The following is a 56009-nucleotide window of genomic DNA, read 5'->3' as shown; positions in this document are numbered from 1 at the left end:
CAGGTCCCGGGGAATGGCTGGTGGTCTCGGAGGTGGAGGCGCCGAGCGGACTGATGCGGCACCTCGAACAGCTTTGCGGTGGACAGGCCTATGTCGTCGACCAAAGCGATGGACGCGCCGTCTTCCGCCTTGCCGGCCCGAATGCGCGCACCATCCTAGCCAAGGGCATCGGCCTCGATCTGCATCCTGCCGTTTTCCCGCTCGGGGGCAGTGCCAACGTGCTGTGCGGCCACATCCCGGTCAATCTCGCCCGGACGGACGAAGACGCGTTCGAACTGATCGTGGCGCGAAGCTACGCGGAATCGCTCTTCGACGACCTGATGCGGATGGGACGGGCGTTCGATATCACGGCTGCCTTTTCCGACTGAACCGGCCTCCGGCGATAGGCTGAAAACAAATGCGGCATGAAATGCCGCAAACGGGTCGCCCATCCGCCAGCAAACGGCGGAAATGGACAAGCGTCCTTCGCAGCCGTGTCTTTATCGCCGCCGCCTTTCTGACTAGGCTGCCATCAATCGCCGCCTGCGCTTCCGTGGCGGAAGGCAAGCGGCCGCCGTGCTTGATATTTTTCCTGACAATTTGGCCATGCCTCCGGCAGGAGCATGGGAAGGCGGAGTGTACGCATGAAAAGCCATGCCAAGGTCGTCGTTATCGGAGGCGGCGTCGTCGGTTGTTCGGTGCTCTATCACCTGACGAAGTTCGGCTGGACCGATGCTGTCCTGCTCGAACGATCGGAGCTGACCTCCGGCTCCACCTGGCATGCGGCCGGCGGCATGCACACGATCAACGGCGACCCGAACGTCGCCAAGCTGCAGAAATACACGGTGGAGCTCTATAAGGAAATCCAGGAATTCTCCGGCCAGGATGTCGGCCTGCACATGACGTCGGGCATGATGCTGGCAGCCACCAAGGAGCGCTTCGACTGGATGAAGTCGATCCTCGCCAAGGGCCGCTACATGGGGCTCGATGCCGAGCTGCTGACGCCCAAGGAAGCGCATGACCTGATGCCGCTGCTCGACCCCGATCAGTTCGTCGGCGCGGTCTTCGATCCGGTCGAAGGCCATCTCGATCCCTACGGCACGACCCATGCCTATGCCAAGTCGGCGAAAAAGAACGGCGCGGAGATCTATCTGCACACCAAGGTCGAGGATCTGGTGCAGCGCGAGGATGGCTCCTGGCGCGTGATCACCAACCAGGGCGAGATCATCGCTGAACATGTCGTCAACGCCGCCGGGCTCTGGGCGCGTGAGGTGGGCCGCATGGTCGGCCTCGAGCTGCCGGTGCTCGCCATGGAGCACATGTATCTCATCACCGAAGACATGCCCGAGGTCATCGAGTTCAACCGGACGCGCGGCAAGGAACTGATGCATTGCGTCGATTTCGACGGCGAGATCTATCTGCGCCAGGAACGCAACGGGATGCTGATGGGCACCTATGAGAAGGCATGCCGTCCGTGGTCGCCAGTGACGACGCCCTGGGACTTCGGCCATGAACTGCTGGCAGAGGATATCGACCGCATTTCGCCGGAACTCGAAGTCGGCTTCCGGCATTTTCCGGCCTTCAACCGGGCCGGCATCAAGAAGATCATCAACGGCCCCTTCACCTTCTCGCCGGATGGCAATCCGCTGGTCGGTCCCGTGCGGGGCTTGCGGAACTTCTGGTCTGCCTGCGCCGTCATGGCCGGCTTCAGCCAGGGCGGCGGCGTCGGCCTGGCGCTTGCCAACTGGATGATCCATGGCGATCCCGGTTTCGACGTCTTTGCCATGGACGTCGCCCGCTACGGCGATTTCGCCACACTCGCCTATACCAATGCCAAGGTGCGCGAAAACTATTCGCGCCGTTTCTCGATCCGCTATCCGAACGAGGAGTTGCCGGGTGCGCGGCCGCTGCTGACGACGCCGATCTACGACAGGCTGAAGGCGGCCGGCGCCGTTTTCGGCGCGTCCTACGGTCTCGAAACGCCGCTGTGGTTCGCACCCGAAGGGGTGACGGACGCATTCTCCTGGCGGCGCTCGACGGATTTCGAAACGGTTGGCGGGGAAGCGCGCGCCGTGCGCGAAGGCGTCGGCCTGATGGAGACTTCGGGCTTTGCCAAATATGCGATCACCGGCAAGGGGGCCGAGGCCTGGCTCGACCGCATACTGGCCTGCCGCATCCCGCAAGCGGGACGCATGACGCTGGCGCCGATGCTGAAGGAGGACGGCAAGCTGATCGGCGATTTCACGCTTGCCAAGCTCGGGGAGGGGGATTTCCTGCTCGTCGGCTCCGGAATCGCCGAGGACTACCACATGCGCTGGTTCGAGGCGCATCTGCCTTTGGACGGCTCGGTTTCGCTGAAGCCGCTGAAGCTGGAACTGGTCGGCCTGTCGATCGCAGGGCCGAAGGCGCGCGAGGTGCTTGCCAGCCTCACCCATCTCGACGTCTCGGACGCCGCCTTTCCGTTCCTGGATATCCGTCGGATGGACCTCGGCATGGCACCCGTCATCGTCGGCCGCGTCAGCTACACCGGCGATCTCGGCTACGAGATCTGGATGAAGCCGGAGTATCAGCGCTATCTCTTCGAGCTCTTCATGGAAAAGGGGGCGTCGTCCGGGATCAGATTGTTCGGCCTCAGGGCACTGAACGCCTTGCGGGTCGAGAAGTCCTTCGGCAGTTGGGCGCGCGAATATCGACCGCTTTACGGTCCGGTCGAGGCCGGCCTTGGTCGCTTCGTCGCAACGGGCAAGGAGGCCGATTTCATCGGCAAGGCGGCGGCGACCAAGGAGAAGGCCGACGGCGGCGTGCTGCGTCTCAGGACCTTCGTCCTCGAGGCGAGGGATGCCGACGTCATCGGCGACGAACCGATCTATCTCGACGGCGTCGTGCGCGGCTGGGTAACGTCGGGCGGCTATGCGCATACGAGCGGCGTTTCGGTGGCCATGGGTTACGTGCCGAAGGAGATCGCCGACCGCAGCGATGGCTGGTCGATCGAACTCCTGGGCGAGATCCTGCCGGCGCGCCTGCAGCCGAATCCCTTGTTCGATGCAAGCGGTCAACGGATGCGCACTTGAGCGGCGGGGCGGCCAGTGGTCTGGCCAGTTCGTGGCCGGACCTCCGCAGGTCTCACGGCATTTACGACTAAAGTTGATGATTTTGCGGGCGAAAGCTGCGGACGTTTTGATTTTTCTGGCTTTAAAAGCGTCAAATCGATTTTATCGAGGAAGATTTTGCCGAAGCCGCGTTTTTTAGCTTTCCTTTTCGTTTGAAAGAGGTATGGAATCGAACAAACACGGCGCTCACAAGAGCTCAAAAAACAAAGAGACCAGACCTTAGGGATCTGGTCCAGGGGAAGATTGATGGAGTATTTCGTCCAGCAGCTCGTCAACGGGCTGACTCTTGGGTCTATTTATGGTATGATCGCAATTGGTTATACCATGGTCTACGGCATCATTGGCATGATCAACTTCGCCCACGGCGATATCTTCATGCTTGGCGGCTTTGCTGCTTTGATTGTCTTTCTGCTTCTCACTTCATTTATAGCAGGCGTGCCGGTTGTACTTGCGCTTTTGCTGATGATGATCGTGGCGATGCTCGCGGCGTCGCTGTGGAACTGGACGATCGAGCGAGTGGCGTACCGTCCGCTGCGCGGGTCTTTCCGGCTGGCGCCGCTGATTACCGCGATCGGCATGTCGATCGTGTTGTCGAACTTCATCCAGGTGACGCAGGGGCCGCGCAACAAGCCGATCCCGCCGCTCGTCTCGTCCGTCTATGACGTGTTCGGCATCGCCATTTCGCTGAAGCAGATCATCATCATCATCATCACGGCGATCCTGCTTTCCGTCTTCTGGTACATCGTCAACAAGACGCCGCTTGGCCGTGCTCAGCGCGCCACCGAGCAGGATCGCAAGATGGCGGCCCTGCTTGGCGTCGACGTCGACCGAACGATCTCCGTGACCTTCATCATGGGCGCTGCACTCGCTGCTGTCGCGGGAACCATGTACCTGATGTATTACGGCGTGGTCGTTTTTACCGACGGCTTCGTCCCCGGGGTCAAGGCATTCACCGCCGCCGTTCTCGGAGGCATTGGCTCGCTGCCGGGCGCTGTATTGGGCGGACTTCTGATCGGCCTGATCGAGTCCCTGTGGTCGGCCTATTTCACCATCGACTACAAGGACGTTGCGACCTTCTCCATTCTCGCAATCGTCCTGATCTTCAAGCCGTCGGGTATTCTCGGACGACCGGAAGTCGAGAAGGTATAATTCAATGGCAAACATTGCTTCTACAACTGCAAGCGCCGGCACAGAGGTGACGGCGCGGGCCCTGCGCGAGTCTGTCTTCGCGGGCCTCATCACGCTCGGACTGTTCGTGCTCTTCGTCGGCCTCAAGACCGACCAGAACATCCGCAACGAGCTGATCCTGACCCAGCGTTGGGGCCTGTTGGCGATCTTCGTGATCATTGCCATGGTTGGCCGCTTCCTCATGGTCGCCTACGTCCAGCCGTGGCTTGCCCAGCGAAAGGCTGCAAAGGCGGCAGCGCCGGAAGTTGCCAAGGAAGAGAGCTTCTTCAGCCGCAATTTCTCGAGGATTGCGATCGTTGCCTTGATCCTTTATCCGCCGGTCATCGTCGCGCTCACCGGTATTCAGGGCTCGCTGAAATGGGTGGACAATTTCGGCATCCAGATCCTGATCTATGTGATGCTCGCCTGGGGGCTCAACATCGTCGTCGGCCTCGCCGGCCTGCTCGACCTTGGTTACGTCGCTTTCTATGCGGTCGGTGCCTATTCCTACGCGCTGCTGTCGACCTATTTCGGCTTGTCCTTCTGGGTGCTGTTGCCGGTCGCCGGCCTGCTTGCCGCCTGCTGGGGCTTGGTCCTCGGCTTCCCGGTGCTGCGCCTGCGCGGTGACTATCTGGCGATCGTCACGCTCGCCTTCGGCGAAATCATCCGCCTGGTGCTGATCAACTGGACCGAGGTCACCAAGGGTACCTTCGGCGTGTCCGGCATTGCCAAGGCGACGCTGTTCGGCATCAAGTTCGATGCCTCGAAGGACGGCTTTGCCGCATTGATGGGGCTGCCGATCTCGTCGGTCTACTACAAGATCTTCCTGTTCTACCTGATCCTCGGCCTTTGCTTGATCACGGCCTTCGTGACGATCCGCCTTCGTCGGATGCCGATCGGGCGCGCCTGGGAGGCCCTGCGCGAAGATGAGATCGCCTGCAAGTCGCTCGGCATCAACACGGTCACCACCAAGCTGACGGCTTTCGCCATGGGCGCCATGTTCGGCGGCATCGCCGGCTCCTTCTTCGCGGTGCGCCAGGGCTTCGTTTCGCCCGAATCCTTCGTGTTCCTCGAATCGGCGGTGATCCTCGCAATCGTCGTGCTCGGCGGCATGGGGTCGCTGACCGGCATTGCGGTCGCGGCAGTCGTCATGATCGGCGGCACCGAAATCCTGCGTGAGCTCGCCTTCCTGAAGGTCATCTTCGGACCGAACTTCACACCGGAACTCTACCGCATGCTGATCTTTGGCCTGGCCATGGTCGTCGTCATGGTCTGGAAGCCGCGCGGCTTCGTCGGATCGCGTGAACCGACCGCGTTCCTGCGCGAACGAAAGGCCGTCTCCGGCAGCTTTACCAAGGAAGGGCATGGCTGATGGCCCTCGAGACCACGACGATGACAATGACACAAGACCCGATTCTCAAGGTTGAGCACCTGTCGATGCGCTTCGGCGGTCTGATGGCGATCAACGACTTCTCCTTCGAGGCCCATCGCGGCGACATCACCGCGCTGATCGGCCCGAACGGAGCAGGCAAGACGACGGTGTTCAACTGCATCACCGGCTTCTACAAGCCGACGATGGGTATGATCACAATGAAGCAGCAGTCCGGGAAGGAGTATCTCCTGGAGCGGCTGCCGGACTTCGAGATCACCAAGCAGGCGAAGGTGGCGCGCACGTTCCAGAACATCCGGATGTTCTCCGGCATGACCGTGCTCGAAAACCTCTTGGTGGCGCAGCACAACAAGCTGATGCTGGCATCAGGCTATACCGTGCTCGGGCTCCTTGGATTCCCCGCCTATCGGCAGGCCTCCAGGGAGGCGACTGAACTCGCCAAGCATTGGCTCGAAAAGGCGTCGCTGATCGACCGGGCCGACGACCCGGCCGGGGACCTGCCCTATGGCGCGCAGCGGCGGTTGGAGATTGCCCGTGCCATGTGCACGGGACCGGAGCTGCTGTGCCTCGATGAGCCTGCGGCCGGCCTCAATCCGCGCGAGTCTCATGCCCTCAATGAACTGTTGCAGGGCATCCGCAGGGACACCGGCACGTCCATCCTGCTGATCGAGCACGACATGTCCGTGGTCATGGAGATATCGGACCATGTCGTCGTGCTCGAATATGGGCAGAAGATTTCCGACGGCACCCCGGATTTCGTCAAGAACGATCCAAAGGTCATCGCGGCCTATCTGGGTGTCGAGGATGAAGAGGTTGAAGAGGTGATCGAGCAAATCGAGGAAATCGAAGGCGGACAGGGAGACACCAAGCAATGACTGCGCCGCTGCTGCAAGTGAAAGCCGTCGAAACCTACTACGGCAATATTCGGGCGCTCAGCGGCGTCGACGTCGAGGTCCATCGCGGCGAAATCGTTTCGCTGATCGGTGCCAATGGTGCGGGCAAGTCGACCTTGATGATGACGATCTGCGGCAGTCCGCAGGCGCGCACCGGCACGGTGATGTTCGACGGCCATGACATCACGCGCCTGCCGACCCACGAAATCGCACGCATGAGGATTGCTCAGTCGCCGGAAGGCCGCCGCATCTTCCCGCGCATGACTGTTTTCGAAAACCTGCAGATGGGCGCGAGCCTCGACAACCTCAAGCATTTCGACGAGGACGTGGAAAAGATCTTCAGGCTTTTTCCGCGACTGAAGGAGCGTCAGGCGCAACGCGGCGGAACGCTGTCGGGCGGCGAGCAGCAGATGCTGTCGATCGGCCGCGCGCTGATGGCCCGCCCGAAGCTTTTGCTTCTCGACGAGCCGTCGCTGGGTCTCGCGCCGCTGATCGTCAAGGGCATCTTCGAAGCGATCAAGAAACTCAACAAGGAGGAGGGCCTGACGGTGTTCCTCGTCGAGCAGAACGCCTTTGGGGCGCTCAAGCTTTCAGATCGCGGCTACGTGCTGGTCAACGGCCGGGTGACGATGAGCGGCACCGGCAAGGACCTGCTGGCGAACCCGGAAGTTCGCGCGGCCTATCTCGAAGGCGGCCGTCATTGACGGGCTGCATCTGGAGCAAGTGACATGCAGGGAATTCTCTACGAAGAACCGTCGATCTGGCAGTTTTTTTTCATCAGCTGCGTGATGGGCGGTTGGACCGCCTGGCGAACCGGCAAGAGCGTTGCCGAAAGTTGGCAGGGCGTGCCGCGGCTGCTGCTCTACGTGGCGTTGCTGGGGCTGGCGATCCGCTTCGTGCATCACGCCCTCTTCGGCGGCACGATGTTCAGCCTGCAATACTATATCGTGGACACGATCGTGCTTTTGTTGTTTGCTACCGCAGGTTTCCGGTACTACCGAACCAAGCAAATGACCAAAATCTACTACTGGCTCTACGAGAAGGCTTCACCCTTCTCCTGGAAAGCCAAATAAAGGGAACAGCGCGTGCCGGTCCGCCGCGGCCGGTGCGAAGGAAACACCGGCGCAACTATGGTGGGCATTGCGCAGGTTGATAACGAGACCCGCTCGAATATTTGGGAGTAACAAGATGAAAAAATCTCTTCTGTCGGCCGTTGCGCTGACGGCTATGGTTGCCTTCAGCGGCACCGCCTGGGCCGATATTCTCGTTGGTGTCGCCGGCCCGCTGACTGGCCCGAACGCAGCCTTCGGTGCACAGCTCCAGAAAGGTGCCGAACAGGCCGCTGCCGACATCAACGCCGCCGGCGGTATCAACGGGGAACAGATCAAGCTTGTGCTCGGCGACGACGTTTCGGACCCGAAGCAGGGCATTTCGGTCGCCAACAAGTTCGTTGCTGACGGCGTGAAGTTCGTCGTTGGTCACTTCAACTCTGGCGTTTCGATCCCGGCATCGGAAGTCTATGCCGAAAACGGCATCTTGGAGATCACGCCGTCTGCGACCAACCCGCAGTTCACTGAGCGCGGCCTGTGGAACACCTTCCGCACCTGCGGCCGTGACGACCAGCAGGGCGCAGTTGCCGGCGCGTACCTCGCCGCCAACTTCAAGGACGCGAAGATCGCCGTCGTTCACGACAAGACGCCCTATGGTCAGGGCCTTGCCGACGAAACCAAGAAGGCGATGAACGAAGCCGGCCTCACCGAGGCCCTCTATGAAGGCGTCAACATCGGCGACAAGGACTTCTCCGCACTGATCGCCAAGATGAAGGAAGCCGGCGTTTCGGTCGTCTACTGGGGCGGTCTGCACACCGAGGCCGGCCTGATCATGCGCCAGATGAAGGACCAGGGCCTCAAGGCAACCATGATGTCCGGCGACGGTATCGTTTCCAACGAACTGGCCTCCATCGCCGGCGACGCCGTCGACGGTACGCTGATGACGTTCGCTCCGGATCCGCGCAAGAACCCGGCCGCCAAGGAACTCGTCGAAAAGTTCCGCGCAGCCGGCTTTGAACCGGAAGCCTACACCCTCTACTCCTATGCCGCTCTTCAGGTCATCGCCGAAGCCGCGAAGGCTTCCGGCGGTAACGACCCACAGGCCGTTGCCGAAGCCATCAAGGCAAAGGGTCCGTTCAAGACCGCAATCGGCGAACTCGGCTATAACGAAAAGGGCGACATCACCCGCCCGGACTACGTCATGTACACTTGGAAGAAGGGCGACGACGGCAAGTTCACCTACTTCCAGAACGAGTAGTTCTGATTTCGGACTTGCGTCCGATTTGTCGGGCCCGGCGAGCGATCGCCGGGCTTTTCTGTAAGCGAAGCAACCTCCACCTCTGGTCGAGGTCACGGCTTTTCGTGATAAGTGTTTCGCCTGTCGAGATGGCTGTCGCGTCGCACCGTTTCGTGCACTCTCTCCCGAATTCTGTTCCGGAGGCGGCCATGAGCTCGAAACCCTGCATTCTCGTTACCCGCCGGTCGGCAACGTCACCGCTTTCCTCGAGGGGCGCGAGCCGCCGGATCGGGTAGCGTAAGTGGCTGCCTGTTTTTCGCGCAGCGCTTGCACGGAAATGCAGCGCTCTGACGATTTTCTTTGCAAAACAATAACTTGACTTGTCATGCCGCGTTGCGGACGATAGCGCGAAGGCAAGGCGACCGGCCCAACGGGTGCAGCGCCAGGGATGGAAGGACACCGCTCGGCGGTCGAGGATGAACAAGGCAGCAAGCATCGCCCCGCAACGGGCCTGGGGTAAGGGCCGGCTGGTCGCCAAGACGGCGCTCGGCCAGAGCCGCATTGCCGAACTGTATCAGGAAGGCTGCGCCAAGATCCGCCTGCCGAAGACCTTCGATGGCTCCATGGAGGCTGTGCTCATCAATTCGTCCGGCGGTCTCACCGGCGGCGACCGCATGATTTGGGAAGTGGCGGCAGGGGCGGGAACCGATGTGACGGTGACGACGCAGGCCTGTGAGAAGATCTATAAGGCGAGCGCCGATACGGTCGCGGTGGCCACGCGTATCGAGGTTGCCGCCGGCGCCCGTGTCGACTGGCTGCCGCAGGAAACGATCCTTTTCGACCATGCCTCGCTGTCGCGTTCGCTGGACGTGGAACTTGCCGCGGACGCGACGTTCCTGGCGGTAGAGGCGGTTCTGCTTGGTCGCAAGGCGATGGGGGAGGTGGTGCATGCCGGGCTCTTCCGTGATCGCTGGCGCATCCGCCTCGACGGCAAGCTGCTGCATGCGGACAATCTGGCGCTTGCCGGAGAGATTGCCAGCCTCGGTCAGCGACGGGCGGTGCTCGACGGCGCGGCCGCCTTTGCCACGCTCCTCTATGTCGGTCCCGATTGTGAGCCCTTGTTGCCGCGTCTTCGGTCGCTCGTTGACGGCGAGGCCGGCGTCGGCATCAGCCATTTCCAGGTCGATGGCCGCGACAAGCTGGTTGCCCGATTCGTGGCGCCGGATGGGTTCGCGCTCAGAAAAATCCTCATCCCCATCATTTCGCACTTGCGCAAGCAGAAGACAGTGCCGAAAGTCTGGGTTCTCTAGGTCATTTCATATTTTTATTGAAACTGTGAAATGATCTAACACATTGAAACTCTGTAATTCCTGACGGAAAATCGCTCCGCAGACTTCCTGGGAATTGCTTCACGAACAACCGGTGGCGACGCATGAATCTTACTCCGCGCGAAAAGGACAAATTGCTGATTTCCATGGCGGCGATGGTCGCGCGCCGGCGCCTGGAGCGCGGCGTGAAACTCAACCATCCGGAGGCGATCGCGTTGATCACCGATTTCGTCGTCGAAGGCGCGCGCGACGGGCGCTCGGTTGCCGAACTGATGGAAGCGGGCGCCCAGGTGCTGACGCGCGATCAGGTGATGGAGGGCATCCCCGAGATGATCCACGACATCCAGATCGAAGCGACGTTTCCCGATGGTACCAAGCTCGTCACCGTTCACGAACCGATCCGCTGAACGAAGGAAACGCGGCCCTTCCGGCCGTATCCGTCCAACCCATGATCTCAGGAGGCAAGCATGCTGGCTTTGCGCCCCAATTGCGAATGCTGCGACAAGGATCTGCCGCCGGACAGCCGCGAGGCGATGATCTGTACTTTCGAGTGCACCTTCTGCCTGGATTGTGTTGACGGAAAACTCGGCGGCTCCTGCCCGAACTGCGGCGGCGAATTCACGCGCCGGCCGGTGCGCCCGGCAGCGCTGCTTGAAAAATATCCGGCCTCCACCGAGCGGGTGCTAAAGCCGCAGGGCTGCGCCGGTGCGAAGGCGGCTTGAGGAGAGAACCATGATCCCAGGAGAAATCATCGCGGCTGCCGGAGAGATCGAGCTTAATGCCGGTCTCGATACGACAACCATCGAGGTTGCCAATACCGGTGACCGCCCGATTCAGGTCGGCAGCCACTACCATTTCGCCGAAACCAACGCCGGACTGCAGTTTGACCGAAAGGCCGCCTACGGCAGGCGGCTGGATATTCCGGCTGGCACCGCCGTGCGCTTCGAACCGGGCCAGACCCGCCAGGTGACGCTGATCCCGCTTTCCGGCAAGCGAGAGGTCTACGGCTTCCGTCAGCAGGTGATGGGGAAACTATGAGAGCAGTGGTTCCGCTCCTTGGCTTGCTTCTCATTTCTGCGGCTTCCGCGCCCGCTCAGGAACCGCCGAGGGTGGACTGTGCGAACGCAACCGCCCAGTCGGATCTGAACATGTGCGCCGATCAGGAATACCAGGCGGCGGATGCGGAGCTGAACAGGATCTACAAGCAGGCGATGACGGCAGTGCAAGAGATCGACTCGGACCTGGAGGGCGCCGAGGTCGGAGCCGTCGAGGCGCTGAAAACGGCGCAGCGCGCCTGGATCGGTTACCGTGACGGCCAATGTGAACTGGCCGGCTTCCAGGCGCGAGGCGGCCAGGCGGAGCCGATGCTGGTTTCGGGCTGCCTTACAGACCTGACGCAAAAGCGCACCGCCGAATTGAAAGAATTCCTCGAAAATCAAGGGAACTGACCCGTGCAAGGGCGCCGCCTCATCATGATCGTAGGCAACGGTCCCGTGCCGGATGGCGCTGCCGCGGCGATCGATGCCGCCGATCTTGTCGTCCGTTTCAACGATTGCCGTTCCGTCGGTTCCGGCGGCCACAAGACCGATATCGTCGCCGTCTGCAACACCGGGCGCCCCGGGCTTGCGATGCTCGGCGGCGGCCGCTGGAAGACGAGTTCGGCAGTGCGTCAGGCGCGCGAAATCTGGTGCGTCCGCTCCGGTGCGAAGTTTGCCGCGCTGCGGGCCACCCTGGCGAAAACGCATCCGGACCTCGATGATTTCTGTGACGACTACACCGCCGGTTTCGAGAGTTTCAGCCGCTCGACCAACCGCCGTTTTCGCATCGTCCCGGCCCCGGTGCATGAGCAACTGGACCATGGTCTCGCCAGCTTCTCGCCGGATCCCTACGTCGTTCCGTCCAGCGGCCTGATCGTCATTGCCGATATCCTGTCGAATATCGCGACAGCCGATGACGACGTCGTTCTCGCCGGCTTCGGCCATGCCGGGTGGCAATGGCATCCCTTTGCCGCCGAGCGCCGCTATGTCGATGCCCTGGCAGCAAGAGGCCGCCTTCGCCGCCTCCATTCCCTTTCTTCTTCGTCCCAAGGAGCCTGAACCATGCCCTACAAGATGTCGCGCGCGGCCTATGCCAACATGTTCGGTCCGACGGTCGGTGACAAGGTGCGGCTTGCGGACACCGAACTCTTCATCGAGGTCGAGAAGGACTTCACCACCTATGGCGAGGAGGTGAAGTTCGGTGGCGGCAAGGTCATTCGCGACGGCATGGGGCAGAGCCAGGTGACGCGTGCCGATGGCGCCGTCGACACGGTGATCACCAATGCGCTGATCGTCGACCATTGGGGCATCGTCAAGGCCGATATCGGCCTTAAGGACGGGCGGATCGCCGGGATCGGCAAGGCCGGTAACCCGGATACCCAGCCGGGCGTGACCATCATCGTCGGTCCCGGGACGGAGGTGATTGCGGGCGAAGGCAAGATCGTCACCGCCGGCGGCATGGACAGCCACATCCACTTCATCTGCCCACAGCAGATCGAGGAGGCCCTGGTCAGCGGGCTTACCTGCATGCTGGGCGGCGGCGCCGGGCCGGGGCATGGCACGCTTGCCACCACCTGCACGTCCGGCCCCTGGCATCTTGCCCGCATGATCGAAGCGGCCGATGGCTTCCCGATGAACATCGCCTTTGCCGGCAAGGGTAATGCCTCGCAGCCGGGCGCATTGGTTGAAATGGTGCTCGCCGGTGCCACCTCGCTGAAGCTGCACGAGGACTGGGGTTCGACGCCGGCGGCGATCGATTGCTGCCTGGGTGTGGCGGACGAATACGACGTGCAGGTGATGATCCACACCGATACGCTGAACGAGAGCGGTTTCGTCGAGGATACGATCGCGGCGATCAAGGGCCGCACCATCCATGCCTTCCACACGGAAGGCGCCGGCGGCGGCCACGCGCCCGATATCATCAAGATTTGCGGCCAGCCGAACGTCATCCCGTCCTCGACCAACCCGACGCGGCCTTACACGAAGAATACGCTGGCCGAGCATCTGGACATGTTGATGGTCTGCCATCACCTGTCGCCGTCGATCCCGGAAGACATCGCCTTTGCCGAAAGCCGTATCCGCAAGGAGACGATCGCGGCCGAGGACATCCTGCACGACATCGGCGCCTTCTCGATCATCTCCTCCGACAGCCAGGCGATGGGCCGCGTCGGCGAGGTGGCGATCCGCACCTGGCAGACCGCCGACAAGATGAAGCGCCAGCGCGGGCCGTTGCCGCAGGAAACCGGTGACAACGACAATTTCCGGGTGAAGCGCTACATCGCCAAATACACGATCAACCCGGCGATCGCCCACGGTCTCAGCCATGAGATCGGCTCGCTGGAAGTTGGCAAGCGCGCCGATCTCGTCATCTGGAACCCGGCCTTCTTCGGCGTGAAGCCGGACTTCGTGCTGCTTGGCGGTTCGATCGCCATGGCGCCGATGGGGGACCCGAACGCCTCCATCCCGACACCGCAGCCGGTGCACTACCGGCCGATGTTTGCCGCTTACGGCAAGAACCGCACGAGCTCCTCCGTCACCTTCGTGTCGCAGGCTTCGCTGGATGCCGGGCTTGCCGCCAAGCTCGGCGTCGCCAAGCAGCTCGTGGCCGTCAGGAACACCCGCGGCGGCATCGGCAAGGCGTCGATGATCCATAATAGCCTGACGCCGCATATCGAGGTCGATCCGGAGACCTATGAAGTGCGCGCCGACGGCGAGTTGCTGACCTGTGAGCCGGCGACGATCGTGCCGATGGCGCAGCGCTACTTCCTGTTCTGAGCGAGCAAGAACCGAGCATGAAGCGCGGCCTGAAATGGGCTTTCTTCGGCCTGCTGGCGGCGGTGCTGGCGGTCGTTCTCGGAACGCTCCTGCCGCGGCCGCTTTTGCCGGCGTCCGCCGCCGCGGCGCGCGCGGGGGGCGCGCGCATCCTCGTGCTCTCAGGACCGATCCACACGGATATCGCAGTGCCATTGACGGAGGAAACGAGGGCCCGGTTCGGGTTCATCGAGCCGGCCGGCGTACCGATTGGCCATCCGCAGGCACAATGGCTGGTCTTCGGCTGGGGCGGGCGTTCCTTCTATCTGGAAACGCCGACCTGGTCGGAGCTGAAAGCCGTGCCTGTCTTCAAGGCGCTGACGCTCGACCGCTCGGTGATGCATGTGGATGTCGCCGGACGGATCGCCGAACCGCAACCGTCCGTCGCCGGCTTCGAACTGGACGCGGCGGGTTATGAGCGGCTGCTTGCTTTCATTGCCGAGAGCTTTACGCGTGACGCCGGGACGGTCGTTCCGATCGATGGCTTTTCCTACAATGGCAACGACCGCTTCTTCGAAGCGGAGGGCAGTTTCAATGCGCTTTTCGGCTGCAACACCTGGACGGCGCGGGCACTGCGCGAAGCAGGCTTGAGAACAGGCTTGTGGAACCCGGTCCCGCCGAGCCTCGGACTGTCGTTGCGCATCCACAATTGAGGCGCGTGGGCCGAACGGAAGCCATGCGGCTCTTGCATGGCTGCCATGCCCGCATGTGAATCGGGGCGTTTCGTGCTGCGCCGCAGCGCAAGATCGGATAGGAAAGCGGCTAACCTTTTCTCGGTTGCCAGCAATCCTCCCAAGACCTGCCGACCGAGAGCCGCTGGAGCGGGATGAGGAAACGTGCTTGCGGTTTTCCGCCCCCATCCCGCTCTGACTTATGAGAAGCGATCACGTTCATGATTGGGTCAATCCGACCCAAATCATCGTGATCTGAAGGAGATGACGATGCTTGGCAGAAAAGTACCCGCTGTAACGTTCCGCACCCGCGTTCGCGACGAAGCCGTTGGCGGCCCCAACCCGTTCCGCTGGGAGGACGTGTCCACCGACGATTACTTCGCCGGCAAGCGCGTCGTGCTGTTTTCGCTGCCGGGCGCCTTCACGCCAACCTGCTCGACCTATCAGCTCCCGGACTTCGAAAAGCTGACCGCCGATTTCCGCGCTGAAGGCATCGACGAGATCTACTGCATCTCGGTCAACGACGCCTTCGTCATGAATGCCTGGGGCAAGTCCCAGAACCTCGAAAACGTCAAGCTGATCCCGGATGGTTCGGGTGAATTCACCCGCAAGATGGGCATGCTGGTCGCCAAGGACAATCTCGGATTCGGCATGCGCTCCTGGCGCTACGCCGCCGTCGTCAACAACGGCGTCGTCGAGCAGTGGTTCGAGGAAGAAGGCTACTCCGACAATTGCGACAGCGACCCCTATGGCGTTTCCTCGCCGCAGAACATTCTGGAGACGCTGAAGTCACAGAAGCTTGCTGCCTGATGGCAAGGACGTGCCGTTCCTGATTTGAGAAAGCCCGAAGATCGGATCCGGTCTTCGGGCTTTTCTTGCTCGATGCGGGCGCGGCAAACCTTTGAAAAAGCGGCTCTGCGACTGGCGTCGAGGTTTTTTCTTGCTAGACTGGCGGATAGAAAAGATATCGAGGGCTCAATGGTTTACGTTATTGCTTACCTGACCGCGCATCCAGGTAAGGGAGATGAGGTCGTGTCGCTGGCAGCACCGCTGATCGAGGCCACGCGGCGCGAGGCCGGCTGCATCACCTATGACTTTTACCGCAAGCCGGCCGACCCCGATGCCCTGGTGTTCGTCGAGACCTGGCAGAGCAAGGCGGCCGTCGATGCGCATTTCGAGGAGCCGCATCTGAAAGCCTTCCAGGCGGCGATGGCGGACCTGCTGGTCGAGGCGCGCATCGAGCTCGTGACGCCGGAAAAGGTCGAGGTGCTCTGAGATGCCGTATCGCTCGACTGAAGTTCTCTCGCCGGGACCGGGCGACAAGACGCCGCTCCACAGCGTGACGCTGGCGCACGACGCGCGGCACCTGCGGCGCAAGCTCCTGCATCTCGAAAACGACGACGTGGTGATGCTGGACCTCCGGGAGCCGGTGATGCTGGCCGATGGCGATCTCCTCGTGCTCGACGGTGGCGGCTATATCCGGATCGTTGCCGCACCGGAGGCGCTTTACGAAATCCGCCCGCGCGACCCGCTGCATCTGATCGAGCTCGCCTGGCATCTCGGCAATCGCCACCTGCCGGCGCAGATCGAGGCGAAACGCATCCTGATTATCCGCGATCCGGTCATCCGCCAGATGCTCGAAGGTTTGGGCGCGGAGGTGAGCGAGGTTTTGGAACCCTTCCAGCCGCTGCGCGGCGCCTACCACGCCGGCGGTCACAACCATGGCCACGGCCATCACCATGGCTGAACGGGCCGATACGCAGGCGCTGCTGCGGCTTGCGACCTGGCTGTCGCCGGCCTTCCCGGTCGGCGCTTTCTCCTATTCCAGCGGGCTCGAACAGGTGATTCATGATCGTTTGGTCACGGATGCGGCGGAGCTTCGCTCCTGGCTGGAGACGGTCATCTGCCACGGTTCCGGCTGGAACGATGCTCTGCTTCTTGCCGAAAGCTATCGAGCCTCCGGTGATGCTGCTCGGCTGGCTGCGGCCGCGGGACTTGCCGAAGCCCTGGCGGGAAGTCACGAGCGGCATGCCGAAACCATGCTGCAGGGCCAGGCGTTTCTGGCGGCTGCGCGGTCGTGGCCGCACCCGGTCTTCGATGCACTCAGCGAGACTGTCGCCTATCCCGTGGCCGTCGGTGCCGTTGCCGGTGGCCATCAGACCGGTCTCGAGCCGGCGCTTGCCGCCTTTCTCAACGCTTCCGTTTCAAACGCCGTATCGGTGGCGATCCGCTGCGGCGTTACCGGCCAGCGCGATGGCGTCGGTGTCATCGCAGCGCTCGAGCCGGTCATCGCGGCGACGGCAAGCAAAGCCGCAACCGCCTCGCTGGACGACCTTGGCTCAGCCACGATCATGGCCGATATTTCGACATTGAGACACGAAACCCTGCATTCGCGGCTCTTCCGTTCTTAGATCATTTCACCGTTTCAGTGAAATGATCTAACCTTTTGAAATTACGCAATTCCGGACGGAAAACCGTTTCACACTTTTCCTGGAATTGCTCTAGGAAGAGATCGCCTTGAAAGGACATTGAGATGGCATCGAAGAACGGTCCCCTTCGCGTCGGCATCGGCGGGCCGGTGGGCTCGGGCAAGACGGCGCTGACCGACAAGCTCTGCAAGGCGATGCGGGAGAGGTACTCCGTCGCCGTCGTCACCAACGACATCTATACCAAGGAAGACGCAGAGGCCCTGGTGCGCATGCAGGCGCTGCCGTCCGAGCGCATCGTCGGCGTGGAAACCGGGGGCTGCCCGCATACGGCGATCCGCGAGGACGCGACGATCAATCTGCAGGCAATCGCTGATCTCAACCGGCGCATACCCGATCTCGACGTCGTCTTCATCGAATCCGGCGGCGACAATCTCGCGGCGACCTTTTCGCCTGATCTTGCCGACTTGACGATCTATGTCATCTCGGTCTGCCAGGGTGAGGAGATCCCGCGCAAGGGCGGGCCGGGCATCACCAAATCGGATCTGCTCGTCATCAACAAGAAGGATCTCGCTCCCTATGTCGGGGCCGATCTCGACGTCATGCAGCGGGATGCGACGCGGATGCGGGCGGAAAAGCCCTTCGTCTTCACCGACATGAAACGCGGCGACGGCGTCAACCGGATCGTCGATTTCCTGGCGCTGCACGGCGGGCTGTGACGCTCCCAGGCTACTGACAGCCAAACCCTGTCGGCGTGTCAGAAGCGTTCGAGCGCCTGCCGGTCGTGGATTTCGATGACGCGGCCCTTGACCGTGACGCCCGAGCGGCGAAGTGCCGAGAAAGCGCGCGACAGCGCTTCCGGCGCCAGGCCCAGCTTGCCGGCCAGCACATTTTTCTGGAAGGGAAGGCGGAAGGAGAAGTTCGTGATGCCGTCGGGGCAGTTGCCGAGAATATAGCTTGCCACCCGCTGTGGCGCCGTGAGCAGCCGGTCTTCGGCCAGGCAATCCTCGGCCATCTGCGCGTGCCGGCAGAGAAGCTGCATCAGCGCGTCGGCGATTTCAGGTGTCTGCTCGGCAAGCTTGCGCAGCTTGCGGCTGTCGATCCGCGCAAGCATCGTCGTCTCGATCGTCTGGGCGTTGGCGGTGGCACGGTTCCCGAGGAACATGGCGCTTTCGCCGAAAAGCTCACCTTTCGGAAACACGGCGATATCCGCCTCGCGTCCGTCCTTGCCCAGCCGGTAGAGACGGACCAGGCCGGAAAGAACGAAGAAGACGTGATCGAGCGGCTCGCCATGGCCAAAGAGGATGTCGTGCTCTTCGTGGGTGGACACGACCACATCGTCCAGAATTGCGTTCGTTGCCGCCAAGGGCAGCTTCTCGAAGAAGCAAGAACCGAGCAGCACCGCCCTATCGTTCGAGTTCAATCGCAACGTCTTCATCACACCCGTCCTGAGCAAGATCCAGATGCAAGGTAATAAAGCTTGGCGGAAGGCGGTTTGACCTCGATCAAATAAAATCAACAAAAAGCCCGCGCTTGCAGGGCGCGGGCTTGTACTTGGATTGTGACAGTTGCGGGTGAAGCGCCGCTTCGGCCACTACAGCGCCGCGCGTCTTATGAGACGCGCAGAGGTCGCTGTAGCACTTTGATTTGCTGCATGTCTTTGTCCTTAAATCGAGGTCGATTTCAGGAAACATGCAGTAGCCTATTCGGCGGCGAGCGCCGGATGGTTGATGACCTTGCCGCCGGTACGCCCCTTGGTCTGGTCCGACTCCAGCGTCTTCAGCCGATCTTCCAGGCCTTCGATCGTCTTGCCCTGTTCCTGAACGAGGCCGGTCAAAGCTTCGCGATCGAGCGGCAGGTTCTCCTCGTCCTTCTGGCCGACGAAACGGCCGAAGATGCGGGCGAGCAGCCGCGAGAGGTCGTCCATGATCAGGAAGAACGACGGGACGATCACAAGGCTCAGCACCGTCGAGACGATGATGCCGCCGATCACGGCAATTGCCATCGGGGCGCGGAACGAGCCGCCTTCGCCGACGCCGAGCGCGGAGGGCAGCATGCCCGCCGACATGGCGATCGAGGTCATGATGATCGGGCGGGCGCGCTTGCGGCCGGCCTCGATCATCGCGACCTGACGGTCCATGCCGTGGTGCATCATCTCGATGCCGAAGTCGACGAGCAGGATCGCGTTCTTGGTGACGATGCCCATCAGCATCAGGATACCGATCAGCACCGGCATCGACAGCGCGTTCTGCGTCAGGATCAGAGCGGCGGCGACGCCGCCGATGGCAAGCGGCAGCGAGAACAGGATGGTGAACGGCTGGATCACGTCCTTGAAGAGCAGGATCAGCACCACCAGCACCAGCATCAGGCCAAGCAGCATGGCATTGCCGAAGCTCTGCTGCATCTCCGCCTGGACCTCGGCATCGCCGCTTTCGAGGAACTGCACGGACTTGGGCAGCTCGGCCTGACCGGCGATCTGCTTGAAGCGGTCCGAGGCGGTGTTGAGCGCGACGCCGACCGGCAGGTCCGCGCCGAGCGAGACGACGCGGTTGCGGTCGTAGCGCTTGATCGAGCTCGGGCCTTCCGAATAGTTGATGTCGGCAACGCTCGACAGCGGCACGGTGGCACCCGCTGCCGTCGTGATCTTGAGGTTGCGGATCGCCGCGATATCGGTGCGGAAATCGCGGTTGATCTGCACGCGGATCGGGATCAGCCGCCCGTCGAGTGCGATCTTGGTGAGTGCCGCGTCGATATCGCCGATGGTGGCGACGCGGATGACCTCCGAGATTTGCGCCGTGGTGATGCCGAGGCGCGACATCTGTTCGTCACGCGGGCGGATCTGCAGTTCCGGACGGGGGAGCGCCCCATCCGGGCTGACATTGGCGAGCAGCGGATCGCTGCGCAGCTTCGCTTCCAGGATCGCGACGCCCTGGTCGAGATCGGCCTCGTTGTTGGAGAGCAGGTTGAACGCAAGGTCGCGCTGGCCGCGGTCGTTGAGCTTGATGACCCGCACGTCCGGTATGTCACGAACGCGGGCGAAGATTTCCTTCTCGATCTCCGACTGCGGGACGATGCGGCCGGCCGGGGCCATCTTCGGCAGGTAAGGGCCGATCAGCGGCGTGCGGCCGATAACGTCGTTGACGACCTTGTTCAAGAGCGAATGGTCGAGCTTTTTCAGAAGCACCGTGACGGTGGCGCGGCGCAGCTCCAGATCGCCCTTCGGCGAGGCACCGCCGAGGACGAAAATATTGTCGACCCCATCGATACCCTTGATCCGATTGTAGATCTCCGTGGTGGTCCGGTCGGTGTCCTCGAGCATGGCGTCCGGCGGCAGCTCGATCGACAGGCTGACGCGCGAGGCGTCCTCCGGCGGCAGGAAGCTGCCGGGCACATAGAGGATCAGCGCAAAGACGGAGCCGACCGAGAAGGCGATTGCGGCAAGCAGCGTCAGGTAACGCGTGTACCAATGTTTGGTCGTGACCTGCACGAGGCGCGTGTAGTTGCGCATCATGAAGCCGTCTTTGCTGTGGTGGTCGGCGCCCGCATCCGAAGAACGCATCAGATAGGCGGCCATGACAGGCGTGATCAGGCGGGCGACGAGCAGCGAGAAGAACACTGCGACGGCAACCGTCAGACCGAACTGGATGAAGTATTGGCCGGGAATGCCCGGCATGAAGGACACGGGCACGAAGACCGCGATGATCGTGAAGGTCGTCGCGATAACCGCCAGGCCGATCTCATCCGCCGCCTCGATCGCGGCCCGATAGGGCGACTTGCCCATATGGATGTGCCGCTCGATGTTCTCGATCTCGACGATCGCGTCGTCGACGAGGATACCGGTCGCGAGCGTCATCGCGAGGAAGCTGACGAGGTTCAGCGAGAAGCCGAGCAGGTCCATGACCCAGAAGGTCGGGATCGCCGACAGCGGCAGTGCGACGGCCGAGATCAGCGTGGCGCGCCAGTTGCGCAGAAAGAGCATGACGACGATGACGGCGAGCAGCGCGCCTTCCATCAGCGTGTGCAGCGCCGCTTCGTAGTTGCCGTAGGTGAAGTAGACGGAATCGTCGACCATCTCGATGGTGACGTCGGGGTTCGCCGCACGGATCTTTTCCAGCGACTTGGCGACCGTCTCGGCGACGCTGACCTCGCTGGCGCCCTTGGCGCGGAAGACCGCGAAGGTCACGCCGGGATTGCCGTTGAAGCGTGAGAAGGAGCGCGGCTCCTCATAGGTGTCGGTGACCGTGCCGAGATCGGAGAGGCGCACGAAGCGGCCGCTCGGCACCGAGATCATCGTGTTGGCGAGCTGGTTGACATTGCGGGTGTCGCCGAGGGTGCGGATCGCCTGCTCGCTGCCGCCGACCTGGCCGCGGCCAGAGCCGAGGTCCATGTTCATGCGGCGAAGCTGGCCGTTGACGTCGGCGGCGGTGATGCCGAGCGAATTCAGCTTGTCGTCGTTGAGTTCGATCCGAACCTCGCGGTCGGCGCCGCCATAGCGGTCGACACGGCCGATGCCCTTCTTGCCCTGGATTTCGCGCTTGATGACATCATCGACGAACCAGGAGAGCTCTTCCAGCGACATGCCGGGCGCGGAGACGGAGAAGGTCTGGATCGCCTGGCCTTCGACGTCGACCTTGGAGACGATCGGTTCTTCGATCGAGGTGGGGAGATCGCTGCGGATGCGGTCGATTGCGTCCTTGACGTCCTGCACCGCCTGGGTCGTCGGCACTTCCATGCGGAAGATGACGGCGGTCGTCGACGTGCCGTCGTTGATCGTCGACTCGATGTGGTCGACGCCGGTGACGCTCGCGACGGCGTCCTCGATTTCCTTGGTGACCTGCGTTTCGAGCTCGGCCGGTGATGCGCCGCTCTGCGTCACGTTGATCGAGACGATCGGCACGTCGATATTGGGGAAGCGGGTGATCGGCAGCGATTCGAAGGACTGATAGCCGAGCACCATCAGAACGACGAAGGCAAGGATCGGCGCGATCGGATTGCGTATGGACCAGGCTGAGAAGTTCATGGTCACGGTTCCTGTCAGTTGGTCGCTGATACAGCGGACTTGACGGGGTTGATGCGGTCGCCGTCGCGGACATAGGCTCCGGCCCTCGCCACCACTTCCTCGCCGGCTTTCAGGCCTTCGAGGACTTCGATGAACTTGCCGTCGGAAATCCCTGTCTTGACGGGCAGGATGCGGATGACGCCGTTTTCGACCTTGCGGACGATCGTGCGGCCGTTCTCATTGGTAACGGCCGTTTGCGGCAGGACCACTGCCTGCTTCTGTTCGGCGGTGATCAGCGCGCTCGCATACATGCCGGCGCGTGCCTTCTCGGTGGCCGTCAGGCTGATGAAGACGGTTCCGAGGCGGCTGACGGGATCGACGGTCGGCGCGATCAGGCGGATCGTACCCTCGACCTTGGTGTTGCCGCCGGCGAGCGTCACGGTTGCCGGCTGGCCGACAGCGAGCTTGATGATATCGGCTTCGGCGACGTCGGCCTTCATCTCGATCGCGCCATCGCGGATCATGGCGAAGAGCGGCTCGCCATTGCCGGTGGCGATCGCGCCGACCTTGGCGTTCTTGGCGGAGATCACGCCGGCGACAGGCGCCTTGACCTCGGTACGGGCGAGGCGAAGGTCGATGTCGTCGATCTGCGCTTCGGCCACCTTGATGTCGGCATTGGCCACTGCGACCGCCTGCTCGGCGGAAAGGACGCGTGCCTGCGTCGCGATCGCGAGGGCTCGGACGCGATCGGCCTCGGCCGTCGAAACGGTGCCGTTCTTGGAGAGTTCGGCGGCGCGGTCGCTGACTCGCTTGGCCTCGTCCGCGTTCGCCCTGGTTTCGCTGAGCTGTGCGTTCAGCTGTGCAAGCCCGGCTTCCGCCTTGGCAAGAGCGGCTTCGAGTTCGCTTTTTTGCAGGCGAAGCGCGTCGTCGTTCAGGACCACGAGCACGCTGCCGGCTTCGACCTCGTCGCCGACATCGACATTGAGTGTGCGGATGGAGAGACCGTCGACCATCGGCGCGACATAGACCTGCTCGACAGCCTGGATGGTGCCGGTCGCAACCACGCGGTCGCTGATCGACTGGTCGACCGCCGAGGTCACGACGATGGATGGGAGGTTTTGTGTCGGCTTCGCTTCTGTCGCGTCCTGCGCCCCGGCAATGGAAAGCGGACCAAAGGTCATCGCAGCGCACACGCTGAGAATAGGCAGTATTTTTTGAGCCATCGGCTTCATAGTCCCGGCAATGAAAACAACTTTGAGCGGATCACAGCTCGAGGCAGGATCCACGGGCAATCAGGCGATTTTATCACGCGGACATCGCGCCCCGGCTGATCGCGCGGGGACAGGAGACTGCGCTTTTCCTCATTTCGCGCTCCGCGTGCACGGTATCAGACCGTAGACGCCGGCGGAACTGGGACCGGTTACCGCAGGCAATGCATCGGGAAAAGAATGTCCTCCGCCATGCCTGCCTCCAACAAACATCGGGGCCTATGTAATCTCGGCTCTTGACGCTTACAAGAGCGCACGAAGCGATGGTGCCTCAATATTCAACTTGTTCTGCGGTTATGGTTGCGATCTTGACACGATCTTGACAATGGCAAGCAAGGGTAGCGCCGTTGTCAGCCGGATTACCACCCCCACGCCCGGTATCCGGCGGCAACATGGCGGATGCGAACGGCCGCCCGCTGCATGTTTCCTTAAATCCTGACCGATCTAAGGATAAGAACATGCAGCAGCGACCTTTGTGCGTCTGAGAAGACGCGCGGCGCTGCAGAAACGGAAGAGGGCCGCACGATCGTGCGACCCTCTTCTGACGTTTTGGTGATCGCCTACTTCAGTGCGGCATCGGTGATCTCATGCGTCCAGGCGCCTTCCGGCTCCTTGGAGATCACTGGATCGGAACCGCCGGCAAGCAGCGACTGCACCGTGCGCTTGTAGTCGGCCTCGTCGAGCGCGCCGTTGGAGCCCGAAGTCAGTTTCGCCACTTCGCCCATCATGCGCTTCTGGTGCTTTTCCGTCTGCGCTCCGGTGGAGTCGTTTTCGAGAACGATATCCGCAGCTTCGTCTGGATTCTCCTCGGCATACTTCCAGCCCTTCATCGAGGCGCGCACGAACTTGACCATCTTCTCCTTGAAGGCGGCATCCTTGAGCTTGTCTTCGAGCACGTAGAGGCCGTCTTCGAGCGTTGCGACGCCCTGGTCTTCGTACTTGAAAGTGACCAGGTCGTCCGGCTTGATACCGGCATCGATGACCTGCCAATATTCGTTGTACGTCATGGTCGAGATGCAGGCAGCCTGCTTCTGGATCAGCGGGTCGACGTTGAAGCCCTGCTTCAGGACGGTGACCCCGTTCGGGCCGCCGTCGGTCGGGATCTTCAGGTGCGACATCCAGGAGAGGAACGGATACTCGTTGCCGAAGAACCAGACGCCGAGGGTCTGCCCCTTGAACTTGTCAGGGCTGGTGACGCCGGTTTCCTTGAGGCATGTCAGCATCATGCCCGACTTCTTGAATGGCTGGGCGATATTGACGAGCGGCACACCCTTTTCGCGGGTGGCAAGCGCCGAGGGCATCCAGTCGACGATCACATCGGCGCCGCCGCCGGCGATCACCTGTGCCGGTGCGATATCAGGACCACCGGGCTTGATGTCGACGTCAAGGCCTTCCTCCTCGTAGAAGCCTTTGTCCTTGGCGACGTAGTAGCCGGCAAATTGCGCCTGCGTCACCCATTTCAACTGCAGCGTCACCTTGTCGGCGGCCTCGGCCTGGAAGGCTGCGAGCGAAAAGACGCCTGCGGCGAGAAGCGATGCAAGTCTCTTGTTCATGTCAGTTCCCTCTTGTTTTTGCTTCATTTTCTTAAGGTAGTTTTTTCAGGCGCGCCCCCCGCGGATGGAAGGATGCCAGAAGGTGACGGCACGCTCGATGAGCGCGACCACCCCGTAGAAGACGGAGCCAGCGACAGCCGCAACGGCGATCTCGGCCCAGACCATGTCGACATTCATGCGTCCCACTTCCGTGGAAATCCGGAACCCCATGCCGACGATGGGGGTCCCGAAGAACTCGGCGACGATGGCGCCGATCAGCGCCAGCGTCGAATTGATCTTCAGCGCATTGAAGATGAACGGCCAGGCGGCCGGCAGGCGCAGCTTGACGAGTGTCTGCCACCAGGACGCCGCATAGGTGCGCATCAGGTCGCGCTCCATGTGGCTGGCGGCGGCAAGGCCGGCAACGGTGTTCACCAGCATCGGGAAGAAGGTCATGATGACGACGACCGCGACCTTCGATTGCCAGTCGAAGCCGAACCACATGACCATGATCGGCGCCACGCCGATGACGGGGAGGGCGGAGACGAAGTTGCCGAGCGGCAGCAGGCCCTTCTGCAGGAAGGGCGAGCGGTCGATCAGGATTGCGACGGCGAAGCCGAGGCCACAGCCGAGCGCATAGCCTGACAGCACCGCCTTCAGGAAGGTCTGGCGGAAATCGGCACCGAGCGTCGGCAGCGAGTTGATCAGCTTGTGCCAGATCATCGAGGGCGCCGGCAGCAGCACCGATGGCACGGAGAACCCGCGCACGATGCCTTCCCAGAGGACGAGGATGGTGACGCCGAAGATCAGCGGCACGGCAAAGCGCGCGGCAGCCCTGGCGGCTTCGTTCTGGAAGGTCTGGCGCACCAGCCATTCGTTGAGGGCCCAGGCGGCGAGCCAGAAGATGATCGCGGCCGCAAGGATGGGAAGGTTCATGGCTTGGCTCCCATGCGCTTCAGGACGGCCGTGTGGGCGAAGCCGACGATCATGACGAGGATTGCGGCGAGTGCTGCCGCCATGAACAGCGCCGCCCAGATCTGCACCGTCTGTCCGTAATAGGAGCCGGCGAGCAGGCGGGCGCCGAGGCCGGCGACCGCGCCGGTCGGCAGCTCGCCGACGATGGCGCCGACCAGCGAGATGGCGACGGCAACCTTCAGCGAGGTGAAGAGATAGGGCATCGACGACGGCCAGCGGAGCTTCCAGAAGGTCTGCGCCGAGGAGGCGTTGTAGGTGTGCATCAGGTCGAGCTGGATCGTCTCCGGGCTCCTTAGCCCCTTTACCATGCCGACGACGACCGGGAAGAAGGAGAGGTAGGTGGAGATCAGCGCCTTCGGCAGCAGGCCGGAGATGCCGACGGCGTTGAGCACGACGATGATCATCGGCGCGACGGCGAGGATCGGGATCGTCTGACTGGCGATCACCCAGGGCATTAGCGAACGGTCCATGGCGCGGTTGTGCACGATGCCGACCGCCAGCAAAATGCCAAGCGCCGCACCGATACCGAAGCCGAGCAGGGTCGCCGAGAGCGTGATCCAAGCATGGTAGACGAGGCTGCGCTTGGACGTGATCGCCTTGTTGACGGTGGTGTCCCAAATCTCGGCGATCACCTGATGCGGTGCCGGCAGTACCGGACGCTCCTGCGCCATGGTATTGCGCACGATCTCGGAGAAGCTGATCTCGGTGCCGGCGCGTGCCGCCGTGTCGCGCTCGAAGGGCGCGTTCAGGAACACGGCTGCGACGTACCAGAGCGCGATCAGCAGCGCGATGACGGTGCCAACCGGCAGCAGTTTGTCCCTGAGGAAGCTTGGTTCCTGCATCGTCACGCCTTTCCGCTTGCCGGGATCATCATCAGGCCCATGGCGGCGATGCCGAGAGCGACGCCGGCCGCCTGTGTGAGGCTCAGTCTTTCACCGAAGACGGCAAAGGCGATGATGTTGACGAGCACGAGCTGCACCACCGCCGAGAGCGAGATCGCAAGCCCGAGGCCGCCGTCACGCATCAGCTTCACCATGACGATGTTGCCGACCATGTAGAGCCCGAGCGCAAGGCCGAGCATGCCGAGATGGTCGTTCGAGACATAGGCGCGGGAGGCCGTCGCGCCGCCGAGGAAGATCGTCGTTGCGAGCAGCAGCCAGAGGCCATAGGCGAGGTTCATGCCTGCATCTCCCTGGCTTGCCAGCGATAGAGGATATCCGGCAATTGCTCTTCATTGTCGCCGTCGGTGCGGCTCACTGGCTGAAAGCCCTGGCGCTCGTAGAAGCGCTGGGCTTCACGATTGTGTTCGAAGGTCCAGAGACTGAGCTCGTCAGGAGACAGAGCCTTCGCGGCCTCGATCAGTTGGGTGCCAATGCCCGAGCCCCGATGCGACGCATCGATATAGAGCGCAGTGACGTGGTTGTCGGCGGAGAGCGAAAGGAAGCCGGCAATGGTGCCGTCATCTTCCGCCAGCAGCACCGTGCGTTCGGCAAAGACCGTATCGGCGTAGAACCGCTCGACATCGGCATGATCGTGCACGCGCGGCATCCACGGTGTTGCGTCGATCCAGCGGTTGAGGATGCCGGCGCAGGCGGCCATGTCGGTCCGTTCGGCCCGGCGGATGCCAATGCTATTCGTCATAGCTGTGTCCTGCGCGCAGGCCCTCGCGAACGCGGTGGGCGATTTCCAGGAACTCCGGCGTTTCGCGGATGCCGAGCGGCCGTTCGCGCGGCAGCGGCGATTCGATCACGTCGGTCACCCGGCCGGGGCGCGGGCTCATCACCACGATCTTGGTGGAAAGATAGACCGCCTCCGGGATCGAATGGGTGACGAAACAGATCGTCTTGTCGGTGCGGGCCCAGAGTTTCAGCAACTGTTCGTTCAGGTGGTCGCGCACGATCTCGTCCAGCGCGCCGAAGGGCTCGTCCATCAGCAGGAGATCAGCGTCGAAGGCGAGCGCCCGGGCGATCGAGGCGCGCTGCTGCATGCCGCCGGAGAGCTGCCAGGGATATTTCTTGCCGAAGCCCGAGAGATTGACGAGTTCGAGCGTACGCTCGATGCGCGCTTTCTTCTCTTCCTTCGAATAGCCCATGATCTCCAGCGGCAGCGCGATGTTGTTCTCGATGGTGCGCCAGGGATAAAGCGCTGCCGCCTGGAACACGTAGCCATAGGCGCGCTGCTTGCGTGCTTCTTCCGGTGTCATGCCGTTGACGCTGATCCTGCCGGAGGTCGCCCTTTCGAGATCGGCGATCACCCTCAGGAAGGTTGTCTTGCCACAGCCGGACGGGCCGATGAAGGAAACGAAATCGCCCTTGGCAACGTCCAGGTTGACGCCGGTCAGCGCATGGACCGGCCCATCGGCGGTTTCGAAAGTCAGGCAGAGGTCCCGGGCCGAAACCACGGATGCGGTATTGGAGGTCATCGGCGAATACTCATTCTGGCTGGTCTGTGTCAGACTGCTATCCGGACCGGCAACATGCAATCGCGGATTTGGGTGTGGAGCCGTTTGTTGCTGGTTTTTCAGGGAATTCTGGAGAACGTTCATGTCTCGATCATCCAATCCGGGCTGTCGCGTGGTTCGTCCTGAAGGCATCACGGCAGGCCAGCAGGGGCTCAACTATTTCGAGGGCATCGCGGCCGAGACCGTCGGTGCGACCGGTCTCTGCATGCATATCGTCACGATCCCGCCCGGCGCGCGCGCCAAGGCGCATCTGCACGAAAGCCACGAGACGGCGATCTACGTGCTTTCCGGCGAGGCCTGGACCTGGTTCGGTGAGCGGCTGGAGGAGCACGTCATCGCGCGGGCGGGCGAGATGGTCTACATCCCGGCGGGCTTGCCGCACCTGCCGGAGAACCGTTCGAACGAGCCCTGTTCGGCCGTCATCGCACGCACGGATCCGAACCAACGGGAAAGCCTCGTGCTTTTGCCCGAGCTCGATGCGCTCGTGCCCACATGACGCGACCCGCACTGAAGCGTCCCGCCAACGTGGCGAGACATGTCCGGTGGGACAGAGCGGCGCGAAGAAATGCAAGCCGCGAAACATAAGGCCTCAGACGCCGGTCGCCGGAATGCCGGTGCGCTGGACGGCGCGGGGCGCAGTGACTTCCTTCCAGGTGGAAAGGGCGGAGCTGACCGCCGGGAACGGATCGCGGCGGACGAATTCGCCGTGGCCCTCGCGGGTCCTGATCGCGCCTTCCTCGATCGCGACGACGCCGCGGGTCAGCGTATAGCGCGGCAGGCCCTTCACTTCCTTGCCCTCGAAGACGTTGTAGTCGATCGCCGATTGCTGCGTCTTGGCGGAGATCGTCTTCGTGCGCTTCGGGTCCCAGATGACGAGGTCGGCGTCGGCGCCGACGAGGATCGCGCCCTTCTTCGGGTAGATGTTGAGGATCTTGGCGATGTTGGTGGAGGTGACCGCCACGAACTCGTTCATGGTGATGCGGCCTGTGTTGACACCATGGGTCCAGAGCATCGGCATGCGGTCTTCGAGGCCGCCGGTGCCGTTCGGGATCTTGGTAAAGTCGCCGACGCCGAAGCGCTTCTGCTCGGATGTGAAGGCGCAGTGGTCTGTCGCCACCACCTGCAGCGAGCCAGAGGCAAGGCCGGCCCAGAGTGAATCCTGATGCAGCTTGTTGCGGAAGGGCGGCGACATCACGCGGCGGGCCGCATGGTCCCAGTCCTTGTTGAAATATTCGCTTTCGTCAAGCGTCAGGTGCTGGATCAGCGGCTCGCCGAAGACGCGCATGCCCTTGGAGCGGGCGCGGCGGATCGCTTCATGCGCCTGTTCGCAGGAGGTATGCACGATGTAGACGGGGCAGCCGGCCATATCGGCGATCATGATGGCGCGGTTGGTGGCCTCGCCCTCGACTTCGGCAGGCCGCGAATAGGCGTGCGCCTCCGGCCCGTTGTTGCCTTCGGCCAGCAGCTTCGCCTGAAGCTGGGCGACGACGTCGCCGTTTTCCGCATGCACGAGCGGCAGCGCGCCGAGTGCTGCGCAGCGCTGGAAGGACGAGAACATCTCGTCGTCGTCGACCATCAGCGCGCCCTTATAGGCCATGAAGTGCTTGAAAGTGTTGATGCCCTTGTCTTTGACGATGGTCTCCATCTCGTTGAACACCTGCTCGCTCCACCAGGTGATCGCCATGTGGAAGGAATAGTCGCAATTGGCGCGGGTGGACTTGTTGTCCCACATGGTGAGCGCTTCGAGCAGCGACTGGTTGGGCGAGGGCAGCGCGAAATCGACCACCATGGTCGTGCCGCCGGCAAGGGCCGCGCGCGTCCCACTTTCGAAATCATCGGAGGAATAGGTGCCCATGAAGGGCATTTCGAGATGGGTGTGCGGATCGATGCCGCCAGGCATGACATAACAGCCGCTCGCATCCAGCGTCTCGTCGCCCGAGAGGTTCGGCCCGATCTCGACAATCCTGCCGCCCTCGACCTTGATGTCCGCCTTGTAGGTCAGGTCGGCCGTGACGATGGTTCCACCCTTGATGACAGTGCTCATGGTTCTTGATCCTCGCGATTGCGCTTCCGGCAGCCGCATGGCCGCCACGAAAAAGGGCGGAACTTTCGTCCCGCCCGCAAACTCATTCGACGATTTCGGCCGTTTCGACGACGGCGTGGAAGAGGACGTCGGCGCCGGCGCTGGCCCACTCCTTGGAGATGTCCTCGGCCTCGTTGTGGCTCAAGCCCCCGACGCAGGGGCACATGATCATCGTCGTCGGCGCCACCTTGGCGGCCCAGCAGGCATCGTGGCCGGCGCCCGAGATGATGTTCATGTGGCTGTAGCCGAGACGTTCGGCGGCGTTGCGCACGGCGCTCACCAGTTTCGGATCGAAGGTTACCGGCTCGAAATGGCCGATCGCCTCGATGGAACAGCCGACACCGAGCGGTTCGGTGATCTTTGGCGCTTCCGCCTCGATCTTGGCGCGCATGCGGTCGAGCTTGGCCTTGTCGGGCGAACGGATATCGACGGTGAAGACCACCTTGCCGGGCAGCACGTTGCGGGAATTGGGAGAGAAGACCACCTGACCGACGCCGCCGACGGCGCCCGGCTGGTTCTCCATGGCAACGCCCTGGACCATTTCCATGATGCGGGCCATGGCAAGGCCGGCATTGACGCGCATGTTCATGGGAGTGGAGCCGGTATGGGCTTCGCGTCCGGTAAGCGTGAATTCCAGCCACCAGAGGCCCTGACAGTGGGTGACGACGCCGATGTCCTTGTTCTCGGCTTCGAGGATCGGTCCCTGTTCGATGTGGTATTCGAAATAGGCGTGCATCCTGCGGGCGCCGACCTCTTCGTCGCCGACCCAGCCGATGCGCTTCAATTCATCGCCGAAGGTTTTTCCTTCCGGATCCTTGCGGCCATAGGCGAAATCCTGGGTGTGGACGCCGGCAAAGACGCCGGAGGCAAGCATCGCCGGCGCGAAGCGTGCGCCTTCCTCGTTCGTCCAATTGGTGACGACGACCGGGTGCTTGGTCTTGATGCCGAGGTCGTTCATCGAGCGCACGACTTCGAGGCCGGAGAGTACGCCGAGAACGCCGTCGAACTTGCCGCCGGTCGGCTGCGTGTCGAGATGCGAACCGACGTAGACGGGCAGGGCATCCGGGTCGGTGCCGGGGCGGGTAAAGAACATATTACCCATGCTGTCGACGCCCATGGAGAGGCCAGCCTTCTCGCACCAGGACTCGAACAACCGGCGACCTTCGGCGTCCGCATCGGTCAGCGTCTGGCGGTTGTTGCCGCCGGCGACACCAGGGCCGATCTTGGCCATTTCCATAAGTGAATCCCACAGGCGGTCGGCATTGACGCGCATGTTCTCGCCAGGTGCAGCCACGGCGCTCTCCTCATCTTTTTCAGGGCAACGTCCTAGGTGGCGTGCCCTCCTGTTCCCGTGGTCAAATCCAGGCTTGGTTTTTTCTGGTGCCCTTCGATCAGCCGTTGCCTTTGGCGGTGAACTGGCTGATAATTTGACCGGTTGGTAAACATTACAACTTCCGTTGCGGCACTCAAGCCGGAAAAACAAAAAAACGAAGTTGTTGCCCAAGAAGATGGCGGGGCCAGAAATTGGGCAGACCGGTTCCTGCGCAACGAATGCGCGGGCATCGCCAGGGGGACAGATGGTATTACCGAGAGCGGCGAAGACCCAGAGGCGGACACGCATCCAGGAGGAGAAGGAAGAGCGCATCCTGGAAGCCGCGCTCGAAGTCTTCTCGGCCAATGGTTTCCGCGGCGCGACGGTCGACCAGATCGCCGAAGTGGCGGGCATGTCGAAGCCGAACCTGCTCTATTATTTCCGTACCAAGGAAGCGATGCACCGGGCGCTGATCGACCGGGTGCTCGATACCTGGCTCGACCCCTTGCGCGAGTTCAATGCCGAGGGAAATCCGGTCGCCGAAATCCGCAGCTATATCCGGCGCAAGCTCGAAATGGCGCGCGACTATCCGCGTGAAAGCCGGCTCTTCGCCAACGAGGTGCTGCAGGGCGCGCCGCATATCGAGGACGAACTCAAGGGGCCGTTGAAGGCGCTGGTCGACGAGAAGGCCGAGGTGATCCGCGCCTGGGCCAAGGCCGGCAAGATCGCCAAATGCGACCCCTACCACCTGATCTTCGCGATCTGGTCGACCACCCAGCACTATGCCGACTTCGACGTGCAGGTGCGCGCTGTGCTCGGCCAGGGCAATGCCGGCGACGGACGGTTCGAAGATGCGGCCCGCTTTCTCGAACGGCTGTTCGTCGACGGGCTGCAGGTGAGCGAGCAGCCGGCGGCCTGAGCCGCTCCTCCTATTTTCAATCGGGCAGCAGCGCCATCAACAGCAGGCCGCAGGCGGTGGTGAGTGCGCCGGCGAGAACCGGCAGGCTGGTCCAGCCATGGCCGAGCAGGCCTTCGAGCAGAATGATGAAGCTCGGAGTCAGGTAGCCGTAGCCGAGCACTTTGGACGCCGGCAGCCGCATCGAGGCGTATTGCAGGAGCAGGAAGGTGATCGCGGTGGTGACCACCGCGAGATAGAGGACGGCGATCCAGACGACCGCAGGCAGGCTTGCAAAGTCCGTGGTAACGAGGCCGACGCCGCCGGGAACCAGCAGCCAAGGAACGGTGAACACCGCAACCCAGAAGCCGAAGGCGAAGGGGCTCCCCTCGCGGCCGAATTTGCGGATCAGTGGCACATAAACCGCATGGCAGACGACGCCGACGAAGAAGATCAGCTCGCCCCGGCCGACGTCGAAGGCAAGGATCGCCTGGATATTGCCTCGGAAGATCACCCAGACGGCGCCGAGCGCCGCGATGATCAGACCCGCAAGCACGCCCGGGAGCGTGCGCTGGCCGAGGAGCAGATAGGCGAAGCCGGCGCTGAGCAACGGCATCAGGGTGAAGACCGCGCCGGTCGAAACCGGATTGGTGAACTCCAGCGCCTTGAACATCGTCAGCATGTAGACGGCGATCAGGCCGCCGAGGATCAGGAAGCGCCACCATTGCTTGGGGAAATGGAAAGGCACCCGCGCATAGCCGAAGGTCATCAGCCCCAGCACAACGACGGTGAGCAGATAGCGCCAGAGCGTCAGCGGTCCTGCGCCCATGTGCTGGGTCGCGAGGCCGCCGAAGGAAAAGGAACCGGCAATCAGGATGGCAAAGGTCAGCATCGCCAGATGTGCCCGGAGCTTCTCGATGCCTTTCGCGTGAACCTCATGAGCCGTTTTCGGGGACACGTCCTGCTTCATTCGAGCTTCCGGGGAGTGTGAGGGCGGGGCTCCCAACCTAAGCGTTTGATGGCGTTGGTTGCAAGGCCGCGGAGATGCGCGCGGCGTCCGCAACGATCCAGGTTTCGAGCGTCGCCTGCCGGCCGCGCAGGCTGATGTCCAGCCGTTCGTGTCCTTCGATCACCAGACCGGCGCGGTTGACGAGTTCGGCGGAAACGGCGAGTTGCACGTCGTGTTCCTTGGCGAGGCCTTCGAGCCGGCTGGCGGTATTGATCGTGTCGCCGACGGCGGTCAGCGACGTTGCCTGGCCATAGCCGATCTCGCCGATGATGGCGGGGCCGGCATGCAGCCCCATGGCGATGCGCAGCGGTTCGTCGAGCTCGCCGCGGAAGGTCTGGTTGAGTGTCTCGATGCCCTTGGATATCCGCACGGCGGCGGCGAGCGACTGCCGGCAGGCCTCGGTGTAGGAACTCTTGAGGCCGAAGATCGCGAGCGCGCCGTCGCCGATGAACTTGTCGACGACCCCGCCGGAATCCTCGACTGCTTCGCCGACCATTTCGAAGTAGCGGTTGAGCAGGAACACAGTGTCGAAGGGCAGCTTGTGTTCGGCAATGCTGGTGAAGCCACGCAGATCGCAGAACAGCACGGCAATCCGTCGCTCCCGGCCTTCGCCGCCCTCGCGCCCGAGCTGCTTCTTGATGCCGAGGCTATCGCTGTCGAGGATCGGCACGACGGTCACGTTGTGCACAGGGCGGAACTGGCAGGCGAGACGCACATTGTCCGGCGCGCTGATCCGGGTCAGCGTCGCAAGCTCGGCGTCCTCGGGAGCAGGCTGGTCCTCCAATCCCTGGATGACGCGCACGCGGCAGGTCGAGCAACGCCCCCGGCCGCCACAGACCGAAACGTGCGGGATCCCTGCGGCGCGGCTCGCTTCGAGCACGCTGAAACCGAGATTGACGGTTGCGACCCGGCCATCGGGATAGCGGACGCGAATGCGGCCGCCTTTCGGCATGGCGCGCAACAGGAAGGTGCCGCCGATCAGCCCGCTGAAGCCGAGATAGAGACCGAGGCGGATATCCTCGAGAAGCGTGAGATCGACTGCCGGCCTGGTGTAGGCCCTGTCGCCGTAGCCCCCATGTTCGGCGTAATCGCTCTCGATCGATCGGGCGCCGCTGACGAAGCCGAGCAGGGCGAAGATCGGCACGAGGATCGCGACCGTGTAGAGCAGGATTTCATAGCGCGGGAACCAGGTCCGGCCGCGCATCCAGAACCAGGCACCGAGGCAGCCATGGCCCCAGACGAGCAGCAGGGCGATCGATTGCCTGGTGGCATTGACCGAGTTCGACCAGAGCAGCCGCAGCATGTTCGGGTAATCGGCATCGACACCGGTCAGTAGCGGTTCGATGCGCGCGGCGCTGACGTGGCCGATCAGCAGGAAGGGCAGGCAGAGGCCGAAGACGATCTTCAGCGCTTCGCGCGCGGGCATCCTCAACGTCTGGCGGCGATAGATGCTTTCGAGCGCCATGGCGAAATGCAGCAGCAGGGCGCCGTAGAGGAGCACCGTGCCGGGGACGCTGTGCCAGACCAGATTGAAGGCCTTGCGGGCGCTCTCCATCGCCTCGATGGAGATCAGGCCGAGTGAATGATTGAAGAAGTGGGCCACCACGAACGAACCGAGTAGGGCCCCGGAGACGAGGTGGATTCTCTTGCGTCGGTTGGCCGAAATGAAAGTCAAACAGCAGGTCCGGCTCTGCCGGAGCACCGTCCGGCCGCAGTGTCAAAACCGTCGGAACATGCGCAGCGGTTCCTGATCGAACGCGTCGCGCACTCCGTATGAGTTCTCCCTTATTATCCAGATCGTGCGAGCCGACAACTTACCATTTTTACACAATCTGTTTCGTTTTCGTGTCCTGTTCGTTATCAGCGGAGAACGCTATTCAGCGGGATTCGCCTGCCGGGGTTCGAGCGGGTTGCCTTCGTCATCGTAGAGGCGGCCTTGGCGTCGCGGATCGATAACCACGTCCATGCCTGCCGCCCTCGGCATGCCGAACGCCTTTCGGCGGTAGATTTGCGGCGGCAATGCCGGAACGAGCCGCACTCGTTTCGTTGCCGTCATTCCATCATGGCAGGCAAGCGCGCGGCAAGCGTATCGAGGAGCAGGCGCAGCTTTGGCGGCATGTATTGGGTTTTCGGCCAGACGGCATAGGTACCGTAGGACAACGCCGGCGCGTCGGTGAGGATCCGCACCAGCGAGCCGGAGGCGATGCGGTTGCCGACGAGCCAGCACGGCAGCCAGGCGATGCCGAAGCCGTCAGCCGCCACGTCGGCGATCGACGTCAGGTCGTCGAGCCGCAGCCGCGCCGGCGGCGTGATGGTCCGCACCTGACCGGTCTTCACCGGAAAGGACCAGGCGAGCGGCTGCCCGCTGCGCCGATAGAGGATCGCCTGATGCGACATCAGGTCATCGATCGTTTTGGGCGTGCCGTTTGCTTCAAGATAGGCCGAAGCGGCGCACACGGTCATGCTCTGGTCGGCAAGCTTGCGCATCATCAATTCCGGTTCGTCCCGCAGTGGACCGATGCGGATGGCAAGATCGAAACCGTCCTCGACAAGGTCGACATTGCGATCGCTGAAGTTGAGGTCGAATTCCAGGCGCGGGTGCAATCGCAGCAGTTCCGACAGCAGCGGCATGATGCATTGGCGGCCGAAATGCACGGGCATCGACAGGCGCAGACGGCCCTGGATCTCCTGCTTGCCGGATTCCAGCAGCGCCTCGCCGGCCCGGATCTCGCTGAGCGCCCTCAGGCAGTTTTCGTAGAACAGTTGGCCCTCGTCGGTCAGGCTCTGCGTCCGGGTGGTGCGATGGAACAGGCGAACGCCCAGCCGCTGTTCCAGCTTGGCAACGGTCTTGCCGACCGCCGAACGCGACAGGTTGAGCCTTTCGGCGGCGGCAGAAAACCCGCCGGCGTCGGCCGCTTCCACGAATACCGAGACCCCATTCAGGTAGCTCATGTTTGTATCCTTTGCGGAACCAATATGGCGAAATCTTATCGCAACTGGAGAGATAGTTTCAACGCTATGGTTTCTTCATCAGATCAAACCGATGAAAGGAAAGACCATGGCAAGGCTGATGAAGGCGTGGACGATCGACGCGTTCGGCGCATCGAACCTGAAGGTCACCGAGCGGCGTGTTCCGGAGGCAGGCCCGGGCGAGGTGCTGGTTCGCACGACCGCCCTGTCGCTCAACTACCGCGACAAGCTCGTGCTGGAGAACGGCATGGGCATGCCGCTCGCCTTCCCCTTCGTGCCGGGATCCGATATGGCCGGCATGGTCGAGGCGGTTGGCCGGGGTGTGACCCGCTTCCAGCCGGGCGATCGCGTGATTTCCGTCTTCGATCCCACCTGGATCGACGGCCAGAAGCCGGGGACTGCGCGTCATCCGACCTCGTTTGCGCTCGGCGGCCTCAACCCGGGCGTCGCTTCCGAATATGTTGCCTTCCCGGAAAACTGGTTCGTGAAGGCACCCGAGAGCCTCGACGATGGCGAGGCGAGCACCTTGCCCTGCGCCGGGGTGACCGCCTGGTTCGCGCTGGTCGAGAAGGGCCACCTGAAGGTCGGCGATCGCGTCGTGGTGCAGGGGACCGGCGGTGTTTCGCTGTTCGGCCTGCAGATCGCCAAGGCGCATGGGGCTGAAGTCATCGTGACCTCAGCCAGTCAGGACAAGCTCGAGCGCGCCCTCGCTCTCGGCGCCGACCATGGCATTGATCGCGTGAAAGAGGATTGGGCGGAGCGTGTTCTCGAGATCACCGGCGACCACGGCGCCGACCACATTCTGGAGCTTGCCGGGGGCGCCAATCTCGGCAAATCGCTGCAGGCGGTGGCCGTGCAGGGGCGGATCTCGGTGATCGGCGTGCTCGAAGGCGGCGAGATCTCTGCGCCGGCGCCGTTCGTGCTGCTGAAGTCGCCGGTCATTCAGGGCATCGGCGTCGGCCATCGCCGGGCGTTGGAAGATCTGGTCGCCGCCATCGACCGGACGGGCATCAAGCCGGTCATCGATGCCCGCTACCGGTTCGCAGAGTTGCGTGTGGCGCTGGCGCATCTCGACCGCGGGCCGTTCGGAAAGGTGGTCGTCGAGTTCTAGAACCGAAAGACAACGCCGCCGGATTGCTGATCCGGCGGCGTCTTCACTGGGTGAGGCGAGATCCGAGCGGATCGCGCGCTGGCTTCCTCACTCGGCGGCCTGGCGGGCCATCGGATTGTTCGGGTGGGTCGTCCAGTTGGCGTAGTTCGGATCAACCGGCTTGCCGGTGCGCTGATCGATCGTGCCGGCCGGAAGCTCTTCCATGGTGATGCAGTTCTCGACGGGACAGACGTTGACGCAGAGGTTGCAGCCGACGCACTCGTCTTCCATCACCTCGAAGTGGCGCACGCCGTTGACGAACTGGGTGATCGCCTGGTGCGAGGTATCCTCGCAGGCGATGTGGCATCGACCGCACTTGATGCAGGCATCCTGGTCGATCTTCGCCTTGGCGATGTAGTTGAGGTTCAGATACTGCCAGTCGGTGACATTCGGAACCGCGCGGCCGGTGATATCGTCGAGCGTGCGGTGGCCCTTGGCATCCATCCAGTCGGAGAGGCCGGAGATCATCTCCTGGACGATCTTGAAGCCGTAGGTCATGGCGGCGGTGCAGACCTGGACGTTGCCGGCGCCAAGCACCAGGAATTCGGCCGCGTCGCGCCAGGTGGTGACCCCGCCGATGCCCGAGATCGGCAGGCCGTAGGTTTCCGGATCGCGGGCGATCTCGGCGACCATGTTGAGCGCGATCGGCTTGACCGCCGGGCCGCAATAGCCGCCGTGGGTCCCCTTGCCGCCAACCGTCGGGTTCGGGGCGAAGTTGTCGAGATCGACGGAGACGATCGAGTTGATCGTGTTGATCAGCGACACGGCGTCGGTTCCGCCGGCCTTGGCGGCGCGTGCGGGCTTGCGGATGTCAGTGATATTCGGCGTCAGCTTGGTGATGACGGGCATACGGGTGTACTGCTTGCACCAGCGCACGACCATCTCGATGTACTCAGGCACCTGTCCGACCGCCGAGCCCATGCCGCGCTCGGACATGCCGTGCGGGCAGCCGAAGTTGAGTTCGATGCCGTCGGCGCCCGTTTCCTCGACGAGCGGCAGGATCGCCTTCCATGCCTCTTCCTCACAGGGCACCATGATCGAGGCGATCAATGCCCGGTCCGGCCAGTTCATCTTCACCTGCTTCATCTCGCGCAGGTTCACATAGAGGTCGCGGTCGGTGATGAGCTCGATGTTGTTCAAGCCCAGCAGCCGGCGGTCGGCGCCCCAGATCGCACCGTAGCGCGGTCCGTTGACGTTAACGACCGGCGGTCCTTCCTCGCCGAGCGTCTTCCAGACGACGCCGCCCCAGCCCGCCTTGAAGGCGCGCTCGACGTTATAGGCCTTGTCCGTGGGCGGGGCGGATGCCAGCCAGAACGGGTTCGGGGATTTGATGCCGACGAAATTGTTGCGAAGATCAGCCATTGGTTTCTCCTCCCGATCCTTAGGCAACTGCGCTCGCGCGCGGCGCGGCCGCGGCGAAGGCCCGGTTGATCGATTCAGCGGCATCGCGGCCCATGGCAACGGCCGAGACCGTCAGGTCTTCGCCGCCCAGCACGCAGTCGCCGCCGGCCCAGACGTTCTCGATCGAGGTACGCCCTTCGGCATCAGTGACGATACGGCTGCCTTCGAGCTTCAGGGCGCCGAGGCCGCTTCCGAGGAAGCTCTGGCCGATCGCCTTGAAGATCTGGTCGGCGGCAATGATACCGGTTTCGCCCGTCGCCGTCAGCTTTCCGTCTTCGAGCGTCGTGTATTCCAGCTCGATGCCGGCGACCTTGCCGTCCTTCTCGGCAATGCGTTTCGGCTGCAGCCAGTGGCGGATGGTGACGCCCTTGGAGGCGGCCAGATCCTGCTCGAACTCGGAAGCGTTCATGTGCTCCTTGCCGCGGCGATAGCAGATCGTCACCTCTTCGGCGCCGAGCAGCTTCGCCTGAACCGCCGCGTCGATCGCGGTCATGCCTCCGCCGAGAACGACGACGCGGCGGCCGACAGGGATATCGGCCTTGGTCTTCGACTGGCGAAGGGCCGCGATGAAATCGACGGCGTCCTCGACCCCTTCGGCATTTTCGCCTTCGAGGCGCAGCGCGTTGACGCCGGCAAGGCCGAGACCGAGGAAGACGGCGTCATATTGTTCCTGAAGTTCGGCGAGGGTGAAATCACGGCCGAGTGCCTGGCCATTGCGCACCTCGATGCCGCCGATCGACAGCACGTAGTCGACTTCCTTCTGGGCGAAGTCGTCGACCGACTTGTAGGCGGCGATGCCGTATTCGTTGAGGCCGCCCGATTTCGGGCGGGCGTCGTAGATCACGACGTCGTGGCCCTTGACGGCGAGCCGATGGGCGGCCGCAAGTCCTGCCGGGCCGGCCCCGACGACGGCGACCTTGCGGCCGGAGGAGGCGGCGCGGGTATAGAACTGCTTGTTCTCCTTCATCGCCACGTCGGTCGCATAGCGCTGCAGGCGGCCGATCTCGACCGGGCGCTCCTCGGCGGTGTTGCGAACGCAGGCCTGTTCGCAGAGTGTTTCGGTGGGACAGACGCGGGCGCACATGCCGCCCAGGATGTTCTGGTCGAAGATCGTCTTGGCCGATCCGATCGGGTTTCCGGTCGATATCTGCCGAATGAACAGCGGGATATCGATGGAGGTGGGACAGGCCGTCATGCACGGCGCGTCATGACAGAAGTAACAGCGGTCGGAAGCGACGAGGGCCTCGTGCTTGTCGAGCGGCGGATGGAGGTCGGAGAAATTGCTCTCGTACTCCCCGAGCGGCAGGCGGCCGCCGAGGATCCCAGATTGTGTCGTTCCCATTTTTGGCTCCCAATGTTTTCTCAGGATGATGGAACGGTAACACGCTTTATTTTTTTATCAAACGGTAAAAGTTTGACGTCGAACGGGCCCGGATCCCTTGTGATCCCGGCCTTCGGCCAGGCTTGCCGCCCCGTGTTGTTCCGAGGCTCCGTTTGACAGGGCAGGGCAAATAGTGGCAGCAAACTGGAGCGGGATGAGGAAAAGTGTGAGTGGCTTTCCGCCCGCATCCCGCTCTACTTATGAGGATCGGTAGAATAGGCATGGCACGCAGGGGCGAGGCGAACAACAGGCTTGATGATGCTGCCCGTGCGGGCTGGCTATACTACGTCGCCGGCCGCACCCAGGACGAGATCGCGACCGTCATGGGAATCTCGCGCCAATCGGCGCAGCGGCTGGTTTCGCTCGCCATGTCCGAGCGCCTGATCAAGGTTCGGCTCGACCATCCGATCGCCGCCTGTCTGGAGGCGGCAGCGGGGCTGCGCGACCGATATGGGCTCAAACATGTGGAGGTGGTGCCGAGCGACCCCGGCTCGACCTCGACGATCGTCGGCATCGCCGAGGCGGGTGCTGCCGAAATCGAGCGCTGGCTGAAGTCGCCCGAGCCGCAGGTGCTGGCAATCGGCACCGGCCGCACATTGAAAGCGGCCGTCGACCAGTTGCCGCCGATGGAATGTCCGCAGCACCGCATCGTGTCGCTCACCGGCAATATCGGCCTCGACGGTTCGGCCGCCTATTACAACGTCATCTTCAGCATGGCCGATGCGGTCAAGGCCCGGCATTTTCCCATGCCGTTGCCGGTTCTTGCCTCCTCGCCGGAGGAGCGGGAAGTGCTGCACAGCCAGAGCCTGGTGCAGGTGGCGCTGAGACTCGGGGCAGAAGCCAATGTCGCCTTCGTCGGCGTCGGTGAACTCGGCCCGGACGCACCGCTCTGCCAGGACGGCTTCCTGGCGCAGGACGAGATGGCCGAGCTCACCAAGGCTGGCGCCGCCGGCGAGATCTGCGGCTGGATGTTCGACCATGACGGCGCCTTGCTTTCGGGAAGCTTCAACGAGCGCGTCGCATCGGTGCCGCTTCCATCGCGGGACAAGGCGTCGGTCATCGGCCTCGCCAAGGGACGGCGCAAATACGAAGCGCTGAGAGCGGCCGTGAAAGGTGGAATCATCAACGGTCTCATCACCGATGAGGCGACGGCGAGCTACCTACTCAACGCCTGATCGCAATACGAAACGTTTGAAAAGGCCGGCCGATGCGCCGGCCTTTCGCATTTGCGTAAAGAAAAAATCGGCAATCAAAACAACCCTCTAATGTTTCTGTGTGCAACGCAGCAACGATTGCGCATTGACATTTTGTCATGAGAAGTGAGTAATTGCTCATGAGCGAGGCAAATGCTCAATTCTTCTGGGAGGAAGTCGATGAACTTGAGAACTTTCCTGCTGGGCACGTGCTCGGCAGTCGCGCTGTCGGGTCTGGCCCAAGCAGAAACCCTGACGATTGCGACCGTGAACAACGGCGACATGATCCGGATGCAGAAGCTGACGGAGGATTTCACGTCCAAGAATCCGGACATTCAGCTCGAGTGGGTAACGCTCGAGGAAAACGTGCTGCGCCAGCGCGTGACGACCGACATCGCCACCAAGGGCGGCCAATACGACATCATGACGATCGGCACCTATGAAGTGCCGATCTGGGCGAAGCAGGGCTGGCTGCTGCCGCTCGACAATCTCGGCGCCGACTACGATATCGACGATCTCCTGCCGGCGATCCGCTCCGGTCTCACCATCGACGGCAAGCTCTATGCCGCGCCGTTCTATGGTGAGAGCTCGATGGTGATGTATCGCAAGGACCTGTTCGAGAAGGCGGGGCTGACGATGCCCGACGCGCCGACCTGGGACTTCATCGCTGACGCCGCGCGCAAGATCACCGACAAAGGCAACGAGGTCTACGGCATCTGCCTGCGCGGCAAGGCAGGCTGGGGCGAGAACATGGCCTTCCTGACGGCGACCGCGAACGCCTTCGGCGCCCGCTGGTTCGACGAGAACTGGAAGCCGCAGTTCGACCAGCCGGAATGGAAGAACGCACTCGACTTCTACGTCAAGCTGATGAACGACGCTGGCCCGCCCGGCGCTTCCTCCAACGGCTTCAACGAGAACCTGTCGCTGTTCCAGACCGGCAAGTGCGGCATGTGGATCGATGCGACGGTGGCCGCTTCCTTCGTCACCAACCCGAAGGAATCGACGGTTGCCGACAAGGTGGGCTTCGCGCTCGCTCCGGACACCGGGCTCGGCAAGCGCGGCAACTGGCTCTGGGCCTGGAACCTCGCAATCCCCGCAGGCTCGCAGAAGGTCGAGGCGGCAGAGAAGTTCATCGCCTGGGCGACCGGCAAGGACTATCTGAAGCTCGTCGCCGACAAGGAAGGCTGGGCCAATGTGCCTCCGGGCACGCGCACCTCGCTCTACGAGAACCCCGAGTACCAGAAGGCGGCGCCGTTCGCGAAGATGACGCTCGACTCGATCAACGCGGCCGACCCGAAGAACCCGGCGGTCAAGCCGGTTCCCTATGTCGGCGTGCAGTTCGTGGCGATCCCGGAATTCCAGGGTCTCGGCACGGCCGTTGGCCAGCAGTTCTCGGCAGCGCTTGCAGGGCAGATGAGCGTCGACCAGGCGCTTGCCAGTGCCCAGAAGCTCACCGAGCGTGAGATGACCAAGGCCGGCTACATCAAATAGGGCTCCCAAGGGCCCCGGGGTGCCGGCCGCAAATGGCCGGCGCCCCGGTAATTCTCCTTCAGGCCAGCGCCTGGAGGCAGGCGCGTGGCAAGCCCGCGCCTGGTCCGAGCTCTCGAAACAGCGTTGAATTCCATCATTGGGGGACGCCATGGCGACCTTGCACACCCGCTCCGCCGCGCGGCTGATGATCGCGCCCTCGGTGCTTTTGCTTCTGGCCTGGATGATCGTTCCCCTGGCCATGACGATCTACTTCTCGTTCCTGCGCTACAATCTTCTGATGCCGGGAATGGAAGAGTTTGCCGGCTTCTCGAACTACAAATATTTCCTGACCGATCCCGCCTTCTTCCAGGCGATCTTCAACACGCTGGCGATCGTGCTCGGCGTCCTGTTCATCACCGTCATTGGCGGCATCGCGCTGGCGCTGCTGCTCGACCAGCCGATGTTCGGGCAGGGGATCGTGCGCATCCTGGTGATCGCACCCTTCCTGATCATGCCCACCGTGGCGGCGCTCGTCTGGAAGAACATGTTCATGAACCCAGTCAACGGGCTCTTTGCCTGGATTGCCAAGCTCTTCGGGCTGCAGCCTTTCGATTTTCTCGCCAATGCGCCGCTGCTGTCGGTGATCCTCATTGTCGCCTGGCAATGGCTGCCCTTTGCGACGCTGATCCTGTTGACGGCGCTGCAGTCGCTCGACGAGGAGCAGAAGGAAGCGGCGCAGATGGACGGCGCCGGCGCCTGGAGCCGTTTCATCTATCTGGTGCTGCCGCATCTTTCCCGCGCGATCACGGTCGTCATCCTCATCCAGACGATCTTCCTGCTCTCGGTCTTCGCCGAGATCCTGGTGACCACCAATGGCGGGCCGGGCACGCAGAGCACCAATCTGACCTTCCTCGTCTATGCGCAGGCACTGCTGCAATTCGACGTGGGCGGCGCATCGGCCGGCGGCATCATCGCGGTCATCCTCGCCAACATCGTCGCATTCTTCCTGATGCGCATGATTGGCAAGACGCTGGAGGCTTGAGAACCATGGCACGCAACGTCTCCACCCAACGAAAGATCGTCGTCACGGTCGTCGCCTGGACGATCGGCATCCTGATCTTCTTCCCGATCCTCTGGACGTTCCTGACGAGTTTCAAGACCGAGGCCGAAGCGATCGCTTCGCCGCCGTCGCTGCTGTTCTTCGACTGGACGACGGAGAACTATCATGAGGTGCAGAGCCGCTCGAACTATTTCCTGCACTTCATGAACTCGATCGTCGTCTCCTTCGGCTCGACGCTGATCGGCCTGGTCATCGCCATTCCGTCCGCCTGGGCGATGGCGTTCTCGCCGACCAAGCGCACCAAGGACGTCCTGATGTGGATGCTCTCCACCAAGATGATGCCGTCGGTCGGCGTGCTGGTGCCGATGTATCTGATGTTCCGCAACACCGGCCTGCTCGATACCCGCACCGGCCTGGTGATCGTGCTGACGCTGATCAACCTGCCGATCATCATCTGGATGCTCTACACCTATTTCAAGGAGATCCCCGGCGAGATCCTGGAGGCCGCCCGCATGGACGGCGCCTCGCTCTCCAAGGAGATCATCTACGTGCTGACGCCCATGGCGATCCCCGGCATCGCCTCGACGCTGCTGCTCAACATCATCCTCTCCTGGAACGAGGCGTTCTGGACACTGAATCTCAGCGCCGCGAAAGCCGCGCCGCTGACGGCCTTCATCGCCTCCTATTCGAGCCCCGAAGGCCTGTTCTACGCCAAGCTCTCGGCCGCCTCGACCATGGCGATCGCCCCCATCCTCATACTCGGCTGGTTCTCGCAGAAGCAGCTCGTACGCGGCCTCACCTTCGGCGCGGTCAAATAAGGGACACGACAATGGGAAGCATTACACTCAGCAAGGTTTCGAAGGTTTTCGGCGCCCATGCCGTCATCCCCTCGATCGACCTCGACATCAACAATGGCGAATTCGTCGTCTTCGTCGGACCGTCGGGTTGCGGAAAATCGACGCTCTTGAGGCTGATCGCCGGCCTCGAAGACGTCAGTGACGGCGACATCGTCATCGACGGCAAAAACGCCACCGAACTGCCGCCGGCGCAGCGGGGCCTCTCGATGGTGTTCCAGTCCTATGCGCTCTATCCCCATATGAGCGTGCGGTCGAACATCGCCTTTCCCCTGAAGATGGCGGGCGAGGACAAGGCCGTCATCGACAAGAAGGTGTCGGATGCGGCCCGCGTGCTGAACCTCACCGATTATCTCGACCGCAAGCCGCGCCAGCTTTCCGGCGGCCAGCGCCAGCGTGTCGCGATCGGCCGGGCGATCGTGCGCCAGCCGAAGGCCTTCCTGTTCGACGAGCCGCTGTCGAACCTCGATGCGGCGCTGCGCGTCAACATGCGGCTGGAAATCAGCCAGCTGCACCAGGACCTGAAGACGACGATGATCTACGTCACCCACGACCAGGTGGAGGCCATGACCATGGCCGACAAGATCGTGGTGCTGAACCGCGGTCGCATCGAGCAGGTCGGCTCGCCGCTTGAGCTCTACCATCGACCGGACAACCTGTTCGTCGCCGGCTTCATCGGCTCGCCGCGCATGAACTTCGTAAGCGGTGCCCCAGCGTCCGCCTATCAGGCGCATACGATGGGAGTCCGCCCCGAGCACCTGGCGCTCTCCAAGGACAGCGGCACCTGGCAGGGCACGGTCGGCGTTGCCGAACATCTTGGCTCTGACACCTTCCTGCATGTCAACGTCGACGGCATCGGCACGGTGACGGCGCGGGTCAGCGGCGATTTCGCCGTGACCCATGGCGATCGCGTGTTCCTGACGCCGGATCCGCAGCGCGTCCACAGGTTCGACGACAAGGGGCTGGCAATCCGATGAGACGGCTCGAAGGAAAAAGCGCGCTGATCACCGGGTCTGCGCGGGGGATCGGCCGTGCCTTCGCCGAGGCCTATATCCGCGAAGGCGCCACGGTCGCGATCGCCGACATCAACATCGATCGGGCGCGGCAGACGGTGTCCGAGATCGGCGTGGGTGCCTATGCGGTCGAGATGGACGTGACGCAGCAGGCATCGATCGATGCGGCGATCGCGGCGGTCGTCAAGCAAGCCGGCGGGCTCGACATCCTCGTCAACAATGCGGCGCTCTTCGACCTCGCGCCGATCGTCGAGATCACCCGCGAAAGCTATGACCGGCTGTTTTCGATCAACGTCGCCGGCACCTTGTTCACCCTGCAGGCGGCGGCAAAGCAGATGATCGCGCAAGGGCGGGGCGGCAAGATCATCAACATGGCGAGCCAGGCGGGACGCCGCGGCGAAGCGCTGGTCGCGATCTATTGCGCCACCAAGGCGGCGGTCATCAGCCTCACCCAGTCGGCCGGCCTCAACCTCATTAAGCATGGCATCAACGTCAACGCGATCGCGCCCGGTGTGGTCGATGGCGAGCACTGGGACGGCGTCGATGCGCTGTTTGCCAAATACGAGAACCGCCCGCTCGGCGAAAAGAAGAAACTGGTCGGCGCCGAGGTGCCCTTCGGCCGGATGGGAACGGCCGAGGATCTCACCGGAATGGCGATCTTCCTTGCTTCGGCGGAGAGCGACTACGTCGTTTCGCAGACCTACAACGTCGACGGCGGCAACTGGATGAGCTGAGCCTGTGCACGCAGGCAAGGCCTCGAAAGGATACGAGACCATGACGACCAAACTCTCACTTGCCGCCCTCGATACGATCAAGGCCAAGGCCGGCGTGCCGAACTACGACCGGTCGCAACTGACGGCGGGTATCGTGCATTTCGGCGTCGGCAACTTCCACAGGGCGCACCAGGCCGTCTATCTCGATGATCTCTTCAATGCCGGACACGACCTGGACTGGGCCATCATCGGGGCCGGCGTGCTTGCCTCCGATGCGGCGATGCGCACCAAGCTTGCTGAGCAGGATTTCCTGACGACGGTGGTGGAGCAGGACAACAACCGCACCGGCGCCCATGTCACCGGCGCGATGATCGACTATCTCGAACCCGGCGACATCCAGGCGATCGTTGCGAAACTCACCGATCCGGCGATCCGTATCGTGTCGCTGACGATCACCGAAGGTGGCTATTTCATCGATCCGGCCTCGGGCGTGTTCAACCCGACCCATCCGGCAATCGTTGCCGACGCGCAGAACCCGGCGGCTCCGAAGACCGTGTTCGGGCTGATCGTTGCCGGGCTGAAAGCGCGCAGGGACAAGAACGTGCCGCCCTTCACGGTGATGTCCTGCGACAATATTCCGGGCAATGGCGAGGTCACGCATGCGGCGGTCGCCGGCCTCGCGCGTCTCTTCGACCCGGCCTTCGCCGATTGGATCGACGCCAATGTCGCTTTCCCGAACGGCATGGTGGACCGGATCACACCGGCAACCGGCGCACGCGAGATCGGCATCGTCGCCGACGAATACGGCATCGAGGATGCCTGGCCGGTGTTTTGCGAGGAATTCAAGCAATGGGTGCTGGAGGATCATTTCCCGCTCGGCCGCCCGGCGCTGGAGAAGGTGGGCGTCCAGTTCGTGCCTGACGTTGCACCCTACGAGCACATGAAGATCCGCATCCTCAACGGCGGTCATGCGGCGATCGCCTATCCGGCCGCCTTGCTCGACATCCATTTCGTACATGAGGCGATGGAGGAACCGCTGATCCGCGCCTTCCTTGCCAAGCTCGAACATGACGAGATCATTCCGGTCATTCCGCCGGTGCCGAATACTGATCTCGGCGATTACTACAAGCTGATCGAGACGCGCTTCTCCAATCCGAAGATCGGCGACACGATCCCGCGGCTGGCGCAGGACGGCTCCAACCGGCAGCCGAAATTCATCCTGCCCTCGACCGCCGATCGGCTGGCGCGCGGCGAGGACGTCGTCGGGCTATCGCTGGTTTCGGCGCTCTGGTGCCGCTATTTCGCCGGCACGTCTGACAGCGGCAAGACGATCGTCTTCAACGACCAGAGCGCCGACCGGCTGAACAAGGCGGCACTGGCCGCCAAGGACGATCCGATGGCCTTCCTGGCGCTCGGCGATATTTTCGGCGATGTCGCGCGCTCCGATCTCTTCCGCCGCCGCTTCGCTCATGCATTGAAAACGCTCTGGGAAAAGGGTACGCGCGCTACGCTCCAGCTTTATCTGGACGAGAAGCTTACCGCATAATTCCTTGGATCGGATTCGATGCAAGGGCGAATTATGCGCCAATTCAAAGCGTTACGGCGGGCTTTGCGTGATGCGCGTCGCTGTAAGGGGTAGGGTGTTATGGCGGATGCGGCGTCCGGGCTGGTGATCTTCGATTGCGACGGGGTGCTCGTCGATAGCGAGCCAATCTCGCTGGAAGTGCTGGTGGACGTGCTCTCGGCCGCCGGCGTTTCGATGACCACCGAGGAGGCGACGGAACGCTTTCTCGGGCGCAGCCTGAAAAGCATGTCGGCGATCCTGCACGACGAATACGGGCTCGCCACCGACGACGCGTTCCTCGAGGGCATGCGCCTTCGCCTCTACGATCGCTTTCGTTCGGAACTGCAGCCAATTGCAGGCATTCGCCAAGCCGTCGAGGGGCTCGAAAGCGCGTGCTGCGTTGCCTCGTCCAGCCAGCCGGAACGCATTCGCCTGTCGCTGACCGTCACCGGCCTCATCGATCTCTTCGAGCCCAACATCTTCTCCGCCACCATGGTCAAACACGGCAAGCCGGCGCCTGATCTCTTCCTGCATGCGAGCCGCGAAATGGGTTTCGCGCCCAAGGATTGCGTCGTCGTCGAGGACAGTCCGGCGGGCATCGAAGCGGCGAAGGCGGCGGGCATGCGCGTCTTCGCCTTTGCCGGCGGCAGCCACGCGCGCACGGACAAGCATCGGCAAAGTCTCTCCGACCTCAGCCCCGACGTGCTGTTTGACGACATGGGCGAATTGTTACAATTTGTCGGCCGATAGCAGGGACGGAACTACAGCGCCGCGCGTCTTATCAGGCGCGTAAAGGTCGCTGTAGCATTTTGAAGTGCTGCATGTTTTTGTCCTTAATCGGAGACGATCAAAGAAAACATGCAGTAGAGCGGGGTGAGGAGAATGTGTGCGGATTTCCGCCCGTATCCCGCTCGAACGTATGACAATCGATCACGGTTTTGATTTTGGGTCGATCCAACCGAAAATCAGCGTGATCTAATCTTTTGAAATTAAGCAATTCCGGACGGAAAACCGTTTCACACTTTTCCTGGAATTGCTCTAGGGGGCGGGACATTCATTGATGCGTGAATTCGTCGTTGCGGTCGATGTCGGCACCGGCAGTGCGCGCGCCGGTATCTTTGACCGAAATGGTACGCTGCTTGCGCGTGCCGACCTGCCGATCGCCATGAACCGGCCGGAAGAAAACCACGCCGAGCATGACTCCGAGGATATCTGGCGCGCCGTCTGCGGCGCGGTCAAGGCGGCCAAGGATAGGGCTGGCATCGCCGCGCAAGACGTTGCTGCGATCGGTTTCGACGCCACTTGCTCGTTGGTGGTGCGCGACCGGGACGGCAAGCCGCTTTCCGTCAACCGCAAGGGCGAGGCACGCTGGGACACGATCGTCTGGCTCGACCACCGGGCGCTGGCAGAGGCTGACTTCTGCACGGCCACCGGTCACCCGGTGCTCGATTTTTCCGGCCGTGTCATGTCGCCGGAAATGGAAATGCCGAAGCTGATGTGGCTGAAGCGCAACCTGCCGGGACAGTGGAACAAGGCCGGCTTCTTCTTCGATCTCGCAGATTATCTCTCCTGGCGGGCGACGGGGAGTGCTGCACGCTCGCGCTGCACTTTGACGGCAAAATGGAACTATCTGGCGCATGAGAAGCGTGGCTGGCAGCCCGACTATCTCTCAAAGCTCGGGCTCGAGGATCTCATTGAACGCGGCGGTCTGCCGGAGGAGAGCTTGCCGATCGGAAGTTCGGCCGGCCACTTGAATGCAGCGGCGGCGGTCGAGCTCGGACTGGACGAAGGCTGCCAGGTGGCGCCGGGTCTGATCGACGCCTATGCCGGTGCGCTCGGCGTCGTTGGCGGGTTCATCGGTGCGCCGGAAAAGCTCGAAAGGCAACTGGCGCTGATCGCCGGCACGTCGAGCTGCATCGTTGCCTTCTCCAAGGACATGAAGCCCGGCTTCGGCATGTGGGGCCCCTATTACGAAGCGGTTCTTCCCGGCGCCTGGCTGATCGAAGGCGGGCAATCGGCGACCGGTGCGCTGCTCGACCATATCGTGCGGCTGCATGGCGGCGGTCTCGAGCCGACCGCCGAGACGCATGGCCGGATCATCGCCCGCGTGCAGGAACTGCGGGCGGAGCAGGGGACCGCTTTTGCCGATCGCCTGCATGTGCTTCCCGACTTCCATGGCAACCGCTCGCCGCTTGCCGACCCGCACGGGCTCGGCGTTATCAGCGGCTTGCCGCTCGATTCCTCCTTCGATGCGCTCTGCCGGCTTTATTGGCGCAGCTGTGTCGCGATCGCGCTCGGCATCCGTCACATCCTGGAGATGATGCGCGAGGTCGGCTATCAGCTCGACACGCTGCACGTTACCGGCGGCCACGTGCGCAACGCACTTCTGATGGAGCTCTATTGCGACGTGACCGGCTGCCGCGTGGTGGCGCCACAGGCGCCGGACGCGGTGCTGCTCGGTACGGCGATGGCGGCGGCGGTTGCCGGCGGCATTCATCAGGACCTCGCGGCCGCGGGCACGGCAATGGCGTCGGACGGACATGAGCGCCTGCCGAATGCAAGCGTTCGCGCCACCTATGACCGCGATTACCGTCGGTTCCTGGCGCTCTACCGTCACCGTGACGAACTCGACAAGATGCTATGAGTCGGTAGGCGAAAACGGCGAGCGTAGGCGCATGGAACCTTTTGCCGCGTCGCGCATTTTGCTTGCGACCGGACGGTGGCGCGCATAGCCCCCAATGCCGCGCCGGAGGCAGACCGCCGGCCTACAACTCACACTCCCCGAGTGAGTTGCACATACCAGCCAGTGCCTTCCCTCGGCACTGGCTGTCGTGTGTTTGGGCTGTAATCGAAGAACGGGTGTCCGCCCAAGTACCGCCGGCGCAGGCTTGTGAGTGCAGGTGCTGCCGCCAAGGTCGATTGCGGGAAAGTTTGAGGTGCTGTCTCGAAGGGTGCCGTCCAGCAAAGGGTGGTCATTTCGCCGTTTCGGGAACGGCGAAATGACCCGTTGCTCAGGCCGCCGCCTTGGTCGATTCGTTGAAGAACAGCGCTTGGCTGATCAGTGCCTTGACCATGTCCGGGTTGAAGGGCTTGGTGACGAGGAAGGTCGGTTCCGGCCGTTCGCCGGTCAGGAGCCGTTCCGGGAAGGCGGTGATGAAGATCACCGGAATGGCGCTTGTCTTCAGGATGTCGTTGACGGCGTCGATGCCGGAACTGCCGTCGGCGAGTTGGATATCGGCAAGCACCATGCTTGGCCGGGTCTTCTTGTAGAGGGCGATCGCTTCGTCGCGCGTCCGGGCGATGCCGGTGACGCGATGGCCGAGGCTCTCGACCATCTGCTCGATATCGATGGCGATCAGCGGTTCGTCCTCGATGATCATGATATCGGTCGCGACCTGACGCGAGATTTCCTGCGAGGCGCGGTCGAGCAGGCCGCCGACCTTTTCGGTGGAGACGTCGAGGACTTCAGCGGCTTCCTCGGGACGGAAACCTTCGACCGAGACCAGCAGGAAGGCCTGGCGGGCAAGGGGCGAGACGGTTGCGAGATTGATCGACGCGCGCTGTTCCCAGGCAAAAGGCGAGATCGGCTCCGGCACAAGGACGGACGAGGAGCCGAAAAGTGAGGTGAAGAGTCGGAATAGGCCGACGCGGTCATTGCTTGCTTCCGGGAAAATCGACGTGTCGGCGATCAGCGCTTCGAGAACGGCAGCGACATAGGCGTCGCCGGATGTCTGCGAGCCGGTCAGCGCGCGTGAGTAACGGCGCAGATACGGCAGAAGCGGTGCGATCCGCGTGGACAATGTCATAGGGGGAACTCCCTCGAATATCTTTCTACGGTGACGTTGCGAGAACGCCGGACGTAAAAAAAGGTTCCCCAAGGGAACATTTCAATTTTCTGCCGCGTTATGGCGGCTATGGACACTCGAAGGCGACAGTTTGACAATGAAATATAAAACAGGGGCAGGGCGGACTACCGGCACGACCTTATGGACAGAAGACCCAAACGCGCAAATCGCAGCAAAGCTGAAAGCGCTTTATCAGTCCGTGCAGGAAGAGGCGATACCCGCGCGTTTTCTCGATCTTCTGGAAAAACTCGACGCGGCCGAGCAGCGGTCGGCACTGCAGGGCAGGGAGTAAGTGCCAGAATGTCGTCCGAAAAGAATGATTTCAAGCGAGAGATGCTTGCCGCCTTGCCGAGCCTGCGCGCCTTCGCCATGTCGTTGATCGGTCGCCACGACCGTGCCGACGATCTCGTCCAGGACACGATCATGAAGGCCTGGGCGAAGCAGGACCATTTCGAGATGGGCACCAATATGAAGGCCTGGCTCTTCACGATCCTGCGCAACGAACTCTACAGCCAGATGCGCAAGCGCGGGCGCGAGGTGCAGGACACTGACGGGCACTTCACCGAGTCGCTGGCCCATCATCCCGAACAATACGGGTCCCTCGACCTGCAGGATTTCCGGCGCGCGCTCGATATGCTGCCACCGGACCAGCGCGAGGCGATCATCCTCGTCGGCGCTTCCGGCTTCTCCTACGAAGAGGCGGCGACGATCTGCGGCTGCGCTCTCGGCACGATCAAGAGCCGGGTGAACCGCGCGCGCCAGCGGCTGCAGGACATCCTGCAGGTGAAGGGTGAAAACGACTACGGGCCGGACGAAACCTCGGCTCCGATCACGTCGCGCGCCTTCGTCTCCTGAGGGAGGAATTTCCGGCCTGATACCGTTGCAAAAGTGGCGGTGTCCTGCTTTCACTGACGGCTGGGGCCCGAGGGGATAGGCGGTGACGGCTGACATCGACTGACGAATGCGCAGTCGTGACGACATTGGGTCGAGACGCTCCAAATCGAGCGAGATGCGGTTGACCCCGGCGGCTTCCTCATCTCGTTCAGATTGAGAATTGAGACCGTATGCACGTGAGGACAGAGAAAACGGATCCGCCTGTGACGAGGCTGCTCGACGCGCCCGAGCGTCTTGGCGTCCTGCATGCGACCGTGCCTGACATGGCCGTTCCGGACCGGGACTTCGACGGGATCGCCGAAATCGCTGCCGGGCTTTTCAACGCTCAGGTCGCACTGGTGACGCTGATCGACCACCAATGGCAGTGGTTCAAGGCAGCCGTCGGCACCAATGAGACCCGTGCCCCGGCCGAAGACGCATTTTGTGCGCATGTCGCCGCTGCGGCCGATGCAAGCCTCGTCGTCCTCGACGCCTCGACCGATCCGCGGTTCGCGCGCCATCGACAGGTCAAGGGGCCGCCATTCCTGCGCTTCTATGCCGGCGCGCCGATCATGCTCGAGGGGCAGGCGGTGGGCACGGTATGCGTGTTCGACGACAAGCCGCGCGCTGACGTGTCGCAATCGCTCATCCACCAATTGAGCCGACTTGCGGCGCTCGCAGCTTCGCTCTTCAAGGTTAAGGACGAGGCCCGTCGACGCGCGCTGAAGGAGGCGGCCTTGTCGCGCGAGGAGCAGCGGCATGCGATGGCGCTCGAAGCGGCCAACATCGGCAGTTGGCTTTGGGATATCCGCTCGGGCGCGATCGCCGGCAACAGCGCCTTGAAACGCATGTTCGGACTTTCGGCCGACAGTTCGGTTGGCGCCCGGGACATCTTCGGCGCGATCCACGTCGACGATCGCGGCGCGACTTTCGCCAAGCTCCGCCAGGCGATGAAGGCCGACGACGAATATGACGGCATGTTCCGTATCGGCGACACGGGGCGCTGGCTGCTTGGCCGCGGCCGTGTGCACGACCGGGACAGCAAGGGCAATCCGCTGACGTTCATCGGCGTGACGATCGATGTCACCGACCAGCAAGCTTCGGCGCAGCGCACCCGGCTCCTGCTGAAGGAGCTCAATCATCGGGTCAAGAACACGCTCGCCATGCTGCAATCGCTCGCGCGCCAGACGCTTCGCCAGACGAGCGACCCCGCCGAGTTCATGACCGCGTTTGCCGGTCGCCTGCAGGCGATCTCCGAGGCGCATGGTCTGCTCTCCGATCACGAGTGGGGCACGATCCGGCTTGCCGACTTGATCGCCAAGCAACTGCTGCCGCATGTGAGCGCCTATGCGGACCAGATCGAACTGCATAAGGACGAAGTGTCGCTCGGTCCCGACCAGGCCGTCGGCCTCGGGCTGGTGCTGCACGAGCTTGCAACCAACGCCGTGAAATACGGATCGCTTTCGGTGCCGAAAGGCAAGGTCGTGTTGACGGCACGAAACGTCGTCGAAGACGGCGACACCGTCCTTCATCTTACCTGGAGCGAGGTTGGAGGGCCGCCTGTGCGCGAGCCGAAGCGGCGCGGCTTCGGCTCCATCCTCATCGAGCGCAGCCTCGACAAGGTGCTGGGTAGTTCGGTGAAGGTCGAGTATCTCCCCGCCGGTGTCACCGCGCTCATCCGGTTGCCGCTCTGATGGGACCGCACCCACCCATCAATGGTCGTGTTTGCGTCCGCGCCGCTTGCCGGTCCCCAAGAGAGCGCCGACCGCGAGGGCCATGGCAACAGCAAGAAGCGGCTGTTTGCGCAGGATGCCGGCTACTGCGAGCAGCGTCAGATTGGTTTGCATCTGTGTGCGGCGGCGGCGTTCTTCCTGAAGCCGGCGGTCTCGGTTTTGCAGGGCGATGAGGATGGCAATAAACACCAGGGCGGTGACGACGAGCGCCCCGGCGATTGCCGCTGCCGCCGCGACCGGGGAGTAGCGAACACTCAGAAACAGAAAGGTGGCTGCGAGGGCGAAGACATAGGCGGTGACGAGCAACAGCCCTATGACGCTCCATAGGGCTGCATTGCGCTTCACACGAGAGGCGGTGGCGCCGATGTCGGCGGCCAAGAGACTGGCGAGGGCGGCCGTCAATGATCCCATGCGTTACTCCCGTCGTGCTCGACTCTCATAGGTTGGGCGAGATGCCGGTGGAAAAGCTACATGCCTTTCCTCATCTCGGCCGGACCTGCGAGCCATTGCCCGCAGGTCCAGTTCGACCGATTGCAAGTCAGCGACGAAGCAGCGCTGCCACGGCGAGCCCGATCAGGGCAGCCGCGCCGAGCGTGGCGACGGGATGCTCGCGAACCGCGTGGCGGACCTGCTTTTCCGTGCCGGCATAGCGGTCGCGAAGCTCGGCCAGCAGGTCCTCGCCGCTTGCCAGCAAATCGCTGATGCCGGCTTCGGCCTGTTCGCGGGCATCCTGCACCTTGCCGCGCGCCTGCTTTGAGGCGGCCGATCCGCGATCGGCGAGCAAGGCGACGAGCGTTGCCACATCGCTCCGCAACTCGCCCAGTTGTTCCTCGATGGAGAGATCGGCGAGCTTGCCGTTGCTTTTGGTCGATCGCGAGCCCGAACCGGAGAAGAGGCCTGGCGCCATGACGGATACTCCCTTTCACGCATGCGCCGGCCGCAAGGGGTTGGCGCTGTCTGACGGAACCGGCGGGCACAACTAGAGGCCCTTGCCGGCGCTTCGGGAGAACAACGCACAAGTGCAGAAATTGTTTCGTGAAAACTTGACCTTGGCCAGTCAAGCGAATTGCGGCGACAAGGAGCTGTTTCGCCCCGACGCCCCAAGGGTCGGTCAGAGCGATGCGGTCTGCGGCAGGACGAAAGGCACGTGCGGTGCC

56 protein-coding genes (2 of these 56 only partly in view) are annotated in these 56009 nt (G+C 62.7%); 36 read left to right on the top strand and 20 right to left on the bottom strand.

The window, feature by feature from the left end:
* The 21 genes from QM996_RS12895 to ureG all read left to right on the top strand — a co-directional run.
* A protein-coding gene (locus tag QM996_RS12895; RefSeq protein ID WP_500267823.1) for a sarcosine oxidase subunit gamma crosses the window boundary here: on the top strand, nt 1-368 show its 3' portion. Its footprint begins 187 nt before the window's first position; only the last 368 of its 555 coding nucleotides appear in the window; the start codon falls outside the window, past its left edge; the stop codon is at nt 366-368.
* Between the two features lie 255 nt (nt 369-623).
* On the top strand, nt 624-3050 hold the full coding sequence (locus QM996_RS12890; RefSeq protein ID WP_500267822.1) for a GcvT family protein: 2427 nt from the start codon (nt 624-626) through the stop codon (nt 3048-3050).
* 285 nt (nt 3051-3335) lie between these two features.
* On the top strand, nt 3336-4238 hold the full coding sequence (locus tag QM996_RS12885) for a branched-chain amino acid ABC transporter permease (protein WP_500267821.1): 903 nt from the start codon (nt 3336-3338) through the stop codon (nt 4236-4238).
* Nucleotides 4239-4242: 4 nt separating this feature from the next.
* A complete protein-coding gene (gene livM / locus QM996_RS12880; protein ID WP_500267820.1) occupies nt 4243-5628 on the top strand; it encodes an ABC transporter permease family protein in 1386 nt (461 codons plus the stop codon).
* Nucleotides 5628-6521, top strand: a complete 894-nt coding sequence (locus QM996_RS12875; RefSeq protein WP_500267819.1) for an ABC transporter ATP-binding protein — start codon at nt 5628-5630, stop codon at nt 6519-6521. Before livM ends, QM996_RS12875 begins: the two co-directional genes overlap by 1 nt.
* Complete coding sequence (locus QM996_RS12870; RefSeq protein WP_500267818.1) at nt 6518-7243, top strand: ABC transporter ATP-binding protein; 726 nt, start codon at nt 6518-6520, stop codon at nt 7241-7243. The genes QM996_RS12875 and QM996_RS12870 overlap by 4 nt, the downstream gene beginning before the upstream one ends.
* Nucleotides 7244-7267: 24 nt before the next feature.
* Nucleotides 7268-7612 (top strand): DUF6867 family protein, encoded by a 345-nt coding sequence (locus tag QM996_RS12865; protein WP_500267817.1) that lies wholly within the window; start codon nt 7268-7270, stop codon nt 7610-7612.
* A 115-nt stretch (nt 7613-7727) separates the two neighbouring features.
* Nucleotides 7728-8846 (top strand): branched-chain amino acid ABC transporter substrate-binding protein, encoded by a 1119-nt coding sequence (locus QM996_RS12860; protein ID WP_173517605.1) that lies wholly within the window; start codon nt 7728-7730, stop codon nt 8844-8846.
* A gap of 455 nt (nt 8847-9301) precedes the next feature.
* Nucleotides 9302-10135 carry an urease accessory protein UreD gene (locus QM996_RS12855; RefSeq protein WP_500267816.1) on the top strand — a complete coding sequence of 278 codons (834 nt, stop codon included), beginning with the start codon at nt 9302-9304 and terminating at the stop codon, nt 10133-10135.
* Nucleotides 10136-10257: 122 nt separating this feature from the next.
* Nucleotides 10258-10560: an urease subunit gamma gene (locus tag QM996_RS12850; RefSeq protein ID WP_034794185.1), complete on the top strand. Its 303-nt coding sequence runs from the start codon at nt 10258-10260 to the stop codon at nt 10558-10560.
* Nucleotides 10561-10620: 60 nt separating this feature from the next.
* A complete protein-coding gene (locus QM996_RS12845; RefSeq protein WP_500267815.1) occupies nt 10621-10875 on the top strand; it encodes a DUF1272 domain-containing protein in 255 nt (84 codons plus the stop codon).
* Nucleotides 10876-10885: 10 nt separating this feature from the next.
* Nucleotides 10886-11191: an urease subunit beta gene (locus QM996_RS12840; protein ID WP_065374392.1), complete on the top strand. Its 306-nt coding sequence runs from the start codon at nt 10886-10888 to the stop codon at nt 11189-11191.
* On the top strand, nt 11188-11601 hold the full coding sequence (locus QM996_RS12835; RefSeq protein WP_500267814.1) for a lysozyme inhibitor LprI family protein: 414 nt from the start codon (nt 11188-11190) through the stop codon (nt 11599-11601). Before QM996_RS12840 ends, QM996_RS12835 begins: the two co-directional genes overlap by 4 nt.
* A 3-nt stretch (nt 11602-11604) precedes the next feature.
* A complete protein-coding gene (locus QM996_RS12830; RefSeq protein ID WP_500267813.1) occupies nt 11605-12249 on the top strand; it encodes a Urease operon accessory protein in 645 nt (214 codons plus the stop codon).
* Between the two features lie 3 nt (nt 12250-12252).
* Entirely contained in the window at nt 12253-13965 is a 1713-nt protein-coding gene (ureC, locus tag QM996_RS12825) for an urease subunit alpha (protein WP_500267812.1), read from the top strand.
* A 17-nt stretch (nt 13966-13982) separates the two neighbouring features.
* Nucleotides 13983-14654, top strand: coding sequence for a TIGR02117 family protein (locus QM996_RS12820; protein ID WP_500267811.1), 672 nt, complete (start codon nt 13983-13985; stop codon nt 14652-14654).
* Nucleotides 14655-14942: 288 nt separating this feature from the next.
* Nucleotides 14943-15482: a peroxiredoxin gene (locus QM996_RS12815; RefSeq protein ID WP_429816612.1), complete on the top strand. Its 540-nt coding sequence runs from the start codon at nt 14943-14945 to the stop codon at nt 15480-15482.
* Between the two features lie 168 nt (nt 15483-15650).
* Nucleotides 15651-15947, top strand: a complete 297-nt coding sequence (locus tag QM996_RS12810) for a putative quinol monooxygenase (RefSeq protein WP_500267810.1) — start codon at nt 15651-15653, stop codon at nt 15945-15947.
* Nucleotide 15948: 1 nt separating this feature from the next.
* Nucleotides 15949-16419 (top strand): urease accessory protein UreE, encoded by a 471-nt coding sequence (gene ureE / locus QM996_RS12805; RefSeq protein WP_500267809.1) that lies wholly within the window; start codon nt 15949-15951, stop codon nt 16417-16419.
* Nucleotides 16412-17083, top strand: a complete 672-nt coding sequence (locus QM996_RS12800; protein WP_500270305.1) for an urease accessory protein UreF — start codon at nt 16412-16414, stop codon at nt 17081-17083. The genes ureE and QM996_RS12800 overlap by 8 nt, the downstream gene beginning before the upstream one ends.
* 122 nt (nt 17084-17205) lie before the next feature.
* Complete coding sequence (gene ureG / locus QM996_RS12795; protein WP_500267808.1) at nt 17206-17817, top strand: urease accessory protein UreG; 612 nt, start codon at nt 17206-17208, stop codon at nt 17815-17817.
* Nucleotides 17818-17855: 38 nt separating this feature from the next.
* On the opposite strand, the gene QM996_RS12790 is transcribed toward ureG, so the two are convergent.
* The 9 genes from QM996_RS12790 to QM996_RS12750 all read right to left on the bottom strand — a co-directional run bounded on the left by QM996_RS12790 (nt 17856) and on the right by QM996_RS12750 (nt 28294).
* Nucleotides 17856-18536, bottom strand: coding sequence for a Crp/Fnr family transcriptional regulator (locus QM996_RS12790; RefSeq protein ID WP_173517591.1), 681 nt, complete (start codon nt 18534-18536; stop codon nt 17856-17858).
* Between the two features lie 264 nt (nt 18537-18800).
* Nucleotides 18801-22118, bottom strand: a complete 3318-nt coding sequence (locus tag QM996_RS12785) for an efflux RND transporter permease subunit (protein ID WP_500267807.1) — start codon at nt 22116-22118, stop codon at nt 18801-18803.
* Between the two features lie 14 nt (nt 22119-22132).
* Nucleotides 22133-23320 (bottom strand): efflux RND transporter periplasmic adaptor subunit, encoded by a 1188-nt coding sequence (locus QM996_RS12780; RefSeq protein ID WP_500267806.1) that lies wholly within the window; start codon nt 23318-23320, stop codon nt 22133-22135.
* Between the two features lie 605 nt (nt 23321-23925).
* Nucleotides 23926-24918: an ABC transporter substrate-binding protein gene (locus QM996_RS12775; protein ID WP_429816596.1), complete on the bottom strand. Its 993-nt coding sequence runs from the start codon at nt 24916-24918 to the stop codon at nt 23926-23928.
* Nucleotides 24919-24963: 45 nt separating this feature from the next.
* Nucleotides 24964-25833 (bottom strand): ABC transporter permease, encoded by an 870-nt coding sequence (locus QM996_RS12770; protein ID WP_500267805.1) that lies wholly within the window; start codon nt 25831-25833, stop codon nt 24964-24966.
* A complete protein-coding gene (locus QM996_RS12765; RefSeq protein ID WP_500267804.1) occupies nt 25830-26714 on the bottom strand; it encodes an ABC transporter permease in 885 nt (294 codons plus the stop codon). The genes QM996_RS12770 and QM996_RS12765 overlap by 4 nt, the downstream gene beginning before the upstream one ends.
* Nucleotides 26715-26716: 2 nt before the next feature.
* Complete coding sequence (locus tag QM996_RS12760; protein ID WP_500267803.1) at nt 26717-27052, bottom strand: hypothetical protein; 336 nt, start codon at nt 27050-27052, stop codon at nt 26717-26719.
* Nucleotides 27049-27513, bottom strand: coding sequence for a GNAT family N-acetyltransferase (locus QM996_RS12755; RefSeq protein WP_500267802.1), 465 nt, complete (start codon nt 27511-27513; stop codon nt 27049-27051). The genes QM996_RS12760 and QM996_RS12755 overlap by 4 nt, the downstream gene beginning before the upstream one ends.
* Nucleotides 27503-28294: an ABC transporter ATP-binding protein gene (locus QM996_RS12750; RefSeq protein ID WP_500267801.1), complete on the bottom strand. Its 792-nt coding sequence runs from the start codon at nt 28292-28294 to the stop codon at nt 27503-27505. The genes QM996_RS12755 and QM996_RS12750 overlap by 11 nt, the downstream gene beginning before the upstream one ends.
* Nucleotides 28295-28415: 121 nt before the next feature.
* Here QM996_RS12750 and QM996_RS12745 point away from each other — a divergent pair, with 121 nt between their 5' ends.
* Nucleotides 28416-28829, top strand: coding sequence for a cupin domain-containing protein (locus QM996_RS12745; RefSeq protein ID WP_500267800.1), 414 nt, complete (start codon nt 28416-28418; stop codon nt 28827-28829).
* 93 nt (nt 28830-28922) lie between these two features.
* Here the strand turns inward: QM996_RS12745 and hydA are convergent, their stop codons facing one another.
* On the bottom strand, nt 28923-30377 hold the full coding sequence (gene hydA, locus QM996_RS12740; protein WP_500267799.1) for a dihydropyrimidinase: 1455 nt from the start codon (nt 30375-30377) through the stop codon (nt 28923-28925).
* An 82-nt stretch (nt 30378-30459) separates the two neighbouring features.
* Nucleotides 30460-31710: a Zn-dependent hydrolase gene (locus QM996_RS12735; RefSeq protein ID WP_500267798.1), complete on the bottom strand. Its 1251-nt coding sequence runs from the start codon at nt 31708-31710 to the stop codon at nt 30460-30462.
* A 283-nt stretch (nt 31711-31993) separates the two neighbouring features.
* Here QM996_RS12735 and rutR point away from each other — a divergent pair, with 283 nt between their 5' ends.
* Nucleotides 31994-32647: an HTH-type transcriptional regulator RutR gene (rutR, locus tag QM996_RS12730; RefSeq protein ID WP_500267797.1), complete on the top strand. Its 654-nt coding sequence runs from the start codon at nt 31994-31996 to the stop codon at nt 32645-32647.
* Between the two features lie 16 nt (nt 32648-32663).
* On the opposite strand, the gene QM996_RS12725 is transcribed toward rutR, so the two are convergent.
* From QM996_RS12725 to QM996_RS12715, 3 genes are all read right to left on the bottom strand, one after another.
* On the bottom strand, nt 32664-33593 hold the full coding sequence (locus QM996_RS12725; protein ID WP_500267796.1) for a DMT family transporter: 930 nt from the start codon (nt 33591-33593) through the stop codon (nt 32664-32666).
* A gap of 37 nt (nt 33594-33630) precedes the next feature.
* A complete protein-coding gene (locus QM996_RS12720; RefSeq protein WP_500267795.1) occupies nt 33631-35307 on the bottom strand; it encodes an adenylate/guanylate cyclase domain-containing protein in 1677 nt (558 codons plus the stop codon).
* Between the two features lie 377 nt (nt 35308-35684).
* Nucleotides 35685-36584, bottom strand: a complete 900-nt coding sequence (locus tag QM996_RS12715) for a LysR family transcriptional regulator (protein ID WP_500267794.1) — start codon at nt 36582-36584, stop codon at nt 35685-35687.
* 106 nt (nt 36585-36690) lie between these two features.
* On the opposite strand from QM996_RS12715, the gene QM996_RS12710 reads away from it, so the two are divergent.
* Nucleotides 36691-37713 carry a zinc-dependent alcohol dehydrogenase family protein gene (locus QM996_RS12710; protein WP_500267793.1) on the top strand — a complete coding sequence of 341 codons (1023 nt, stop codon included), beginning with the start codon at nt 36691-36693 and terminating at the stop codon, nt 37711-37713.
* Nucleotides 37714-37800: 87 nt separating this feature from the next.
* On the opposite strand, the gene preA is transcribed toward QM996_RS12710, so the two are convergent.
* Both preA and QM996_RS12700 read right to left on the bottom strand, forming a co-directional pair.
* Complete coding sequence (gene preA / locus QM996_RS12705; protein WP_500267792.1) at nt 37801-39114, bottom strand: NAD-dependent dihydropyrimidine dehydrogenase subunit PreA; 1314 nt, start codon at nt 39112-39114, stop codon at nt 37801-37803.
* A 19-nt stretch (nt 39115-39133) separates the two neighbouring features.
* Complete coding sequence (locus tag QM996_RS12700) at nt 39134-40495, bottom strand: NAD(P)-dependent oxidoreductase (RefSeq protein ID WP_500267791.1); 1362 nt, start codon at nt 40493-40495, stop codon at nt 39134-39136.
* 260 nt (nt 40496-40755) lie between these two features.
* Here QM996_RS12700 and QM996_RS12695 point away from each other — a divergent pair, with 260 nt between their 5' ends.
* The 9 genes from QM996_RS12695 to QM996_RS12655 all read left to right on the top strand — a co-directional run bounded on the left by QM996_RS12695 (nt 40756) and on the right by QM996_RS12655 (nt 51045).
* Nucleotides 40756-41709 carry a sugar-binding transcriptional regulator gene (locus QM996_RS12695; RefSeq protein ID WP_500267790.1) on the top strand — a complete coding sequence of 318 codons (954 nt, stop codon included), beginning with the start codon at nt 40756-40758 and terminating at the stop codon, nt 41707-41709.
* A gap of 198 nt (nt 41710-41907) precedes the next feature.
* Entirely contained in the window at nt 41908-43218 is a 1311-nt protein-coding gene (locus QM996_RS12690; RefSeq protein ID WP_500267789.1) for an ABC transporter substrate-binding protein, read from the top strand.
* Between the two features lie 148 nt (nt 43219-43366).
* Nucleotides 43367-44239, top strand: a complete 873-nt coding sequence (locus QM996_RS12685; protein WP_500267788.1) for a carbohydrate ABC transporter permease — start codon at nt 43367-43369, stop codon at nt 44237-44239.
* Between the two features lie 5 nt (nt 44240-44244).
* The gene (locus QM996_RS12680; RefSeq protein WP_500267787.1) at nt 44245-45075 is read left to right on the top strand and encodes a carbohydrate ABC transporter permease; all 831 of its coding nucleotides are present in this window, start codon (nt 44245-44247) and stop codon (nt 45073-45075) included.
* Between the two features lie 11 nt (nt 45076-45086).
* Nucleotides 45087-46088: an ABC transporter ATP-binding protein gene (locus tag QM996_RS12675; protein WP_500267786.1), complete on the top strand. Its 1002-nt coding sequence runs from the start codon at nt 45087-45089 to the stop codon at nt 46086-46088.
* Nucleotides 46085-46858 (top strand): sugar alcohol dehydrogenase, encoded by a 774-nt coding sequence (locus QM996_RS12670; RefSeq protein ID WP_500267785.1) that lies wholly within the window; start codon nt 46085-46087, stop codon nt 46856-46858. Before QM996_RS12675 ends, QM996_RS12670 begins: the two co-directional genes overlap by 4 nt.
* A gap of 40 nt (nt 46859-46898) precedes the next feature.
* Complete coding sequence (locus tag QM996_RS12665) at nt 46899-48383, top strand: mannitol dehydrogenase family protein (protein ID WP_500267784.1); 1485 nt, start codon at nt 46899-46901, stop codon at nt 48381-48383.
* Between the two features lie 99 nt (nt 48384-48482).
* A complete protein-coding gene (locus QM996_RS12660; RefSeq protein ID WP_500267783.1) occupies nt 48483-49151 on the top strand; it encodes an HAD family hydrolase in 669 nt (222 codons plus the stop codon).
* A 310-nt stretch (nt 49152-49461) separates the two neighbouring features.
* A complete protein-coding gene (locus QM996_RS12655; protein ID WP_500267782.1) occupies nt 49462-51045 on the top strand; it encodes an FGGY-family carbohydrate kinase in 1584 nt (527 codons plus the stop codon).
* Nucleotides 51046-51412: 367 nt separating this feature from the next.
* On the opposite strand, the gene QM996_RS12650 is transcribed toward QM996_RS12655, so the two are convergent.
* Nucleotides 51413-52207 carry a response regulator gene (locus tag QM996_RS12650; RefSeq protein ID WP_500267781.1) on the bottom strand — a complete coding sequence of 265 codons (795 nt, stop codon included), beginning with the start codon at nt 52205-52207 and terminating at the stop codon, nt 51413-51415.
* Between the two features lie 136 nt (nt 52208-52343).
* Between QM996_RS12650 and QM996_RS12645 the strand changes: the two genes are divergently transcribed.
* The 3 genes from QM996_RS12645 to QM996_RS12635 all read left to right on the top strand — a co-directional run bounded on the left by QM996_RS12645 (nt 52344) and on the right by QM996_RS12635 (nt 54813).
* Nucleotides 52344-52538 (top strand): NepR family anti-sigma factor, encoded by a 195-nt coding sequence (locus QM996_RS12645; protein WP_429816525.1) that lies wholly within the window; start codon nt 52344-52346, stop codon nt 52536-52538.
* 8 nt (nt 52539-52546) lie between these two features.
* A complete protein-coding gene (locus tag QM996_RS12640; RefSeq protein ID WP_113535624.1) occupies nt 52547-53101 on the top strand; it encodes an RNA polymerase sigma factor in 555 nt (184 codons plus the stop codon).
* Between the two features lie 209 nt (nt 53102-53310).
* Nucleotides 53311-54813, top strand: coding sequence for a sensor histidine kinase (locus QM996_RS12635; RefSeq protein ID WP_500267780.1), 1503 nt, complete (start codon nt 53311-53313; stop codon nt 54811-54813).
* Nucleotides 54814-54831: 18 nt separating this feature from the next.
* Here QM996_RS12635 and QM996_RS12630 read toward each other — a convergent pair whose 3' ends face one another.
* The 3 genes from QM996_RS12630 to QM996_RS12620 all read right to left on the bottom strand — a co-directional run.
* Entirely contained in the window at nt 54832-55263 is a 432-nt protein-coding gene (locus tag QM996_RS12630; protein ID WP_500267779.1) for a hypothetical protein, read from the bottom strand.
* Nucleotides 55264-55390: 127 nt separating this feature from the next.
* Nucleotides 55391-55759 (bottom strand): ElaB/YgaM/YqjD family protein, encoded by a 369-nt coding sequence (locus QM996_RS12625; protein ID WP_500267778.1) that lies wholly within the window; start codon nt 55757-55759, stop codon nt 55391-55393.
* A 204-nt stretch (nt 55760-55963) separates the two neighbouring features.
* A protein-coding gene (locus QM996_RS12620) for a heme ABC transporter ATP-binding protein (RefSeq protein ID WP_500267777.1) crosses the window boundary here: on the bottom strand, nt 55964-56009 show its 3' end. 746 nt of this gene lie beyond the right edge of the window; 46 of the gene's 792 nt are visible here — the last part of the coding sequence; its start codon lies off the right edge, out of view; its stop codon occupies nt 55964-55966.

Origin of the sequence: Sinorhizobium chiapasense (assembly GCF_045277575.1) — a bacterium.
Classification (GTDB): domain Bacteria; phylum Pseudomonadota; class Alphaproteobacteria; order Rhizobiales; family Rhizobiaceae; genus Ensifer; species Ensifer chiapasense_A.
The sequence above is the reverse complement of the archived record's forward strand: the minus strand, read 5'-3'. Positions and strand labels throughout refer to the sequence as shown.

Bases quoted from the DNA above. Each gene is read 5' to 3' on its own strand.
- QM996_RS12890 (WP_500267822.1), top strand. From the start codon at position 624: ATGAAAAGCCATGCCAAGGTCGTCGTTATCGGAGGCGGCGTCGTCGGT.
- QM996_RS12885 (WP_500267821.1), top strand. From the start codon at position 3,336: ATGGAGTATTTCGTCCAGCAGCTCGTCAACGGGCTGACTCTTGGGTCT.
- livM (WP_500267820.1), top strand. From the start codon at position 4,243: ATGGCAAACATTGCTTCTACAACTGCAAGCGCCGGCACAGAGGTGACG.
- QM996_RS12875 (WP_500267819.1), top strand. From the start codon at position 5,628: ATGGCCCTCGAGACCACGACGATGACAATGACACAAGACCCGATTCTC.
- QM996_RS12870 (WP_500267818.1), top strand. From the start codon at position 6,518: ATGACTGCGCCGCTGCTGCAAGTGAAAGCCGTCGAAACCTACTACGGC.
- QM996_RS12865 (WP_500267817.1), top strand. From the start codon at position 7,268: ATGCAGGGAATTCTCTACGAAGAACCGTCGATCTGGCAGTTTTTTTTC.
- QM996_RS12860 (WP_173517605.1), top strand. From the start codon at position 7,728: ATGAAAAAATCTCTTCTGTCGGCCGTTGCGCTGACGGCTATGGTTGCC.
- QM996_RS12855 (WP_500267816.1), top strand. From the start codon at position 9,302: ATGAACAAGGCAGCAAGCATCGCCCCGCAACGGGCCTGGGGTAAGGGC.
- QM996_RS12850 (WP_034794185.1), top strand. From the start codon at position 10,258: ATGAATCTTACTCCGCGCGAAAAGGACAAATTGCTGATTTCCATGGCG.
- QM996_RS12845 (WP_500267815.1), top strand. From the start codon at position 10,621: ATGCTGGCTTTGCGCCCCAATTGCGAATGCTGCGACAAGGATCTGCCG.
- QM996_RS12840 (WP_065374392.1), top strand. From the start codon at position 10,886: ATGATCCCAGGAGAAATCATCGCGGCTGCCGGAGAGATCGAGCTTAAT.
- QM996_RS12835 (WP_500267814.1), top strand. From the start codon at position 11,188: ATGAGAGCAGTGGTTCCGCTCCTTGGCTTGCTTCTCATTTCTGCGGCT.
- ureC (WP_500267812.1), top strand. From the start codon at position 12,253: ATGCCCTACAAGATGTCGCGCGCGGCCTATGCCAACATGTTCGGTCCG.
- QM996_RS12820 (WP_500267811.1), top strand. From the start codon at position 13,983: ATGAAGCGCGGCCTGAAATGGGCTTTCTTCGGCCTGCTGGCGGCGGTG.
- QM996_RS12815 (WP_429816612.1), top strand. From the start codon at position 14,943: ATGCTTGGCAGAAAAGTACCCGCTGTAACGTTCCGCACCCGCGTTCGC.
- QM996_RS12810 (WP_500267810.1), top strand. From the start codon at position 15,651: ATGGTTTACGTTATTGCTTACCTGACCGCGCATCCAGGTAAGGGAGAT.
- ureE (WP_500267809.1), top strand. From the start codon at position 15,949: ATGCCGTATCGCTCGACTGAAGTTCTCTCGCCGGGACCGGGCGACAAG.
- QM996_RS12800 (WP_500270305.1), top strand. From the start codon at position 16,412: ATGGCTGAACGGGCCGATACGCAGGCGCTGCTGCGGCTTGCGACCTGG.
- ureG (WP_500267808.1), top strand. From the start codon at position 17,206: ATGGCATCGAAGAACGGTCCCCTTCGCGTCGGCATCGGCGGGCCGGTG.
- QM996_RS12790 (WP_173517591.1), bottom strand. From the start codon at position 18,536: ATGAAGACGTTGCGATTGAACTCGAACGATAGGGCGGTGCTGCTCGGT.
- QM996_RS12785 (WP_500267807.1), bottom strand. From the start codon at position 22,118: ATGAACTTCTCAGCCTGGTCCATACGCAATCCGATCGCGCCGATCCTT.
- QM996_RS12780 (WP_500267806.1), bottom strand. From the start codon at position 23,320: ATGGCTCAAAAAATACTGCCTATTCTCAGCGTGTGCGCTGCGATGACC.
- QM996_RS12775 (WP_429816596.1), bottom strand. From the start codon at position 24,918: ATGAACAAGAGACTTGCATCGCTTCTCGCCGCAGGCGTCTTTTCGCTC.
- QM996_RS12770 (WP_500267805.1), bottom strand. From the start codon at position 25,833: ATGAACCTTCCCATCCTTGCGGCCGCGATCATCTTCTGGCTCGCCGCC.
- QM996_RS12765 (WP_500267804.1), bottom strand. From the start codon at position 26,714: ATGCAGGAACCAAGCTTCCTCAGGGACAAACTGCTGCCGGTTGGCACC.
- QM996_RS12760 (WP_500267803.1), bottom strand. From the start codon at position 27,052: ATGAACCTCGCCTATGGCCTCTGGCTGCTGCTCGCAACGACGATCTTC.
- QM996_RS12755 (WP_500267802.1), bottom strand. From the start codon at position 27,513: ATGACGAATAGCATTGGCATCCGCCGGGCCGAACGGACCGACATGGCC.
- QM996_RS12750 (WP_500267801.1), bottom strand. From the start codon at position 28,294: ATGACCTCCAATACCGCATCCGTGGTTTCGGCCCGGGACCTCTGCCTG.
- QM996_RS12745 (WP_500267800.1), top strand. From the start codon at position 28,416: ATGTCTCGATCATCCAATCCGGGCTGTCGCGTGGTTCGTCCTGAAGGC.
- hydA (WP_500267799.1), bottom strand. From the start codon at position 30,377: ATGAGCACTGTCATCAAGGGTGGAACCATCGTCACGGCCGACCTGACC.
- rutR (WP_500267797.1), top strand. From the start codon at position 31,994: ATGGTATTACCGAGAGCGGCGAAGACCCAGAGGCGGACACGCATCCAG.
- QM996_RS12725 (WP_500267796.1), bottom strand. From the start codon at position 33,593: ATGAAGCAGGACGTGTCCCCGAAAACGGCTCATGAGGTTCACGCGAAA.
- QM996_RS12715 (WP_500267794.1), bottom strand. From the start codon at position 36,584: ATGAGCTACCTGAATGGGGTCTCGGTATTCGTGGAAGCGGCCGACGCC.
- QM996_RS12710 (WP_500267793.1), top strand. From the start codon at position 36,691: ATGGCAAGGCTGATGAAGGCGTGGACGATCGACGCGTTCGGCGCATCG.
- preA (WP_500267792.1), bottom strand. From the start codon at position 39,114: ATGGCTGATCTTCGCAACAATTTCGTCGGCATCAAATCCCCGAACCCG.
- QM996_RS12700 (WP_500267791.1), bottom strand. From the start codon at position 40,495: ATGGGAACGACACAATCTGGGATCCTCGGCGGCCGCCTGCCGCTCGGG.
- QM996_RS12695 (WP_500267790.1), top strand. From the start codon at position 40,756: ATGGCACGCAGGGGCGAGGCGAACAACAGGCTTGATGATGCTGCCCGT.
- QM996_RS12690 (WP_500267789.1), top strand. From the start codon at position 41,908: ATGAACTTGAGAACTTTCCTGCTGGGCACGTGCTCGGCAGTCGCGCTG.
- QM996_RS12685 (WP_500267788.1), top strand. From the start codon at position 43,367: ATGGCGACCTTGCACACCCGCTCCGCCGCGCGGCTGATGATCGCGCCC.
- QM996_RS12680 (WP_500267787.1), top strand. From the start codon at position 44,245: ATGGCACGCAACGTCTCCACCCAACGAAAGATCGTCGTCACGGTCGTC.
- QM996_RS12675 (WP_500267786.1), top strand. From the start codon at position 45,087: ATGGGAAGCATTACACTCAGCAAGGTTTCGAAGGTTTTCGGCGCCCAT.
- QM996_RS12670 (WP_500267785.1), top strand. From the start codon at position 46,085: ATGAGACGGCTCGAAGGAAAAAGCGCGCTGATCACCGGGTCTGCGCGG.
- QM996_RS12665 (WP_500267784.1), top strand. From the start codon at position 46,899: ATGACGACCAAACTCTCACTTGCCGCCCTCGATACGATCAAGGCCAAG.
- QM996_RS12660 (WP_500267783.1), top strand. From the start codon at position 48,483: ATGGCGGATGCGGCGTCCGGGCTGGTGATCTTCGATTGCGACGGGGTG.
- QM996_RS12655 (WP_500267782.1), top strand. From the start codon at position 49,462: ATGCGTGAATTCGTCGTTGCGGTCGATGTCGGCACCGGCAGTGCGCGC.
- QM996_RS12650 (WP_500267781.1), bottom strand. From the start codon at position 52,207: ATGACATTGTCCACGCGGATCGCACCGCTTCTGCCGTATCTGCGCCGT.
- QM996_RS12645 (WP_429816525.1), top strand. From the start codon at position 52,344: ATGAAATATAAAACAGGGGCAGGGCGGACTACCGGCACGACCTTATGG.
- QM996_RS12640 (WP_113535624.1), top strand. From the start codon at position 52,547: ATGTCGTCCGAAAAGAATGATTTCAAGCGAGAGATGCTTGCCGCCTTG.
- QM996_RS12635 (WP_500267780.1), top strand. From the start codon at position 53,311: ATGCACGTGAGGACAGAGAAAACGGATCCGCCTGTGACGAGGCTGCTC.
- QM996_RS12630 (WP_500267779.1), bottom strand. From the start codon at position 55,263: ATGGGATCATTGACGGCCGCCCTCGCCAGTCTCTTGGCCGCCGACATC.
- QM996_RS12625 (WP_500267778.1), bottom strand. From the start codon at position 55,759: ATGGCGCCAGGCCTCTTCTCCGGTTCGGGCTCGCGATCGACCAAAAGC.